Annotated in this window: 51 protein-coding genes and 2 pseudogenes (1 of these 53 cut by a window edge); 27 read left to right on the top strand and 26 right to left on the bottom strand. The window is 72.1% G+C overall.

Features of this window, described 5'->3' with window-relative positions:
• The 4 genes in view from LXM90_RS29470 to LXM90_RS29455 are tightly spaced (at most 26 nt apart) and all read right to left on the bottom strand, a layout consistent with a single transcriptional unit that may run on beyond the window.
• Nucleotides 1-390: the start of a biotin-dependent carboxyltransferase family protein gene (locus LXM90_RS29470; protein ID WP_234083315.1), read on the bottom strand. Its footprint begins 645 nt before the window's first position; the window shows 390 of its 1,035 coding nt (coding positions 1-390); the start codon lies at nt 388-390; its stop codon lies beyond the left edge, outside the window.
• Nucleotides 383-1,117 (bottom strand): 5-oxoprolinase subunit PxpB, encoded by a 735-nt coding sequence (pxpB, locus tag LXM90_RS29465; protein WP_056527022.1) that lies wholly within the window; start codon nt 1,115-1,117, stop codon nt 383-385. Before pxpB ends, LXM90_RS29470 begins: the two co-directional genes overlap by 8 nt.
• Complete coding sequence (locus LXM90_RS29460) at nt 1,110-1,883, bottom strand: LamB/YcsF family protein (RefSeq protein ID WP_056527019.1); 774 nt, start codon at nt 1,881-1,883, stop codon at nt 1,110-1,112. The genes pxpB and LXM90_RS29460 overlap by 8 nt, the downstream gene beginning before the upstream one ends.
• 26 nt (nt 1,884-1,909) lie before the next feature.
• Nucleotides 1,910-3,166: a Zn-dependent hydrolase gene (locus tag LXM90_RS29455; protein ID WP_103985112.1), complete on the bottom strand. Its 1,257-nt coding sequence runs from the start codon at nt 3,164-3,166 to the stop codon at nt 1,910-1,912.
• A 323-nt stretch (nt 3,167-3,489) separates the two neighbouring features.
• Between LXM90_RS29455 and LXM90_RS29450 the strand changes: the two genes are divergently transcribed.
• From LXM90_RS29450 to LXM90_RS29425, 6 genes and pseudogenes are all read left to right on the top strand, one after another.
• A complete protein-coding gene (locus LXM90_RS29450) occupies nt 3,490-4,296 on the top strand; it encodes an amino acid ABC transporter ATP-binding protein (RefSeq protein WP_056527014.1) in 807 nt (268 codons plus the stop codon).
• A gap of 34 nt (nt 4,297-4,330) precedes the next feature.
• On the top strand, nt 4,331-5,014 hold the full coding sequence (locus LXM90_RS29445; RefSeq protein ID WP_020094490.1) for an amino acid ABC transporter permease: 684 nt from the start codon (nt 4,331-4,333) through the stop codon (nt 5,012-5,014).
• A 65-nt stretch (nt 5,015-5,079) separates the two neighbouring features.
• Nucleotides 5,080-5,889, top strand: a complete 810-nt coding sequence (locus tag LXM90_RS29440; protein WP_020094491.1) for a transporter substrate-binding domain-containing protein — start codon at nt 5,080-5,082, stop codon at nt 5,887-5,889.
• A gap of 67 nt (nt 5,890-5,956) precedes the next feature.
• The gene (locus tag LXM90_RS29435; RefSeq protein ID WP_020094492.1) at nt 5,957-6,637 is read left to right on the top strand and encodes a GntR family transcriptional regulator; all 681 of its coding nucleotides are present in this window, start codon (nt 5,957-5,959) and stop codon (nt 6,635-6,637) included.
• A 26-nt stretch (nt 6,638-6,663) separates the two neighbouring features.
• The gene (locus LXM90_RS29430; RefSeq protein ID WP_020094493.1) at nt 6,664-7,830 is read left to right on the top strand and encodes a M24 family metallopeptidase; all 1,167 of its coding nucleotides are present in this window, start codon (nt 6,664-6,666) and stop codon (nt 7,828-7,830) included.
• A 180-nt stretch (nt 7,831-8,010) separates the two neighbouring features.
• A pseudogene (locus LXM90_RS29425) lies at nt 8,011-9,602 on the top strand (ABC transporter substrate-binding protein).
• 19 nt (nt 9,603-9,621) lie between these two features.
• On the opposite strand, the gene LXM90_RS29420 reads toward LXM90_RS29425, so the two are convergent.
• On the bottom strand, nt 9,622-11,088 hold the full coding sequence (locus LXM90_RS29420) for an amidohydrolase family protein (RefSeq protein ID WP_020094495.1): 1,467 nt from the start codon (nt 11,086-11,088) through the stop codon (nt 9,622-9,624).
• Nucleotides 11,089-11,257: 169 nt separating this feature from the next.
• On the opposite strand from LXM90_RS29420, the gene LXM90_RS29415 reads away from it, so the two are divergent.
• The gene (locus LXM90_RS29415; RefSeq protein ID WP_020094496.1) at nt 11,258-11,938 is read left to right on the top strand and encodes an aspartate/glutamate racemase family protein; all 681 of its coding nucleotides are present in this window, start codon (nt 11,258-11,260) and stop codon (nt 11,936-11,938) included.
• Nucleotides 11,939-11,951: 13 nt separating this feature from the next.
• Nucleotides 11,952-13,271 carry a dihydroorotase gene (locus LXM90_RS29410; RefSeq protein WP_020094497.1) on the top strand — a complete coding sequence of 440 codons (1,320 nt, stop codon included), beginning with the start codon at nt 11,952-11,954 and terminating at the stop codon, nt 13,269-13,271.
• Between the two features lie 11 nt (nt 13,272-13,282).
• Here the strand turns inward: LXM90_RS29410 and LXM90_RS29405 are convergent, their stop codons facing one another.
• Entirely contained in the window at nt 13,283-14,569 is a 1,287-nt protein-coding gene (locus LXM90_RS29405) for a hydantoinase/carbamoylase family amidase (RefSeq protein WP_020094498.1), read from the bottom strand.
• 209 nt (nt 14,570-14,778) lie between these two features.
• Between LXM90_RS29405 and LXM90_RS29400 the strand changes: the two genes are divergently transcribed.
• The 3 genes from LXM90_RS29400 to LXM90_RS29390 all read left to right on the top strand — a co-directional run bounded on the left by LXM90_RS29400 (nt 14,779) and on the right by LXM90_RS29390 (nt 16,976).
• Entirely contained in the window at nt 14,779-15,795 is a 1,017-nt protein-coding gene (locus LXM90_RS29400) for an LLM class flavin-dependent oxidoreductase (RefSeq protein ID WP_020094499.1), read from the top strand.
• A gap of 173 nt (nt 15,796-15,968) precedes the next feature.
• Nucleotides 15,969-16,358 carry a nuclear transport factor 2 family protein gene (locus LXM90_RS29395; RefSeq protein WP_020094500.1) on the top strand — a complete coding sequence of 130 codons (390 nt, stop codon included), beginning with the start codon at nt 15,969-15,971 and terminating at the stop codon, nt 16,356-16,358.
• Nucleotides 16,359-16,484: 126 nt separating this feature from the next.
• Nucleotides 16,485-16,976, top strand: a complete 492-nt coding sequence (locus tag LXM90_RS29390) for a YidB family protein (protein WP_026605145.1) — start codon at nt 16,485-16,487, stop codon at nt 16,974-16,976.
• Between the two features lie 48 nt (nt 16,977-17,024).
• Here LXM90_RS29390 and LXM90_RS29385 read toward each other — a convergent pair whose 3' ends face one another.
• Entirely contained in the window at nt 17,025-17,363 is a 339-nt protein-coding gene (locus LXM90_RS29385) for an MmcQ/YjbR family DNA-binding protein (RefSeq protein ID WP_020094502.1), read from the bottom strand.
• A gap of 97 nt (nt 17,364-17,460) precedes the next feature.
• Here LXM90_RS29385 and LXM90_RS29380 point away from each other — a divergent pair.
• A pseudogene (locus LXM90_RS29380) lies at nt 17,461-17,664 on the top strand (transposase); the annotation flags it as partial.
• A 287-nt stretch (nt 17,665-17,951) separates the two neighbouring features.
• Here LXM90_RS29380 and LXM90_RS29375 read toward each other — a convergent pair.
• The 5 genes from LXM90_RS29375 to LXM90_RS29355 form a co-directional block, all read right to left on the bottom strand.
• Nucleotides 17,952-18,926 (bottom strand): sterol desaturase family protein, encoded by a 975-nt coding sequence (locus LXM90_RS29375; RefSeq protein ID WP_234083313.1) that lies wholly within the window; start codon nt 18,924-18,926, stop codon nt 17,952-17,954.
• A 459-nt stretch (nt 18,927-19,385) separates the two neighbouring features.
• Nucleotides 19,386-19,922, bottom strand: a complete 537-nt coding sequence (locus LXM90_RS29370) for a glyoxalase superfamily protein (protein WP_042670241.1) — start codon at nt 19,920-19,922, stop codon at nt 19,386-19,388.
• A gap of 274 nt (nt 19,923-20,196) precedes the next feature.
• Nucleotides 20,197-20,862, bottom strand: a complete 666-nt coding sequence (locus tag LXM90_RS29365) for a dihydrofolate reductase family protein (RefSeq protein ID WP_020094505.1) — start codon at nt 20,860-20,862, stop codon at nt 20,197-20,199.
• Nucleotides 20,855-21,355, bottom strand: coding sequence for a VOC family protein (locus LXM90_RS29360; protein ID WP_020094506.1), 501 nt, complete (start codon nt 21,353-21,355; stop codon nt 20,855-20,857). Before LXM90_RS29360 ends, LXM90_RS29365 begins: the two co-directional genes overlap by 8 nt.
• 13 nt (nt 21,356-21,368) lie before the next feature.
• Nucleotides 21,369-22,160: a VOC family protein gene (locus LXM90_RS29355; protein ID WP_042670237.1), complete on the bottom strand. Its 792-nt coding sequence runs from the start codon at nt 22,158-22,160 to the stop codon at nt 21,369-21,371.
• A 99-nt stretch (nt 22,161-22,259) separates the two neighbouring features.
• On the opposite strand from LXM90_RS29355, the gene LXM90_RS29350 reads away from it, so the two are divergent.
• Entirely contained in the window at nt 22,260-22,952 is a 693-nt protein-coding gene (locus LXM90_RS29350) for a winged helix-turn-helix transcriptional regulator (RefSeq protein WP_026605146.1), read from the top strand.
• Here the strand turns inward: LXM90_RS29350 and LXM90_RS29345 are convergent.
• From LXM90_RS29345 to LXM90_RS29325, 5 genes are all read right to left on the bottom strand, one after another.
• Nucleotides 22,927-24,222 carry a hydantoinase/carbamoylase family amidase gene (locus LXM90_RS29345; RefSeq protein WP_020094509.1) on the bottom strand — a complete coding sequence of 432 codons (1,296 nt, stop codon included), beginning with the start codon at nt 24,220-24,222 and terminating at the stop codon, nt 22,927-22,929. The genes LXM90_RS29350 and LXM90_RS29345 overlap by 26 nt on opposite strands.
• On the bottom strand, nt 24,219-24,563 hold the full coding sequence (locus LXM90_RS29340) for a hypothetical protein (RefSeq protein WP_020094510.1): 345 nt from the start codon (nt 24,561-24,563) through the stop codon (nt 24,219-24,221). Before LXM90_RS29340 ends, LXM90_RS29345 begins: the two co-directional genes overlap by 4 nt.
• A 104-nt stretch (nt 24,564-24,667) precedes the next feature.
• On the bottom strand, nt 24,668-26,707 hold the full coding sequence (locus LXM90_RS29335; RefSeq protein WP_026605147.1) for a YgiQ family radical SAM protein: 2,040 nt from the start codon (nt 26,705-26,707) through the stop codon (nt 24,668-24,670).
• A gap of 143 nt (nt 26,708-26,850) precedes the next feature.
• Nucleotides 26,851-29,163, bottom strand: coding sequence for a CHASE domain-containing protein (locus LXM90_RS29330; protein WP_234083312.1), 2,313 nt, complete (start codon nt 29,161-29,163; stop codon nt 26,851-26,853).
• 105 nt (nt 29,164-29,268) lie between these two features.
• Entirely contained in the window at nt 29,269-29,898 is a 630-nt protein-coding gene (locus LXM90_RS29325; protein WP_026605148.1) for a phospholipase A2 family protein, read from the bottom strand.
• 257 nt (nt 29,899-30,155) lie between these two features.
• Between LXM90_RS29325 and LXM90_RS29320 the strand changes: the two genes are divergently transcribed.
• On the top strand, nt 30,156-30,401 hold the full coding sequence (locus tag LXM90_RS29320; RefSeq protein WP_042670232.1) for a hypothetical protein: 246 nt from the start codon (nt 30,156-30,158) through the stop codon (nt 30,399-30,401).
• Between the two features lie 23 nt (nt 30,402-30,424).
• Here LXM90_RS29320 and bhcR read toward each other — a convergent pair whose 3' ends face one another.
• Nucleotides 30,425-31,285, bottom strand: a complete 861-nt coding sequence (gene bhcR / locus LXM90_RS29315) for an HTH-type transcriptional regulator BhcR (protein WP_020094515.1) — start codon at nt 31,283-31,285, stop codon at nt 30,425-30,427.
• A 187-nt stretch (nt 31,286-31,472) separates the two neighbouring features.
• Between bhcR and bhcA the strand changes: the two genes are divergently transcribed.
• The 4 genes from bhcA (at nt 31,473) to bhcD (ending at nt 35,922) form a co-directional block, all read left to right on the top strand.
• The gene (gene bhcA / locus LXM90_RS29310; RefSeq protein WP_020094516.1) at nt 31,473-32,663 is read left to right on the top strand and encodes an L-aspartate--glyoxylate aminotransferase BhcA; all 1,191 of its coding nucleotides are present in this window, start codon (nt 31,473-31,475) and stop codon (nt 32,661-32,663) included.
• An 11-nt stretch (nt 32,664-32,674) separates the two neighbouring features.
• Complete coding sequence (gene bhcB / locus LXM90_RS29305) at nt 32,675-33,634, top strand: beta-hydroxyaspartate dehydratase BhcB (protein WP_020094517.1); 960 nt, start codon at nt 32,675-32,677, stop codon at nt 33,632-33,634.
• A gap of 19 nt (nt 33,635-33,653) precedes the next feature.
• Entirely contained in the window at nt 33,654-34,811 is a 1,158-nt protein-coding gene (bhcC, locus tag LXM90_RS29300; protein WP_020094518.1) for a 3-hydroxy-D-aspartate aldolase BhcC, read from the top strand.
• A 145-nt stretch (nt 34,812-34,956) separates the two neighbouring features.
• Nucleotides 34,957-35,922, top strand: coding sequence for an iminosuccinate reductase BhcD (gene bhcD / locus LXM90_RS29295; RefSeq protein ID WP_020094519.1), 966 nt, complete (start codon nt 34,957-34,959; stop codon nt 35,920-35,922).
• 333 nt (nt 35,923-36,255) lie between these two features.
• On the opposite strand, the gene LXM90_RS29290 is transcribed toward bhcD, so the two are convergent.
• Entirely contained in the window at nt 36,256-37,614 is a 1,359-nt protein-coding gene (locus LXM90_RS29290; RefSeq protein ID WP_020094520.1) for an 8-oxoguanine deaminase, read from the bottom strand.
• Between the two features lie 440 nt (nt 37,615-38,054).
• Here LXM90_RS29290 and LXM90_RS29285 point away from each other — a divergent pair, with 440 nt between their 5' ends.
• From LXM90_RS29285 to LXM90_RS29260, 6 genes are all read left to right on the top strand, one after another.
• Entirely contained in the window at nt 38,055-39,446 is a 1,392-nt protein-coding gene (locus tag LXM90_RS29285; protein ID WP_234083310.1) for a nucleobase:cation symporter-2 family protein, read from the top strand.
• 11 nt (nt 39,447-39,457) lie between these two features.
• Nucleotides 39,458-42,310, top strand: coding sequence for a xanthine dehydrogenase family protein molybdopterin-binding subunit (locus LXM90_RS29280; protein WP_234083308.1), 2,853 nt, complete (start codon nt 39,458-39,460; stop codon nt 42,308-42,310).
• The gene (locus LXM90_RS29275; protein WP_012329913.1) at nt 42,307-42,852 is read left to right on the top strand and encodes a (2Fe-2S)-binding protein; all 546 of its coding nucleotides are present in this window, start codon (nt 42,307-42,309) and stop codon (nt 42,850-42,852) included. Before LXM90_RS29280 ends, LXM90_RS29275 begins: the two co-directional genes overlap by 4 nt.
• Before the next feature lie 8 nt (nt 42,853-42,860).
• The gene (locus LXM90_RS29270; RefSeq protein WP_234083307.1) at nt 42,861-44,189 is read left to right on the top strand and encodes a c-type cytochrome; all 1,329 of its coding nucleotides are present in this window, start codon (nt 42,861-42,863) and stop codon (nt 44,187-44,189) included.
• Nucleotides 44,190-44,214: 25 nt separating this feature from the next.
• Nucleotides 44,215-45,231, top strand: coding sequence for a hypothetical protein (locus LXM90_RS29265; RefSeq protein ID WP_234083306.1), 1,017 nt, complete (start codon nt 44,215-44,217; stop codon nt 45,229-45,231).
• 238 nt (nt 45,232-45,469) lie between these two features.
• Nucleotides 45,470-46,399: a LysR family transcriptional regulator gene (locus LXM90_RS29260; protein ID WP_056530249.1), complete on the top strand. Its 930-nt coding sequence runs from the start codon at nt 45,470-45,472 to the stop codon at nt 46,397-46,399.
• 10 nt (nt 46,400-46,409) lie between these two features.
• On the opposite strand, the gene uraD is transcribed toward LXM90_RS29260, so the two are convergent.
• From uraD to LXM90_RS29245, 3 genes are read right to left on the bottom strand one after another with little or no spacing between them, the layout of a single operon-like run.
• A complete protein-coding gene (gene uraD / locus LXM90_RS29255) occupies nt 46,410-46,919 on the bottom strand; it encodes a 2-oxo-4-hydroxy-4-carboxy-5-ureidoimidazoline decarboxylase (RefSeq protein ID WP_234083304.1) in 510 nt (169 codons plus the stop codon).
• Nucleotides 46,916-47,872: an allantoinase PuuE gene (gene puuE, locus LXM90_RS29250; RefSeq protein WP_020094528.1), complete on the bottom strand. Its 957-nt coding sequence runs from the start codon at nt 47,870-47,872 to the stop codon at nt 46,916-46,918. Before puuE ends, uraD begins: the two co-directional genes overlap by 4 nt.
• A gap of 42 nt (nt 47,873-47,914) precedes the next feature.
• On the bottom strand, nt 47,915-49,174 hold the full coding sequence (locus LXM90_RS29245; protein ID WP_020094529.1) for a urate hydroxylase PuuD: 1,260 nt from the start codon (nt 49,172-49,174) through the stop codon (nt 47,915-47,917).
• Between the two features lie 276 nt (nt 49,175-49,450).
• On the opposite strand from LXM90_RS29245, the gene uraH reads away from it, so the two are divergent.
• Nucleotides 49,451-49,816, top strand: coding sequence for a hydroxyisourate hydrolase (gene uraH / locus LXM90_RS29240; RefSeq protein WP_020094530.1), 366 nt, complete (start codon nt 49,451-49,453; stop codon nt 49,814-49,816).
• Between the two features lie 51 nt (nt 49,817-49,867).
• On the opposite strand, the gene LXM90_RS29235 is transcribed toward uraH, so the two are convergent.
• Nucleotides 49,868-50,767: a helix-turn-helix transcriptional regulator gene (locus tag LXM90_RS29235; RefSeq protein WP_026605153.1), complete on the bottom strand. Its 900-nt coding sequence runs from the start codon at nt 50,765-50,767 to the stop codon at nt 49,868-49,870.
• A gap of 165 nt (nt 50,768-50,932) precedes the next feature.
• On the opposite strand from LXM90_RS29235, the gene LXM90_RS29230 reads away from it, so the two are divergent.
• Together LXM90_RS29230 and LXM90_RS29225 are read left to right on the top strand one after the other, a co-directional pair.
• A complete protein-coding gene (locus LXM90_RS29230; protein ID WP_026605154.1) occupies nt 50,933-51,520 on the top strand; it encodes a DUF308 domain-containing protein in 588 nt (195 codons plus the stop codon).
• A gap of 106 nt (nt 51,521-51,626) precedes the next feature.
• Nucleotides 51,627-52,421, top strand: coding sequence for an ABC transporter permease (locus LXM90_RS29225; protein WP_020094533.1), 795 nt, complete (start codon nt 51,627-51,629; stop codon nt 52,419-52,421).
• A gap of 41 nt (nt 52,422-52,462) precedes the next feature.
• On the opposite strand, the gene LXM90_RS29220 is transcribed toward LXM90_RS29225, so the two are convergent.
• The 3 genes from LXM90_RS29220 to LXM90_RS29210 all read right to left on the bottom strand — a co-directional run bounded on the left by LXM90_RS29220 (nt 52,463) and on the right by LXM90_RS29210 (nt 55,239).
• Nucleotides 52,463-52,882 (bottom strand): RidA family protein, encoded by a 420-nt coding sequence (locus LXM90_RS29220; protein ID WP_103985149.1) that lies wholly within the window; start codon nt 52,880-52,882, stop codon nt 52,463-52,465.
• A gap of 166 nt (nt 52,883-53,048) precedes the next feature.
• Nucleotides 53,049-54,014, bottom strand: a complete 966-nt coding sequence (locus LXM90_RS29215) for an alpha/beta fold hydrolase (protein ID WP_181049160.1) — start codon at nt 54,012-54,014, stop codon at nt 53,049-53,051.
• A 289-nt stretch (nt 54,015-54,303) separates the two neighbouring features.
• Nucleotides 54,304-55,239, bottom strand: coding sequence for a site-specific integrase (locus tag LXM90_RS29210; protein ID WP_234083302.1), 936 nt, complete (start codon nt 55,237-55,239; stop codon nt 54,304-54,306).
• Nucleotides 55,240-55,676: the final 437 nt, after the last annotated feature.

The following is a 55,676-nucleotide window of genomic DNA, read 5'->3' as shown; positions in this document are numbered from 1 at the left end:
GCCGAGCATCGGCGCGACGGCGAAGCCCCCGGCGACCGCGAGGCAGGCGCGCAGGCCCTGCCGCGGTCCGCCCAGGACGAGCCGGTCGCCCCGCCGCAGGTCGTGGGCCGTGAACGGGTCGAGGGCGCGGCCGTTCAGGCTCATCGCGAAGGGCGCGCCGGCGAGGGCGACGCGGCAGATATCCGTCTCGCAGGCGAGGGTCGGACCGACCATCGCCATCTCGATCACCGCGGCGTCGAGCGGGTTGCCGACGAGGCCGTTGGCCAGGGCCAGCAGGTCGGGATCCATCGCGCCGGACCCCGAGATGCCGTAGCGCAGGTAGCCCGGCCGCCCGGCATCCTGCAGGGTCGAGGCCAGGCCGGGGGCGATGACGCGCAGTCCCTCAGGCATCGATCCGCTCCAGGGTCGCGACGGTCTCGCCGGCGCGGGCGGCCTCGCTGAGGCCGTCGAACGCGGCGCGGTCGATCGGCTCGAACCGGATCAGGTCGCCGGCCGCGAACAGGAACGGCTCGGCCCGGCCCGGATCGTAGGAGCGCGCGGGCGTGCGGCCGATGAGCTGCCAGCCGCTCGGCAGCTCCAGGGGCGGCGAGACGCCGGTCTGGTTCCCGCCGATCGAGACGCTGCCCGCCGGGGTCCTGGGTCGGGGATCGGTGCGCCGGCTCGCGTAGAGCCGGGGATCGAGGCCGCCCAGATAGGCGAAGCCGGGGGCGAAGCCGATCATGTAGACGCGGTAGTCGCGGCCGGAATGAAGGGCGATCACCGCCTCCGGGCTGAGCCCGGCCCCGGCGGCGAGGTCGTCGAGGTCGGCGCCGTGCGCGCCGCCGTAATGGACCGGCACCCGCCAGCGGCGCAGCGAGCCCGCCGCCCCGTCCGGCGGCGGCCAGTGCGCGGCGATCAGCGCGGCGAGGTCGGCCCGGGGCAGCAGGTCCGGATCGTAGAGGACGAGGAGCGAGCGGTAGGTCGGCACGGTCTCCAAGAGGCCCGGGCGCCCGGCGCCACGGAGCGCCGCGTCGAGGGCGATGACCCGCGCGTTGATCGCGGGATCGACCGCGCGGCCGAGCTCCACCGTGAGCGCCCGGTCGCCGCTATCGAGGAGGCGGTAGCCGGGCTCAGACACCGAGCACCTCGGCCATCGGGCGCAGGGCGATCCCCTTGGCGGCGCAGTCGTCGCGCAGGCGGCGCGCCATGGCGACCGCGCCGGGCGTGTCGCCGTGGACGCAGACCGTGTCGATCCGCGTCGGGATGCGCCGCCCGGACAGGCAGGTGATCGCCCCGTCCTCCAGCATCCGCGCCACGCGCTCCGAGACGGAATCGGGATCGTGCAGCACGGCGCCGGGGAGCTTGCGCGAGACCAGGGTGCCGTCATCCGCGTAGGCGCGGTCGGCGTAGATCTCGCGCGCGATCGGCAGCCCGAGCTTCTCGCCGGCCCGCTCGGTCTCCAGGCCGGGCATCACCACGAAGATCAGGTCGCGGTCGAGGGTGCGGATCGCCCGGGCCACCGCCAGAGCGAGGTCGGCATCCTCGTTGGCCATGTTGCCCATGGCCCCGTGGGTCTTCACGTGGCGCACCGGGCAGCCGGCATCCTGCGCCAGCGCCAGCAGCGCGCCGACCTGGTAGAGCACCGCCTTCTCGATGTCGGCGGGGCGCTCGCCGTGGATCGGCCGCCGGCCGAAGCCCCAGAGGTCGAGGAAGCTCGGGTGGGCGCCCGCTTGCACGCCGTTCGCGGCGGCGCGGCTCAGGGTCTCGTGCATCACCAGCGGGTCGCCGGCGTGGAAGCCGCAGGCGATGTTGGCCGAGGTCGCCACGGTCAGCATCTCGGCGTCGTCGCCCAGACGGTAGACGCCGAAGCCCTCGCCCATGTCGCAGTTCAGATCGACGATCATCGGTGCATCCCTTCTCTCGCGCGGGGTCAGGCTTCGGCGACCAGGTGGGCCACCAGGGTGGCGGCGGCGCACAGATCCGCGATCCGCATCGCCTCGTCCGGGTTGTGGCTGCCGTTCTGGTTGCGGATGAAGATCATCGTGCTCGGCACGCCCTGGCCGGCCAGCGTCGCGGTGTCGTGCCCCGCCCCGCTCGCCATCGTGCGGAACGGCGTCCCGAGCCGGCGCGCGTGGCCGGACAGGGCCTCGACCAGCGCGGCGCTCATCCGCGCCGGCGTGCTGCCGGTCCGCTCGCCCAGCACGAAGCGTACCGAGCGGACGGCCTCGATGGCGGCGATATGCTCGGCGAGCGCCGCCTCGACCCGGTCGAGAACGGCCGGCTCGGTGCTGCGCACGTCGAGGCAGAAGCGGACTTCGCCGGGGATCTTGGCGAAGGCGTGCTGAACCGGGTCGGTGGCGACCTCGCCCAGCGTGATCGTGGCCGGGCAGCCCTCCGCCTCCAGCCTGCCCCAGAGCGCGTCCAGGCCGGTGATCAGGTCGGCGAGGGCGAAGACGGCGTCGCTGCGGTCGCCCCGCGCCACGGCGCCGGAATGGCCGTAGCGGCCGAAGCAGGCCGCCTTGCGGTAGCGGAAGCTGCCGCTGATCGCCGTGACGAAGCCCACGGGGAGCCCGGCCGCCTCCAGCGCCGGGCCCTGCTCGATGTGCATCTCGACGAAGCCGTGGATCCGCGCCGGATCGAGGAGCCGCTCGCCCCGCGCCACCGCCCCCGGCCGCAGGCCGAGTTCGGCCATGTGGTCGCGCAGGCTCCGGCCGGTATCGGCGCGGGGCAGGTCGAGCACCTCCGGCGGCAGCAGGCCGAGCGCGGCCCGGCTGCCGACGTAGGAGGCCGGGAACCACACGCTCTCCTCGGCCCGGAACACCGCCACCGTCACGGGACGCGCCGGCACGATCCCAGCCCGGCGCAGGGCCTCCACGGCCGCGAGGCCGCCGATCACGCCCGCCGCCCCGTCGAAATTGCCCCCGTGGGGCACCGTGTCGACGTGAGAGCCGACCATCCAGGGCGCCAGTGCCGGGTCGCGGCCCGCCATCGTCAGGAACAGGTTGCCGGCCGCGTCGGTCTCGGCGGCGAGCCCGAGTGCCAGCCCGGTGGCTCGCATCAGGGCGTGGGCGCGCTCCTCGCCGACGCCGTAGGCCGCCCGCGTCACGCCCGGCGCGTCCTCGCTGAAGCTCAGGAGCTCGGCGAACAGGCCCGCGCAGAGATCCGGATCGATCGCGAGCCGGGTCATGCCGGCTGCCGCGCGGGTCCGACCCGGTCCATCGGCTGAACAATGAGGCACGCGCCCGGCGCAGTCGCGAAGGAAATACCGGGATCCGGAAGTTCGATGACCATGTCGGAGGCAGCCATGCTCAAAAATACCGCTTGAATGCCGGCGGTATACCGGTTCTGCTAAGGCATCCCATCCGATTTGGCAATGTAAAACGTCGGCGGATGGAAAATTAAATCTCTATATTGAGAGATTTTATGAACGATAAAACAGCAACATAATGCGATCTGCGTGCGGATCTAAGCATCGATCCGCGAAGCGACTGCAAAACATCAGGTTTAAAGATGGCTCAGACCGAGACGGCCGCGCCCCCGCTCCTGAAGATCAGGAAGCTGCACAAGAGCTACGGCACCAACGAGGTCCTGAAGGGCATCTCCCTCGACATCCGAGAGGGCGAGGTCGTGTCGATCATCGGTGCGAGCGGCTCGGGCAAGAGCACGTTCCTGCGCTGCCTGAACCTCATGGAGACGCCGACCTCCGGCTTCATGGATTTCGAGCGCTTCGCCTTCGACTACGAGCAGGGCGCCCGCCGCCAGCCGACGCCGCAGCAGCTCTGCGAGTTGCGGGCGCGGATCGGCATGGTCTTCCAGAGCTACAATCTCTGGCCGCACATGACCGTGCTGGAGAACGTCATCGAGGCGCCGATCCGGGTACGTCGGATGCCGCGCCGGCAGGCCGTCGCGGAGGCGGAGGCGCTGCTCCAGCGCATCGGCCTCTACGAGAAGCGGCACGCCTACCCGTCGAAGCTCTCGGGCGGGCAGCAGCAGCGCGTGGCGATCGTGCGCGCCCTGGCGATGGCGCCCAAGGTGATGCTGTTCGACGAGGTGACCTCGGCCCTCGATCCGGAGCTGGTCGGCGAGGTGCTGGCGCTGATGGGCTCCCTCGCGGCGGACGGGATGACGATGCTGCTCGTCACCCACGAGATGGCCTTCGCCCGGGATGTCGGCACCCGCACCCTGTTCTTCGACGGCGGCGTGATCGCCGAGGACGGGCCGCCCGACGCCATCATCGGCGCGCCCCGGAGCGAGCGGCTGCGCCAGTTCCTCCGGCGCGTCCTGCACCAGCCCGCCGCGCCGGGACAGACGGCGTGAGCCGCCGGCCCATCACCGGGGAGAAGGGACAGCGATGAGCGTCGCGGCGTTGCAGGAGTGGTGGCTCACCCTCTCGGACGAGGTCGTCACCTACGGCCCCGGCTTCCTCTCGGCGACCCTAGTGGTGCTCGGCGTCACGGTGGCGAGCATCCTGGTGAGCTGGGCCTGCGGCCTGCTCGGGGCGCTGGGCAAGCGCTCGTCCTTCGCGCCCTTCCGGGCGCTGGCGAGCTTCTACGTCTGGTTCATCCGCGGCACGCCGACCCTCGTGCAGGTCTTCATCGTGTATTTCGGCATGCCGCAGGTCGGGGTGAAGCTCTCGCCCGTGACCGCCGGCATCATCGCGCTGGGTGTCAGCAGCGGCGCCTACGTGGCCGAGACGATCCGGGCCGGCCTCGCGGCGATCCCCCGGGGTCAGGTCGAGTCGGCGCTGGCGCTCGGCATGAACCCGCGGATCATGATGGTGCGCATCGTCCTGCCGCAGGTCTTCCGCATGATCCTGCCGTCGCTGACCAACGAGGCGATCTCGGCGGTGAAGAATACCTCGCTGCTGTCGACGATCACGGTGGTGGAGCTGACGCTCTACGCGCAGCTCATGATCGCCACGACCTTCCGGCCGTTCGATTTCTACATCGCGGCGGCGCTGATCTACCTCGGCCTCACGTCGATCCTGTCGCAGCTCTCGGCCTATTTCGAGCGGCGCTACGCCCGCCTGTCCTGAGCCCCCCCGCCGCGGGACGGGCCGCGGCCGATCCTTCCCGCCCCGTCCCGAGACCGGAGATCACCATGAACCGCCGCCACGTCCTCGCCCTCGCCGCCCTCTGCGCCAGCCTCGGCGCAGGGATCCTCGCCGCCCCCGCGACCCGCGCGGCCGAGGGCAAGCTGGAGCTGATCGAGCCCGGCAAGCTGATCGTGGCGACGGACAGCACCTTCGCGCCCTTCAGCATGCGCACGCCGAGCGGCGAGCTCGACGGGCTGGAGGTCCGGGTCATGCGCGAGGTCTGCCGCCGGCTCGGGCTCGAGTACAGCCCGGTCAACATCAAGTTCGACGCCCTGCTGGTGGGCCTGATGGCCGACCAGTACGACATCACCAGCGAGTCGATGGACATCACCCCCGCCCGGCAGAAGCAGGTCGCCTTCGCGGACGGGTGGCTCGAATCCGGCGCGCGGATCGTCACCCGCAAGGATACCGGCATCAAGGGGCCGGCGGATCTCAAGGGCCGCAACGTCGGCGCCCTCTCGGCCTCGACCTTCGGCAAGCTCGCCGAGGAGAACGGCGCCACCCTGAAGAGCTACAAGACGGCCGCGGACGCCATGCAGGACCTCGTCGGCGGCAACATCGACGCGGTGATCAACGACGCGGTGGCCGGCAACTACGCCATCAAGGCGCGCAAGCTGCCCCTGGTGATGATCGAGACCCCGCTGAGCACGGTCCAGAAGGGCTTCGCCATCAAGAAGGGCAAGCCGAACCTGCACGCCGCCGTCAACAAGGCGCTCGGCGAGATGGTCGCGGACGGTACCTACGCCAAGCTCGTTACCCCGCTGATCGGCTATGATCCGGCCCCGAAGGAGCCGATCCGCACGCCCGCCATGTGAGCGGGCACGGCGGACGCGCGAGAACAAGAATGGGGAGCGGCTGAGCCGGCCGCTCCGGGAGGACACCATGAAGACCCTCGACGCCGCGTCGTACACGACGGCGCTCAGTGCACGGCGCGAGCAGAGCCTCGGCCAGATGGCCTACGACCGCCTGCTCGACATGCTCGTCCGCCGCGACCTTCCGGCCGGCACCGTGCTGCACGAGCGCCGCCTCGCCGAGATGCTCGACATCTCCAGGACCCCGACCCGCGAGGCGATGTCGCGGCTGGAGACCGAGGGGTTGATCGAGCGGCAACCCGGCGGGATGCTCGTGGTCAAGGAATTCTCCCTGCGCGAGCTGATCGAGATCCTGCATGTCCGCCGCCTGCTGGAGCGGGAGAGCGTCGCGCTGGCCACCGGCCGCATCGCCGACGCGGTGCTGGCGGACCTGCAGCGTCAGATGGAGGCACTCTTGGCGGCGGGCGACCCGGACGCGCCGGGCAACTGGGAGGTCGACCGGCGCTTCCACGACCTGATCGCGGAGCACAGCCAGAACGCGACCCTCGCCAAGACGATCAAGGACCTGCGGCTCAAGACGCAGATGTTCAACCTAAGCCGGATGCCCGAGCGGTTCGAGGCGGTCCATCGCGAGCACCTCGCGGTGGTCGCCGCCCTGCGGGCCAAGGACGCGGCGGCGGCGGCGGACGCGATCGCGGCCCATCTCGAGAATTTCAAGCAGGGCATCATCCAGCGCCTGAGCGAAGTCTGAGCGAAGTCTGGGACGAGGGCGGCGCGATGCACGAGTTCACGGAGCTGCGCGGCCGCGAGGCGGCCTTCCCGGAGGCGGAGTTCGCCGCCCGGCAGGCGGCGGCCCGGGCCGCCATCGCGGGTGCCGGCCACGACGCCCTCGTGGTGACCGGCCCGGAGACGATCTACTGGCTGACCGGCCGCCAGACGGCGGGCTACTTCGCCTTCCAGGCACTCCTCGTGCCCGTGGACGGCGACCCGGCCCTCCTGGTCCGGCAGCTCGAACTGCCGGGCGCGGCCGCCAACACGTGGCTCGACGACATCCGGGCCTACCCGGACGGCGCCGACCCGGCCGCGGCCCTGGCGGCCCTCGTGCGCGGGCGCGGGGTCGCCCGGCCGGCCCTGGAGCGGGACGGCTGGTTCGTCGCGCCGGCGCTCGCGGCGCGGATCGACGCCGCCCTCGGAAGCGGCCCGCTGCCCGACGGATCCGGCCTCCTCGCCCCCCTGCGGGCGGTGAAGTCGGCGGCCGAACTGGCGGCGATCCGGGCCGCCGCCCGGTACGCGCAGGCCGGTCTCGCCGCGGGGCTCGACGCCTGCGCGGCCGGCACCGACGAGAACGCCGTCGCCGCCGCCATGCTGGCGGCCGCAACGGCCGCCGGATCCGAGGCCATGGCGATGGAGCCGCTGGTCGCGTCGGGACCGCGCAGCGGTCTGCCGCACATGACGTGGCGGCGCCGCCGGCTGGAGCCGAGCGACGCGGTCTTCCTTGAGCTCGCCGGCAGCCACGCCCGCTACCACGCGGCGCTAATGCGCAGCGTCTGGATCGGCCCGCCGCCGGCCGAGGCGCAGCGGATGATGGACTGCGCCCTGCGCGCCCTCGACGCGGCGCTCGGCGCGATCCGCCCCGGCCATCCCTGCGCCGCCCCGCACGCGGCGGCGCAGGCCGTGATCGACGCGGCGGGCTACGGCCCGGCCTTCCGCAAGCGGATCGGCTACTCGATGGGCGTCGCCTTCGCGCCGGACTGGGGAGAGGGTGCCCTGCTCTCGCTGTTCACCGGACAGGACCGGCCGATCGAACCCGGCATGGTCTTCCACCTGCCGGCCACCCTGCGCCGCTACGGCGCCTGGACGGTCGGCGCCTCGGAGACCGTCATCGTCACCGCAGACGGGGTCGAGCCCCTGTCCGACCTGCCGCGCACCCTGTCGGTGCGGTGAGGCGTTGCTTTCACAAGCGGAGCTTGAACTGACGGGCCGCCGTACCGCTCCCGCGGTCGCGGACTGGTCGGCGACGCCGAGCGGGAGCCGGCCCCATTCCTGCAAGCGATGCCGGGCCGGGCTTCCCGCGGGGACCCGGCCCACCGGTGCGTGGTGCCGGAGCGGAGCGGGAGGTCTCGGATGAAGCGACGCACGCTGTTGCAGGGAGCCGGCGCCCTCGTCGCCGGCGCCGTCGCGGCGCCGGCCCTCGTCCGCGCGGAGGCGGCCCGGACCCTGCGCTTCATCCCGCAGCAGGATCTCGTCACCCTCGATCCCGTGACGACCTTCGCGTACATCACCCGCAACCACGGCTACATGGTCTTCGACACGCTCTACGGCATGGACGCGGCCTATCGCGCCACGCCGCAGATGGTCGAGGGCCATTGGGTCGAGGCGGACGGGCGCCGCTGGGACTTGATCCTGCGGGCGGGCCTGCGCTTCCACGACGGGACGCCGGTGCTGGCCCGCGACTGCGTCGCGTCGCTGCGGCGCTGGGCGAAGCGCGACCCGTTCGGCGGCTCCCTCATGGAGGCGACCGACGAACTCTCCGCGCCCGACGACCGGACGATCCGGTTCCGCCTGAAACACCCGTTCCCGCTGCTGCCAATCGCGCTGGGCAAGGCGTCCGTCCCGGTCTGCGCCATGATGCCGGAGCGCCTCGCCGCCATCGACCCGTTCCAGCAGGTGCCGGAGCTCATCGGCTCGGGACCGTTCCGCTTCAAGCCCGACGAGCGGGTGCCCGGCGACCGCGTCGTCTACACCCGCTTCGAGGACTACGTGCCGCGCCCGGACGGCCCGCTGACCTGGACCTCGGGTCCGAAGGTCGTCCATTTCGACCGGGTCGAGTGGCGCGTCATCGGCGACACCTCCACGGCGACCTCCGCGCTGATCGCCGGCGAGACGGACTGGCAGGAATACGCCTCGCACGACCAGATCGCGCTCCTGCAGGCGGCCAAGGGCGTGAGCACCCGCGTCCTCGACCCGACCGGCTTCGTGACCATGCTGCGGGTCAACCACCTGCAGCCGCCCTTCAACAACCCGGCGATCCGGCGGGCTCTCTGGGGCGGGATCGACCAGACCGCGTGCATGCAGGGGGTCGTCGGCGCCGAGGATCCCGGCCTGTTCCACGTGCCCCTCGGCTTCTTCTGCCCGGGCACGCCGATGGCCTCGACGGACGGGTTGCAGCCGCTCACGGATCCGCGCGATCCGGCGCGGGTGCGCGCCGATCTCAAGGCGGCCGGCTACGGCGGCGAGACCGTGCTGCTGATGGTGCCGTCGAACTCGGCGCCGCTGCTGGCGCTCGGCCAGGTCGCGGCCGACCTGCTGCAGCGGGTCGGCATGACGGTGGAGGTCTACGCGGTCGAGTTCAACGCGATGCTGCAGCGGCGCAACCGAAAGGGGCCGGTCTCGGAGGGCGGCTGGAGCGCCTTCGTCACCAACTGGTCCGGCATGGATTGGCTGAACCCCGCGGGCTACATCGCCCTGCGCGGCACCGGCGAGAGCGGCTACGCCGGCTGGGCCACGACCCCGCGGATCGAGTCCCTGCGCGACGCGTGGCTCACCGCCCCGGACGAGGCGGCGCGTGCCGCCCTGTGCCGGACATCCAGCTCCAGGCGATGCAGGACGTGCCCCACTACCCGCTGGGCCAGTACCTGCAGCCGACCGCCTACCGCTCCCGCCTCACCGGGATCCTCGACGGGTTCCCGACGTTCTGGAACGTCCGGCCCGCCTGAGGGGGCGAGTTCCGGGGCCTCACAGCCCCGGGAAGGTCGGCGGCGCGATGGCGTCGGGGCCGCGCCCGGCCCAGTCGAGCTGCCGGACCTGCGCGAGCGCGCGGCCCTGCGCCTCCTCCAGCGCGGCCGCGGCGGCGGCGTAGTCGATCGTCAGGGCGCGCCCGTCGCGGACGATCTCGCGGCCGCCGACGAAGACCTGTCGAACCGCGCGGTCGCCGGCCGAGTAGATCAGCGACTGCACGGGATCGCGGCACGGGCGCATGGCCGGATGCCCGCAGTCCACGAGCACGAAGTCGGCCTTGCAGCCCGGTTCGAGCCGGCCGATGTCCTCGCGCCCGAGCGCCCTGGCGCCGCCCACCGTGGCGGCGTGGAACACGTCCGCCGCGCGGGTGTCGCGGGGATTCTCGGCGACGACCCGGGCGAGGTACGAGACGAGGCGCATCTCGTCGAGCATGTTGTGCGGGTAGACGTCGGTGCCGATCCCCATGTTGACTCCGGCCTGGAGGTAGCGCCCGAAATGGTGGAGCGCGATGCCGCGCCGGGCGAAGACCGTCGGGCAGTGGGCGACCGTGGCGCGGCGCTCGGCCAGGCGGCGCAGGTCCGAGCCCGGGCTGTGCCAGTGGGTCCAGGGATGGTCATCGAGGAAGATCCCGTGGCCCACGATGGTCCGCTCGGTGAGCACGCCGAGATCGTCGAGCCACTCGATCGGCGTCATCCCGGTGCGGCGGGTGATCTCGTGGAATTCCGACAGGGACTGCGCCGCGTGGGTGTGGAAGCGCAGGTCGCGCGCGACCGCCTCGGAATGGGCGTCCCGCAGCAGCTCCGCCGTGCAGGTGTCGACCTGCGCCGGGCAGAGCATGCCGGAGAGGCGGCCGCTCGGGTGCCCCTCCGCCGCCGCGATCTCGGCGAGGGCCTGCTCCAGGCCGCGCTGGCCCGCCGCCGCGTCCCACTCGTAGTCCACGCTGTGGCCGTTGCGGGTGAGCCAGCGCCCGGAGCGGAACATCGGGGCGATGCAGACCCGCAGGCCCGAGGCGCCGAGGAGATCCAGCCAGCCCGCGCTCGGCAGGGCGAGGTCGCAGACGGTGGTGACGCCCGAGAGCGCGAGTTCGGCGAGCGCCACCCCGTAGGCGGCCCGCGTCCCCTCCGCGTCGGGCCGCAGGATCGGCAGGTACTCGTAGAGCGAGGTGTTGTAGAGCCGCTGGCTGCCGACCTCGTCCCACATGCCCTTGTTCATCGGCTCCGAGAACAGGTGGGTGTGGATGTCCACGAGGCCGGGCATGACCAGACAGCCGGAGGCGTCGACAGTCCGGGCCGGCTCGGGACCCGCGTAGCCCGGCCCGACATGGATGAGGGCGCCGTCCGCGAAGGCGACGTCCGCGCCGGTGCGGTAGACGTGACTGCCGCTGTCCGGATCCCAGGCGACGACCCACCGGGCCCCCTTCACCAGCGTGATTTCGGCGGTGGCGTCCGGAGCTTCGTCCTGCATCGATAACCTCTCCCTTGCGTAAGCGGGCGGGCAAGAACGGTGCCTTCCGGTCGGATCGGCGGCCATGCGGCCCGGGTTTCGCTTGAGGTCTTCCGCGGTCACGATGGGTCGGTCGACGTCGCGGCATCGCGGTCGATCCCGATCGACCGGTATTCAGAGGGAAGGCGCCATGCGGCCTCGCGACACCACCGAGCCCGCGCGCATCCTGATCATCAACCCGAACGCGTCCCGGGCGGTGACGGCCGCCATCGACGCCGCCCTGGCGCCGCTGCGGCTGCCGGGCGGCCCCATCCTCGCGGTGACCGACCTGCCGGAGGGCCCGGAGAGCATCGCGACCCAGCGGGACGCGGATTCGGTGGTGATGCCGCTCGTCCGGTGTGTGGCGGACGATCCGTCCGACGCCTTCGTGATCGCCTGCTTCAGCGATCCGGGCCTGCACGCGGTCCGGGAGGCGGCGAGCGGTCGCCCGGTGATGGGCATCGCCGAGTGGGGGATCCTGCGGGCCCTGACGCTCGGGGAGCGCTTCGGCATCGTGGCCCTGTCCGAGGGCAGCGTCCGGCGCCAGCGCCGCACGGTGCGCCAGATGGGCCTCGGGGATCGCTATGCCGGGAGCCGGCCGGTGGAGGCGCGGGCCTCCGAGACGGCGGACGCCGCGATGGGCCCGCGCCTGATCGCGGCCGGTCGGACCCTGGTCGAGCGCGACGGCGCCGACGTGGTCGTGCTCGGCTGCGCCGGCATGGCGCGCCACCGGGCCGCCGCGGAGGCCGCGATCGGGTGCCCCGTCATCGAGCCCTGCCAGCAGGCGGCCGCCGCGGCCCTCGGGGCCGTGCTGCTCCGGGCCGCCCCGTGAGAAGGAACCGGCGATGCAGTACGACCTCCTGATCCGCGGCGGTACCTGCGTGACGCCGTGGGGCACCGAGACGGCGGATGTCGGGATCCGCGACGGGCGCATCGCGGCCCTCGGGGTCCCGGCCGGAGCGACGGCGGAGGCGGTGATCGACGCCGCGGGCCTGCACGTCCTGCCCGGCCTGATCGACAGTCACGTTCACCTGCGCGATCCCGGCGACCCGGCGGTGGAGACGATCGAAACCGGCACGCGGGCCGCGATCCTCGGCGGCATCGCAACCCTTTTCGACATGCCAAACACCGTCCCGCCGATCGCCGACGCCGGGCGCCTCGCCTGGAAGCGCGACTACGTCGCGGGCCGCAGCTGGTGCGACATCGGCCTCTACGTGGCCGGCACCAAGACCAACATCGACGCGCTCGCCGCCCTGGAGCGCGAGGCGGGGGTCTGCGCCGTCAAAGTCTTCGCCGGCAGCTCCACGGCGGCGCTGATGATCGAGGACGACGCGCATCTCGAGCGGGCGATGCGCGCCGGCCACCGGCGCATGGCCTTCCACAGCGAGGACGAGTACCGGCTCCAGGCGCGCAGGCCGCTGTTCAGCCGGGGCCAGCCCTACCGGACTCACATGGAGTGGCGCGACGCGGAATGCGCCTTCCTGGGCACGCGGCGCCTCATAGCCCTCGCCCGCAAGACCGGCCGGGCGACCCACATCCTGCACGTCTCGACCGCCGAGGAACTCGCCTACCTGCGCGACTTCCGCGACGTCGCCACCGTCGAGGTGCTGGTCAATCACCTGACCCAGGTGGCGCCGGACTGCTACGACACGCTGGGCGGCCTCGGCGTGATGAACCCGCCAATCCGCGACGCGCGCCACCGGGCGGCCGCCTGGGCGGCCCTGCGCGACGGCACCGTCGACACGGTCGGCAGCGACCACGCGCCCCACGCGCGGGCGGCCAAGGCGCAGCCCTGGCCGGACTGCCCGGCCGGCCTCACCGGGGTCCAGACGCTGGTGCCGGTAATGCTCGACCACGTCGCGGCGGGGCGGCTGTCCCTCGCCCGCCTCGTCGACCTGATGGCAGCCGGGCCGGCCCGCGTCTACGGGCTCCTCGGCAAGGGCCGCATCGCCGCCGGCTACGACGCGGACTTCACCCTGGTGGACCTGAAGGCCCGCCGCAGGATCGAGGAATCCTGGATCGTGTCGCCCTGCGGCTGGACGCCCTTCGCGGGCGTCGACGTCACCGGCTGGCCCGTCGCCACGATCGTGCGCGGGATCCCCGTCATGCGCGACGACGCGGTGCTGGGCGAGCCCGTCGGCCGCCTCGCGCGCTTCGCCGCCTGACGGGGCGCCCGTCAGGCGGTGCAGGTCTCCGCCACGAGCCACGTCGTGAGGATCGCCACGGCGTCGAGCAGGTCGTCGATCGCCATGGCCTCGCGGGGATTGTGGCTGCCGTTGGCGTTGCGCACGAACAGCATGGCCATCGGCACGCCGGCCTTGGCGAAGGCGGCGGCGTCGTGGGAGGCCGGGCTGCCGAGGGGCCGGGTCGCGATGCCGAGCGCGTCCGCGGCCGCCGCGAACCCGTCGCGGATCCGCGGCGCGACGGCGCCGACGCCCGCCTCGGCGCGCGGGCCCAGCGTCACCGTCACGGCGCGCCGCGCGGAAACCTCCGCGACGGCCGCCAGGAACGCCGCCTCCAGTTCCGCCAGCACCTCGGCCGCGTAGGCCCGCATGTCGAGGCTGAACCGGAACTCGCCCGGGACCGTGGTCAGGCCGTGCGCCGCGGCGTCGGTGTGGAACCGGCCGAAGGTCACGGCCATCGGGCAGCCGGCCGCCTCGCGCTCCGCCCAGACCCGGTCCAGAGCCAGGGCGATCTCGGCCCCGGCCATGGCGGCGTCGCGCCGGAAGCGGCGCGGCGTCCCGACATGGTCGTAGCGGCCGGCGATGCGGACGTCGGGATAGCGGACGTTGCCGGGGATCCCGGTGCACAGCCCGACCGGGATCCCGGCCTCCTCCAGGCTCGGCGCCTGCTCGATATGCACCTCCAGGAAGGCGTGGATCGCGGCGGCGTCGAGGGCCGCCGGTCCGCGGGCGAGCGCGTCCGGGTCGCCGCCCTCCCGGGCGATGTGGGCGGCGAGGCTGAGGCCGGTGTCGATCCGGGCCGCGTCGAGCGCCCCGTCCGGCAGGGCTCCGAGCGCCGCGCGGCTCCCGATGTACGAGACCTGGAACCAGACGCTCTCCTCGGCGCGGATGCCCAGGACGGTGATGTCCCGCTCCGGCTCCAGACCGAGCCGGCGGATGGCCGCGACGGCGGCGAGCCCGGCCACCACGCCGGCGGCCCCGTCGAAGTTGCCGCCCTGGGCCACGGTGTCGAGGTGGGAGCCGATCAGGATCGGCGGCAGGGTCCGGTCCCGTCCGGGCAGCGTCATCGCGGTGTTGGCGGCGGCGTCCCGGCCGATCGCGAGGCCGAGATCCGCCGCGCAGCGCGCCACCACCGCGTGCGCCGCGGTCTCCTCCGGGCTGTAGGAGGGCCGGGTGAACCCGGGCTCCGTCCGGCCGCACCGGGCCAACTCCGCGAACAGGGCCTCGACCCGGCCGCGCTGCGCGCGCACAGCTGCCGAGATGGCGGACACGCGGTCCATCGCTACGCCTCCCCGAGCGCCGGTCCCCGGGACGGGCCCGCCGGTGCCCCTGCCACTTTCGTGCCGGCCCGCCGGATCACCGGGACCGAGTCTGCCGGATCGCCGGGCGCGCGGCCAGCCGCGCGGGTCAGCCCCGCGGCGCGGGGTCGTTGCCCGGCCGGATTCCGGCGGCTATCGCCGGTCCCGGCAGGCGGGCGGAGGTTCTGCAAATGAAGACGATCGGGTTCCTGTCCTTCGGGCACTGGTCGCCGACCGGCGGATCGGCGACGCGCAGTGCGGCCGACACACTCCTCCAGTCGATCGACCTCGCGGTCGCCGTGGAGGAGCTCGGGGCGGACGGCGCCTATTTCCGGGTCCACCATTTCGCGCGCCAGCTCGCCTCGCCCTTCCCGCTGCTGGCGGCAGTCGGCGCCCGGACGAAGCGCATCGAGATCGGCACCGGCGTCATCGACATGCGCTACGAGAACCCGTTCTCCATGGTCGAGAATGCCGGCGCGGCGGACCTCATCGCGGGCGGACGCCTGCAGCTCGGGCTCAGCCGCGGCTCGCCCGAGCAGGTCATCGACGGCTGGCGGCACTTCGGCTTCGCCCCGGCCGAGGGCGAGACGGACGCCGATATGGGGCGCCGGCACACCGAGGTCTTCCTCGACCTCCTGAAGGGAACGGGGTTCGCCGAGCCCAACCCGCGGCCGATGTTCGCCAACCCGCCGGGACTCCTGCGCCTGGAGCCGCAATCCGAGGGGTTGCGGGACCGCATCTGGTGGGGATCGGCCTCCGACGCGACCGCGATCTGGGCGGCGCAGCAGGGCATGAACCTGCAGAGCTCGACCCTGAAGGCGGACGAGACCGGCGAGCCGTTCCACGTCCAGCAGGCCAGGCAGATCCGCCGCTACCGGCAGGCGTGGCAGGATGCGGGGCACGCCCGCACGCCGCGGGTCTCGGTCTCGCGCTCGATCTTCGCGCTCGTGAACGACCTCGACCGCGCCTATTTCGGGCGCGGCACGAGCAGCGACCAGGTCGGCATCATCGACAACATGCGCGCGGTGTTCGGCCGCTCCTACGCCGCGGAGCCGGACCGGCTGGTTGACGAGCTGCGCGCCGACGCGGCGATCGCGGAGGCCGACACCCTGCTGCTGACGGTCCCGAACCAGCTGGGCGTCGCCTACAACGCCCACCTCATCGAGAGCCTGCTCTCGCACGTGGCCCCCGCGCTCGGGTGGCGCTGAGCCGACCTCCGGCCGGGTTCGCCGGCGCCGAGGGCATGCAGCTCCTCGGCCGGCCCTATCTTGGGACCTGGCCCGCCGGCCTACCCATCGCCGCGAGCGTGCGGTAGCCTCCCGTCGGCCCGTCACGCGGTGCCGCTGTGCCCGAGTCCGGCACTTGTAAGGGGATCTCCGGGATGCCGCGCCCGTTGGACTGGAACGCGTTCGCCGATGCGTGGTGCGCCGCCTGGAACGCGCACGATGTCGAGCGGGTGCTGGCCCATTTCCACGACGACGCCGTGTTCACCTCGCCGGGCGCCGCGCGGATCGTTCCCGCTTCGGGCGGAACGGTGCGGGGCAAGGATGCGCTGCGCGCCTACTGGACCGAGGCCCTGCGGCGGATCCCGGACCTCCACTTCGCGGTGGAGCAGGTCTTCGCGGGCATCGACACGCTGGTGATCCAGTATCGCAATCAGAAGGGTGTGAGCGTCAGCGAGGTGCTCGTCTTCGAGGACGGCCGCGTGCGGGCGGGGCACGGCACCTACCCGATCGGCGTCGACAACCCCGTCGGTGCCGCGGCGGGCTAGAGCCGTTCGCGATGCGGCCGCGCCGGCCTCGGCGGGGCCGCCCGCATCGCAACCGGGTCCGTGCGCGTTGGTTGGCGTCGCGTGGCGAACGGGCGCGGGCCCGCTGCCCGCAGCGGGAGACAAACCATGAGTGATGGCTACCCTTCGATGACGGCGCTCCTGGGCCTCCTCGCCCTGGCAGGCTACCAGAACCGCGACAAGCTCGCGGAACTGCTGGGCGGCGCCGGTCAGACCGCGCCGGCGGGCCCCGGCGGCCCGGCCGACGGCTCCAACAGCGCCTCCAACAGCGGCTCCGGTGCCGGCCTGGGCGGTCTCCTCGGCGGCCTGCTGGGCGACAGGCGCGGCGAGGCTCCCGGCGGGTTCCTGCACAGCGGCCTCGGCGAGATGCTGGACCGCTTCCAGCAGGCCGGTCACGGGACGGCCGCCCAGTCCTGGGTCAAGACGGGACCGAACCAGGAAATCGCGCCGCATCATCTGGAACAGGCGATCGGACCCGACGTCCTAACGGCTCTCACCCAGCGGACGGGACTGTCCCGCGATGAGCTGCTCTCCCGGCTGTCCCGCGAGCTCCCCCGGGCCGTCGACCGCTACACGCCCGACGGACGGATCCCGGCCTGAGGTCTGGCCGGCGGACGGATCCCGGCCCGACCTTGGGGGTCGGGACCGTCACGGTCGGCGGGGCGTGCGCGGCTTCGGCGCGGCGAGCCGGTGGGCCGCCGTCAGGGCCGACATCAGGGTCGCCTCGTCGACGATCGCGAGGTCGCACCGCGTCGCGCCCATCCGCCCCCAGCCGCCCGGAACGGGGCTGAAAGCCGCCGGCACCTGCTCGCAGAAGAAGTCGCGCAGGTCCGGGTCGAACATCAGGTTGATGTCGTGGCCCACCTCGTCCAGCGTCGCGAAGGTCTTGCGCGGCGTCCGGAAGGCCGTCCTGTGAAAATGGGGGGCGGAGGTCACCGCCTCCAACGTCGCGATGAGCGCCTTCACGCGCGCGATATCGACGCCCATCGCGGCCCTCCTCCCCTAGTTCGGGCACTCATACAACGATCTGCGTCCGCTCGCGTCCTCTTCCTGATTGTGGAGTTCTCCGCGCGAGAGGATCGCGATGGCGCGGTTGTTCCAGCTCTCGGACGACGCCTGGGCGCGGATCGAGCCGCTTCTGCCGCATGGCCGACCGGGCAAACCTCGGATCGACGACAGGCGGGTGATCAGCGGCATCCGGCACGTCCCGAAGGTCGGCTGCCGCTGGCAGGACACGCCCTCCGCCCACGGCACCCACACGACGATCCACAACCGCTACAACAGGTGGCTCATCGCGGGCTCTGACGGCCGACAGAGCCTGCGACGCGCAGAGCCTGGGGGATTGGCTCAAGAGCCACCGAACTGATCGCCACCATCCCGTCCACGGCCACGCGGACGGTGCCCTACAAGCACAGCCGGATCGCCGACCGGCGGCGCAATCGAGTCGCGCGCCTTTGCGGACACCTCAGAAACTGGCGGCCCGTCACGATCCACCACGATCGCTCGACCCATGATCATCTCGCCGCCGTCGCGCTCGTCTCCCGTGTCATCGCATGGGCCTGAATGAGCCCCCAGCTAGGATGCCGATCGCTCGGTTGAGCCTGTTTCATGATTGAACATTTTCCGGATCTTTCTGTAGCTCCTGGTCAGAGGCGCGACATAGGACCCGTACAGAGAGTTGTATTTCATCAACGTTTCGTCTTTGAGGCCAGAGATGCCGAATACCGGCATCTCGTTCCGACTCGGTCTGTAGGCAGTCCCGAACATCCAATCGAATATAGACAAATTTGTACCGAAATTTTTGTCCCAATGCGCCTGCACCTTGCTGTGATGTATCTGGTGCATATGCGGGCTGATCAGGAATTTATCGAAGAAACCCAAGCTTATCGGAAGATGGGAATGCTTCAGCGGATCGAGAGTGAGAAAAATAAAAACTTTCGATGCGACCCAAGATAGTGACGTTGCCTCAACGACGCTAAGACCGAACAGGAACATGAACAAGCCACCAGGCACGGCAGTCAGAAGCCCTCGAACGATGGCTTCGAGCGCCATCCCCACGGGATGGCCTCGCTTCGATGTCAGAGGGTTCAGAGTTTGCGCCGAATGATGGACTTTATGAAGCTCCCACAGGAACGGCACTTTATGCTCAACATAATGGCAGATAAAATCCGAGAATTCTACGACAACGAACACGACGATCGTGCAAATACTGGCATAAAAAATACTAAATTCGATATTCTTGAAATCCGGGAACAGTAGATGCGCGAGAGAACTATATGCATTGCAGCAAACAGCAGTGAGAAATATGGCAGGTATCACGATGAAACTGCCTGTCAATTTTCCAATGATGTATATTTTTACATCTGTGTAGAAGCTTTTTTCCGTGAGGACATTGAACGGCACGCAGTGCTTCGCAAGTCCACGGAGTGAGAATTTCGCGCGGTTCTTTGCAATATAAGCTACATAAAATGCCAGTCCGAACCCGAAAAACATTGTCCAGGTAATAAGCAACTGTGGCGCATGAATGATTTGCTTGAAAAAATCAGTCATCGCTCCCTCCAACGCAATTCAATCGATTCCAGAAAGGCAGGCGCCCACCAAAGAGATGTGGCCGACCCCACCAATATTGATCTAAAAATTGTCAGATATTAGACCTAGCGTCTATGTTCAATAAGTTTTTTGAGATCGCCCCTATTAACCCACGTCAAGGTCATTATGTGAGCACCCATACGAGCGTGCGGCTCCGTCGCGGTGAGAGCGCTGCAGCACGGGCGCCGGGCCGGCACCTACGATCCGCTTTCGGACTGGAGGCGGGCCCAGCACGCCGGCGGCATCGGGACCCGGCCGGCGATGGGGATGCGCCCGGGATCGGCCTTTCCCCACAGGCCGCCTTCGCGATCGAGGGCAACACCACGCCTCGGGCGTCGCTCTGAACGCCGTCGTCGCCGTTAGGTGCCGATCGAGTCCAGATGCTGGGTCGGCGGCGGATCGGACCGCCCGCCCGACCGGTCACCCGGTCCGGCGCTCGCAGAATCGCAACCGGTTCCCGAACGGATCCGCCACCTCCAGCACCTCGCCCCAGGGCGCCTGCTCGATGCCGGGCCGGGCATAGCCGTAGCGCTGGTCGGTGAGCGCCCGGTGATAGGCCCGGATGCCGCGCATCGGCACGAACACGGTCGAGCCGGGGGTGGCGTCGCCGTGGTGCTCGGTCAGGTGCAACCGCAATCCCGCGCGGGCGACCTCCATGTAGAGCGGCAGACCCGGCTCGAACCGGTGCTCGAACCCGGGCGTGAAGCCGAGAAAGCCGCAGTAGAACGCGCGCGCCTTGGCCTCGTCGAAGATGCGCAGAACCGGCACCGCTTCCAGGAAACGGGGGCCGTCATCCGCGTCCCGGTCCAGGACGGCGCAGGCGGTGTTCCAGTCGTCGTAGCCCAGCCCGGCGGCGACGAGTTCGAGGGCGGCCGCGTGCGGGACGGCGAGGTCGCGGGCTGCCAGCGCGGCGCGCAGCCGCTTGGCCATGGTCTTGGCCTGATCGACGGTCGTCATGGTCCTCTCCCCGAGCCGGCGTCGGTCCGTCGGTGCCCGCATTGCCGACCCGGCGCCGGTCAGGGACACGGTGGGGGTGGGTCGTCCGCGATGCTTTCACCATCCCGGTTCCGGGGCGAGCGGCAGGCAGCATCGGCCTGGCGGCAGGCTACCCCGGCCGCGGCGCGGCCGCCAACAGGTTTGAGGGAAGGCTGACACGGGACCTGCCGGCTTCCGACGGGTCACGACCCCGTGCCGTGCGCACGGCCGGCCGGTCGCTGCCGCAGGCGGCGGTCTACCAGCGACCCGCCGCCTGGCGCTCGCGGAGCGCGATCTCGTCCGCGCTGGGTGGTTTGCTGGCGAAACTGCCGGTCTGGACCGCCCCGTCCCGCGCGAACACCGCGACGTGGACGCCCTTCGGCGAGTGGCTCTGCTCGACCAGCGTCCAGGTGCGGGCCGCCGCCGGGTCGTCCGCGTACCAGCGCTTGCCGCGGCCGAGCATGACCGGGAATGTGATCAGGACGAGCCGGTCGATGAGGCCCGCCGGAAGCAGCGCCGGATAGAGCCTGCTGCTGCCCTGGATGAGGAGGTCGGGGCCCTCGCTCTCCTTGAGGCGGGTGACCGCCGCGACGGGGTCGCCGGCGAGGCGGCGGCTGTTGTTCCAGTCGAGCGCGGCGTCGCTTCCGGTGACGACATGCTTGCGGATCGCGTTGAAGGTCGCGCCGATCGGCTGCTCGGCGTTGTGCGGCCAGTAGGCGGCGAAGATCTCGTAGGTGCGCCGGCCGAGCAGCAGCTCGTAATCGCCGCCGAGCAGCTTGCCCATCGGCCCGGCGAGCGACGCGTCGAAGTACGGGAAGGTCCAGCCGCCGTGCGCGAAGCCGGTCTGATCCTCCTCCGGACCGCCCGGTGCCTGGATCACGCCGTCGAGGGACTGGAAGAGGGAGCCGGTGATCTTACGCATGGGCGGAGTCCCCGCGGAGGGCAGCCTCGATCCGGGCGATGTCGATCTTGCGCATGGTCATCATGGCCTCGAACGCGCGCCGGGCCGCAGCCCGGTCGGGGTGGCTGTTGGCGTGCAGGAGCGCGCGCGGCGTGATCTGCCAGGAGAAGCCCCAGCGGTCCGTGCACCAGCCGCACGCGCTCTCCGCGCCGCCGTGGCCCACGACGGCGTCCCAGTAGCGGTCGGTCTCCGCTTGATCGTCGGTCAGCACCATGAAGCTGACCGCCTGGTTGGCCCGGAAGGCCGGGCCGCCGTTCAGGCCGACGAACGGACGGCCGAGGACGGTGAACGCGACCGTGAGTTCGTCGCCCGCGGACCCGCCGGGGAAATCCGAGGGGGCGTTCATGGGCGCGCCGACATGGCTGTCGGGGAAGGTCGCGGCGTAGAAGTCCGCGGCCTTGCGGGCCTCGCCGCGATCGAACCACAGGCAGGTCGTCAGCTTGTCGCTCGTCATGGCCGGACGCTCCTCACGTGGCTTGCCGCGGGCCGGCGAGGCCGAGCTGGTGGCCCGCCGGATCGGCGATGTTGGCCGCGTAGCTGCCGCCGGGGATCGGGTCGGGTCCCTGGAGGACCGTGCCGCCCGCCGCCCGGACGGTCGCGAGCGCGGCGTCGATGTCGGCGACGTGGATGTACCAGTTCCAGCGGGCCGGCGCGCCGGTGGCCGCGCTCGACATCATCGCGCCGGGGCGCAGGTCGCCCCGCCCGATGAAGGCGTACTCGCCCAAGTCGCCCATCGGCATGGCACCGAGCTTCTCCCAGCCGAACAGCGCCCCGTAGAAGGCGAGGGCCGCCGCGGGATCGGGGGTGGCGAGCTCGATCCAGACGCCGTGGCCGCGCGTCCGCTCCGTCTCGAGCGGCACCGGCCCGAAGGCCCGGCTCGCGCCGGGACGGGCCGGATCCATCGCGGCGAAGACCACGCCCTGCGGGTCGCTCACCATGGCGAAGCGGCCGACATGGGGGATGTCGACGGGCCCGAACCGGACCGCGCCGCCGAGATCGACCGCGCGGGAAGCCAGGGCGTCGACGTCCGAGGTCGCGAGGTAGACCGCCCAGCCGGGGAGGCCGGGGGCCTCGGGCATCGGCCGCCGGATCCCGGCCACGGGCGCCCCGTCGGCCTCCGCGATCCGGTAGCCGCCGTGCTCGGGCATCGGCGACGGCGCGACGCGCCAGCCGGCGACCGCCTCGTAGAAGGCCTGCGCGGCGTCCGGGTCGGACGCGTTCAGCTCGAACCAGATGGGTGTCCCCTCGGCGGGTGGCATCGGGCGCTCCTCCGTGACAATCGGCTCTGCGGCCGCTGCGCGGCGCCCCCTCCGGCCCCGCTTTGCCCAGGCTCGCATTCTCGGTTACACAAAGCAACCATGAAGTCAGAAAAAATAACTGATTTAGCATCCCGGCCTCGCGAGCGCCTGTACGACGACGCCTGCGGCACGGCCCTCGCGCTGGAGTTCATCGGCGAGCGCTGGTCGCTGCTGATCATGCGCGAGCTGGTCTACGGCCCCCGGCGGTTCAGCGAGATCCGGGCGAACCTCCCGGGGATCAGCGCGAACGTGCTGACGCAGCGGCTAGAGAGCCTGGGGGCGGCGGGCATCGCCCTGCGGTACCGGCTGCCGTCGCCGGCCAACGTGCAGGTCTACGATCTCACCGACTGGGGCCGCGAGGCCGCGCCCCTGATGCGCGACCTGGGCCGCTGGGCCGCCCGCTCGCCGCGGCACGATCCGAGCCTGTTCATGTCGGGGGCGTCGGCCATGATGTCGCTCGAGGCCCTGGTCGACCGCGGGCGGGCGGCGGCGCTGTCGGCGACGGTCGCTTTCCACTTCCCCGGCGAGGACTTCGTCGCGACGGTGACCGGCGACGGGATCCGCGTGCGGCGGGGCGTCGCCGAGGCGCCCGACCTCGCCTTCACCGGCGACACGATGGCGATGCGCCGCACGGTCTACGGCAAGGCGCCGCTGGACCGGGACGGCGCCGGCGGGACGCTCGCCGTCGCGGGCCCCGCCGACCTGGCGCGGTCCTTCATCGACCTCTTCACCCTGCCGGCCAAGGCGGGCTGAGGTGCCCGTCCCGCGGCTCGCAGGGGGAGGGCGCGCCGCCCGCGAGCGCGCCGACAACGCCGGCGAGCACGTCGAGGCCGATCGCGACGTCGGCCGGGTCGACGGTCCCCGCCGCCCCCCAGCCGACGCCGCCCCGACAGCGGATCAGCGCGAGGCCGATCGGTCCGAGCAGGGCCATGTGGGACGCGTCGGTGGTCACGCCCTGCGCCAGCCGCACGGCGCGGTGTCCCGCGGCCGCGACGGCCTCCTCGAACAGGCGGACCAGACCGGGATCGCACCGGGTGGCATCGGGATCGACGCTGCGCTCGACGGTGATCCCCAGCCGGCGCCGCGCCGCGACCGCCTCGAGCGCCGCGGCGAGTTCCGCCACGGCCGCGCGCCGCGCGCCGTCGTCGGCGGAATCGACGCGGACGCCCAGTGTCGCCGACCCCGCGACCACGAAGGTCGGCACCGGCGCGACGTCGAGGCGCATGACCGTGACGGTGACCCCCTCCCGCGCCAGGCCGACGCGCTCGGCGGCGAGGACGCATTCGGCCGCCGCGGCGAGGGCGTCCCGCCGGCCCGGCATCGGGTTCGCCGCCGCGTCGACGGCGGCGCCTGTCAGCGTGACCCGGAGCATCGTCGATTCCGACAGGGCCTGCACGATCCCGACCGGCGCTCCCGATCGCTCCAGCACGGGGCCGGCCTCGGCGGCGACCTCGAGATAGGCCAGGATCGCGTCCGAGGCCCGGCGCGCGCTCGCGAGGCGCGCCGGGTCGAGCCCGTGCGCCTCCAGGGCGCGACGCAGGGTGACGCCGTAGGCGTCGTCCCAGTCCAGCGCGTCCGGGGCGAGCCGCCCGACCACAGCCCGGCTGCCGAGCTGCCGGGGACCGAACCGGCCGGCCGCGTCCGCGACGAAGGCGACGACCTCGACCGCGTGGCGCGGCGGCGGTCCGTGCCGGATCATGCGCTCGACGGCGGCGATGCCGATCAGCACGCCGAGCGTCCCGTCGTAGCGGCCGGCATCCTCGCGCGTGTCGACGTGGCCCCCGACGACGACGGCCGGGCCGCCCGGGACCGCGCCTTCGATCCGGCCGACGAGGTTGCCGGCGGGATCGCGCCGGGCCGACAGGCCGGCCTCCGCCATCCAGCCGATGACGAGCGCCTCGGCCTCGGCCTGCTGCGGGCTGAAGACGCGCCGCGTCAGGGTCCACGGGTAGGCGCTGATCCCGGCGAGCCGGTCGACGCGCGCCAGGACGATCCCGGCGGCGCTCTCGGGCGCCGCCGTCACGGCGCCCTCGGCGTCACCGCGATCCCGGCCCCCCAGTAGCGGTTGGCGATCAGCTGCTGATTCCGGATGAGACCGATCGCCGTCCTGGCATCGCCGCCCGCGAACGTGCCGACCGCCGCCCCGCAGAGCGTCAGGTACATCCGCTGGTGCACCACGGACTCGAAATAGGCCCTGGGCGGCGGGGCGAGGTCGAGGCCGGCGTCGAGATTCTGCTGGCGCACCCGCGCGGCGGCCTCCGCCACGGCCGCCTGCACCGTCTCCATCATCGCGCGCTGCGCGGCGTCCAGGATCTCGGACGCCTTGCGCTCTTCGGGCGTCAGAACAGGGCAGGCGACAGCCATCGCGACCTCCGTGTCGATCGCCGGTGAGGCTGACCGGCCGGCCGCGCGGCAATATGGCCGGCGCGTATCAATTCGTTACGGCGCGCCGGACCCGTCACGAACCGTCACTTGCGCAGCGGCACGCCCTTCGTGGTGAAGCGCTGGCCGCCGCCCGTGTAGCGGGGTCGCGGCTGGCCCCCCGTCCGGCCCGCACCGGCGCCGGTCCCCGGCGGCTGCGAGAACGGCACCAGCTGGTCCGGCCGCGGCCCGATGAGGTCGGCGCGGCCCATCTCCCGCAGCGCCTCGCGCAGCAGCGGCCAGTTCTCGGGGTCGTGGTAGCGCAGGAACGCCTTGTGCAGCCGGCGCTGGCGCAGCCCCTTGATCGCCTCGACCGACTCGCTGCCGCCACGTTTCACGCCCCGCAGCGTGTTGATCTCGGTGTGGTACATCGCGGTTGCCGTCGCCATCGGCGAGGGCAGGAACGTCTGGACCTGGTCGGCGCGGTAGTTGTTCTTCTTGAGCCAGAGCGCGAGGTGCATCATGTCCTCGTCGGTCGTGCCCGGATGCGCCGCGATGAAGTACGGGATCAGGTAGTACTTCTTGCCCGCCTCCTTGGCGGCGGCGTCGAACATCTCCTTGAACCGGTCGTAGGTGCCGATCCCTGGCTTCATCATCTTGTCGAGGGGGCCGCGCTCGGTGTGCTCGGGCGCGATCTTCAGGCGCCCGCCGACGTGGTGGGTGACAAGCTCCTTGATGTATTCGGGGCTCTTCACCGCGAGGTCGTAGCGCACGCCCGAGGCGACCATCACCTTCTTGACGCCCTTCACCTCGCGGACCTTGCGGTAGAGCCGGATCAGGTCGTCGTGCGAGGTGTTCAGGTTCGGGCAGACGTCCGGAAAGACGCAGGAGGGCAGCCGGCACGCCGCCTCGATCTTCGGGTCCTTGCAGGCCATCCGGTACATGTTCGCCGTCGGCCCGCCGACATCCGAGATCACGCCCGTGAAGCCCGGGGTCTTGTCGCGGATCCGCTCGATCTCGCGCAGGATCGAGCCCTCCGAGCGGTTCTGGATGACGCGGCCCTCGTGCTCGGTGATCGAGCAGAAGGTGCAGCCGCCGAAGCAGCCGCGCATGATCGTCACCGAGAACTTGATCATGTCCCAGGCGGGAATCTTCGCGTCGCCGTAGGACGGGTGCGGGGCGCGGGCGTAGGGCAGGTCGTAGACCGCGTCCATCTCGTCGCTGGTCAGCGGGATCGGCGGCGGGTTGAGCCACAGGTCGCGGTCGCCGTGGCGCTGGACGAGGGGGCGCGCGTTGCCGGGATTGGCCTCCCGGTGCAGCACGCGCGAGGCGCGGGCGTAGGCCTCCTTGTCGTCCTTGACCTCGTCGTAGGCGGGCAGCCGGATCACGGTCTCGCCGGGCCGGCGGGTGGCGGCCTCGTCCGTCGAGTCGAGGTCGTCGGCGGGCAGCTCGGTGTAGTGGGCGGGCACGCGGCGGAACAGGGCGACGCCCCGGATCGCGTCGAGTTGGTTCGGCGCCTCGCCGGCCGCGAGGCGGTTCGCCACCTCGACCACGGCACGCTCGGCGTTGCCGTAGATCAGCAGGTCCGCCTTGGCGTCCGCCAGGATCGAGCGGCGCACCTTGTCGGACCAGTAATCGTAGTGCGCGATCCGGCGCAGCGACGCCTCGATGCCGCCGAGCACGACCGGGACGTCCTTGAAGGCCTCGCGGCAGCGCTGCGTGTAGACGATGGTGCAGCGGTCCGGGCGCCGGCCGCCCTCGCCGCCGGCCGTGTAGGCGTCGTCGTGGCGCAGCCGCCGGTCCGCCGTGTAGCGGTTCACCATCGAATCGAGGTTGCCGCCGGTGACGCCGAAGAACAGGTTCGGCTTGCCGAGCGCCTTGAACGGCTCCGCCGAGTGCCAGTCGGGCTGGGCGATGATGCCGACCCGGAAGCCCTGCGATTCGAGCAGCCGGCCGATGATGGCCATGCCGAAGCTCGGGTGGTCCACGTAGGCGTCACCGGTCACCAGCACGATGTCGCAGGACTCCCATCCCAGGGCCGCCATCTCGGCTCGGCTCATGGGCAGGAACGGCGCAGCGGGCCCGCGCGGCGACGGCGTTCGGACGGGGGGCGCCAGGGGACGGGCGGTGGACGCTTGGAGTTCCATGGTGTCCCTGCATAGGCCTCCGGGGCCGCGATCTCAACGAATGGCAGGGCGGCGGTGGCCGCGGCCGTGCCGCCCGAGGGCGCCCTGCGCCGATCCGGCGCACCTCGAGACAGGCGATGCGCCGCCGTCGCGGCCGGCCCGGCTCAGCGCGCGATCAGCTCGCGGATGCGGGCGGCCAGGGCCTCCACGGCGAAGGGCTTAGTCAGCACCGCCATGCCGGGCTCGAGACGCCCGTCGCCCGGCAGCGCGGTCTCGGAGAAGCCGGTGATGAACAGCACCTTCAGCTCCGGTCGACCGACCCGGGCGGCATCCGCCATCTGGCGCCCGTTCATGCCGCCGGGCAGGCCGACATCCGTGACGAGCAGGTCGATCCGCGCACCCGATTGCAGCACGCTGAGGCCGCCCGCGCCGTCCGCGGCCTCGATCGCCGTGTAGCCGAGGTCGCTCAGCACGTCCGTCACCAGCATGCGCACCGTCGGCTCGTCGTCCACGATCAGCACGGTCTCGCCCGCCTCGGCCTGCGCCATCAGGCCCCTGGCCGGGTCGGGGCCGTCCGCGTCCGCCTCGCCGAAGTGCCGCGGCAGGTAGATGCACACGTTCGTGCCCTGGCCGACCGTCGAGGTGATCCGGACCTGACCGCCCGACTGCTTGGCGAAGCCGTAGATCATCGACAGGCCGAGGCCGGTGCCCTCGCCCATCGGCTTGGTGGTGAAGAACGGGTCGAAGGCCCGGGCGACGACCTCCGGGGGCATGCCGGTGCCGGTATCGGACACGCACAGCGACAGGTACGGCCCTTCCGGCATGTCCTGGGCGTCGGCCTGCTGCCGGTCGATCCAGCGGTTGTCGGTCTCGATGGTGATCCGGCCGCCCCCGGGCATCGCGTCCCGCGCGTTGATGCAGAGGTTCAGGAGCGCGTTCTCCAGCTGGGACGGGTCCGCGAGCGCGGCCCAGAGCCCGTCTGCCCCGACGTGCCGCACCTCGACGCTCGGCCCGACCGTGCGCTGGATCAGGTCGAGCATCCCGCGGACCAGCCGATCGGCGTCGATCGCCCTGGGCGCCAGCGTCTGGCAGCGCGAGAAGGCGAGCAGGCGGTGGGTCAGCGCCGCGGCCCGCCGGGCGGCGCCCTGGGCGGCGGCGATGTACTTGCCGACATCCTTCGACCGCCCCTGGGCGATGCGGGCCTCGATGAGCTCCAGCGAGCCCGAGATGCCCGCCAGAAGGTTGTTGAAGTCGTGCGCCAGGCCGCCGGTGAGCTGGCCCACCGCCTCCATCTTCTGCGACTGGCGCAGCGCCTCCTCCATGCGCGCCCGCTCCTCCCCGGCCTGCCGCAGACGGTCGGCCGCCGCCCGGAGATCGCGCGTCCGCTCCTCGACGCGGGCCTCCAGCGACGCGTTGAGCTGGCGGATCTCGTCCTGCGTGCGGCGCTGCCGGTAGGCCGCGAAGGCCAGCAGGGCGGTGGCGAACAGGCCGCCGCCGCAGACGAGCCAGATCTCCGGCAGCGCCGAGCCGCGCCGGGGCGAGACGCGCTGCGCGAACGCGACGGTCCAGGTGCGGCCGCCGAGCTCGAGATGCGCCTCGCGGGTGAGGCGCCCCGCCCCGGCGGCGGAGGCCCGCGCGGACCGGTGCAGCAGGTTCGCCTCGCTCGGCGCGCCGTCGTAGATGGCGAAGGCCGCGTCCTCCTCGGCCTCCGCCGCCACGATGCTGTTGAACAGGTCGTCGGCCCGGAAGGCGCCGAACACGAAGCCCAGGAAGCGCCGCCGCCGGTCCTCGAGGTCCGGCGGCACGGCGCCGCCGGCATAGACCGGCATGGCGACGAGGAAGCCCGCCTGCTTGTTCGCGTCGATCTCCTGCACGAGCTGGATCCGCGCCGAGGCGGCCGGCTGGCCGGTGTCGCGGGCCCGCTCGACCATGTCGCGCCGCACCGGGTCCGACATCACGTCGTAGCCGATGGCGGCGAGGTTGCGCGGGTTCGGCGGCTCGGCGAACAGGACCGGGCTGATCATCGGGTTGTCGGTCGGCGGCCGGACCCGGGCATTCTCGACGCCCAGGGCCGCGGCGCGCGCGGCGAACGTCTCCCGCGCGGAGGCGGGCAGGGTCGGCGTGAAGCCGATGCCGAGGAACCCGGGATAGAGGCGCTGCAGTTCGATCCGCTGCACGTAGGCCCGGAACTGGGCCAGCGTGACGGTGGCGCCTTCGGCGGCGAACAGGCCGGCGGCGCCGCGCAGGAGGGCGGTGTAGGTGCGGAACTGGTCCTCGACCGTGCGCAGCTCGATCTCGGTGGCGTGCTCGAAGGTCATGCGGTCGCGCAGCGCCGCCGCCTGCCAGGTGAGGGCCGTGCTCAGCCCGGTCGCGAGGAGGCCGGCGGCCAGGATCGCGGGCGGGATCCAGCGCGCCGCGCCCGCCCCGCGGCGGGCGGCGGGCGCGACAGGACCCTGCGATGCGGTGCGGTGGGACAAGGGGCGAGACCGGACTTCGACTGCGGCCCGTGAAAGCAGGCATGCGCCGGGATGCAAGTCCATGGTGGCGTCACCGGGGCGAGATCCCCGCATCGCGGCGGGCGCTCAGGGCGCGCGGCACGCCATCGCGGCGGTAGCCTCGATCACGCTCAGCGCCCGGCGCCGCACCTCCAGCGCCGCGTCCGGGCTGTCCGACACGGTGGAAGCCTCGCGCCTCAGCGTCGCGTCGCAGGCGCACGAACGGTAGCCCGCCGCGTCGTAGCAGGCGTCGTGGCGCATGCACGCGGCATCGAGGGCGTCGGTCGGCGGCAGCCCCTCGCCGCGCTGACCCGTGCCGCAGTAATTGCCGTGGAACAGCTCCTTGCCGGCGATGACCCGGCCCAGGTCGCCCTTCGGCGGTGCCGGCGCCTCTGCCTGCCCGCTCGGGTTGAGATCGTTGGCCGGCCCGCCCGCCTTCGATCCGGAGGAGCGCAGGGCCTTCGGGATGCCGGAGCGCTCGCCGGGCTCGTTCAGGGCCTCGCCGGCCCGGCCGTTCGGGTCCGAGATGTCCGGGAGCGGCGGGGGCGGTCCCGGGCGAGGCTCGCCCGGCTCGACGGTCGCGGCCGGCAGGTCTCGGACATCCTGCACGTCTTGGACGCTCTGGACGCCTCGCGAGTCTGGAACGCCCTGCGCCCCGGACGCGTGCGGGTAGGCGACGAGCAGAAGCCCGAGCGTGGCGAGGAGAGACGGTCTCACGGATGGCCCCTGATTCAGCGGCCCCTCAACTCGAAGCTCGGCTTCTCCGTTCCGGACTTTCGCCCGCCACGGTCACGGAGCCCTGCGGGGCGGACGCGGGCCGCGGGGCGGCACCGCCCGGGCGGCGCGGCACGCGGCGCAGTGCGCGGGCGCACGGGGGCTCATCCCGCGTGTTGGACCCCGGGGTCGCGGATCCCACATCGAGGCGTAACGCGGCCGGGATGATCCCGGCGACAGACCTGAGCTGGACCTCCGCCATGACCTCTCGTCTTCTGATCGGCGCCGTGATCGGGATCGGCCTGTCCGGGCCCGCCCTGGCGCAGAGCTTCACCGCCCCCGCCGGCATCCCGGCCGTCACCGCCCCCGGCGGCCTCCAGGGCCGCGCGACGCTCGCGGATTCGCGGACGGCGCCGGACGGGCGCGCCGGTATCCTCGACGGCGACGGCAGGCCCCCGTCGGCGGTCGGCACCGTCGATCCGCGCCGCCCGCATCCCGGGCGCTAGGGCGCGCCTCGCCGCACCGCTGGTCAGTCCTGGTCAGGCTCGCCCGGCGCGTCGGGCGTCGCGGTCATCGTCGCGGCGGGCGCGCCGAGGGCGCGCGAGACCGCAGCGGCGCCTCTCCGCACCCGCTCGCCGATCGCGCGCAGCTTCTCGTCGGACAGCCGGTGCGTCGGCCCCGACACCGAGATCCCCGCGATAGCCTCGCCGTGGACGTTGAGGATCGGGGCGGCGACGCAGCGCATCCCGATGCTCCGCTCCTCGTCGTCGATCGCGTAGCCCCGGCGGCGGGTCGCCTCGACGTCGTCGCGCAACTGGTCCAGTGAGCCGATGGTCTTGTCGGTGAACCGCGCGAAGGTCTTTCCCCGGAACAGGCGCTCGGTCCGGGCCGGCGCGTAGGTGCTCAGCAGAGCCTTCCCGATGCCCGACGCGTGCAGCGGCGACAGGGAGCCCGGCGGGAAGAAGGCGCGGATCGTCTCGTGGGTCTCCACCTGGCTGACGAACAGGACGTTGCCGTCCTTCTCGACGCCGAGATTGGAGGTCTCGCCCGTCTCCTGCATCAGCGTCCACATCATCGACCGGCTCCGCTCGACGACGTTGTGGCGGCGCAGGAACGCCGATCCGAGCCGGTAGGCCTCCGCACCGACGTGCCACTCCTGCTTGTCGGCGCTGATCTCGACGAGGCCGCGGCGCTCGAGCGTCGCGAGGACCCGGTGCATGGTCGCCACGGATTGCTCGAGCCTGCCGGCTAGTTCCGAGAGCGTCAGCCCGTCGCCGCCCGCCAGGACGTCGAGGACATCGAGGGCGCGGTCAAGCGCCTGGATGGTCGCCGCCGGCTTGGCGCCTCCGAACCCCTTCGGCCGCCCGCGCCGCCGGTTTCCCGAATCCATGGCGCCCTCGCCCTAGCCCACCCAACCCATCCCTAGGATGGAAAAATTTTTCTCACAACGGAAAAAGGTAAGGCGTTGTCGCGGCGCGCGTTTCCGCGCTCCGACCCCGTATGAAAAAGTTTTTCAAGAAAATATCAATACGGGATCGGCGGTGCTATTGTTCCCGTATTGGAGGAGAGCGCCGCCGATGTTCGCACAGAATCCCGTCTTCATTCCCGGCCCGACCAACATGCCGGAAGTGCTTCGCCGCGCGGCCGACATGCCGACGCTGGATCACCGGTCGCCGCTCTTCGCGCAGATCCTTCATCCGGCGCTCGCCGGCGTGAAGAAGGTCCTGAAGAGCGAGGACGCCGAGGTGTTCATCTTCCCGTCGACGGCTACGGGCGGCTGGGAGACCGCGCTCTCCAACACGCTCAGCGCCGGCGACACGGTGCTGGCGGCGCGCCACGGCATGTTCAGCCACCGCTGGATCGACATGACGCGCCGCCACGGCCTTGATGTCCGGATGATCGAAGCCCCGTGGGGCGAGGGGCTTCCGGCGGATCGCTTCGCCGAGGCCCTCGCGGCCGACAAGGCGCACCGCATCCGGGCCGTGCTCGTCACGCACAACGAGACGGCGACCGGCGTCCGCTCGGACGTCGCCGCCGTGCGCCGCGCGCTGGATGCCAGCAACCACCCGGCTCTGCTGCTGGTCGACGGCGTCAGCTCGATCGCGTCCATGGATTTCCGCATGGACGAGTGGGGCGTCGATGTCGCCGTGACGGGCTCGCAGAAGGGCTTCATGCTGCCCGCGGGCCTCGCCATCGTGGCGTTCTCGCCCAAGGCCATGGCCGCCACGGCGACGGCGACGCTGCCGCGGACCTATTTCGACATCCGCGACATGGCGAAGGGTTACCCGAACGGCGCCTATCCCTACACGCCGGCGGTCGGCCTCCTGAACGGCCTGAAGCTGTCGACGGAACTGCTCCTGGCCGAGGGGCTCGAGACCGTCTTCGCCCGGCACCGCCGCATCGCGGACGGGATCCGCGCCGCCGTCGCCGCCTGGGGCCTGGAACTCTGCGCCGCGCGCCCGGACCTCTACTCGGACACGGTGAGCGCGATCCGCACCCCGGAGGGCTTCGACGCCACGCGGATCGTCACCCACGCGGCGCGCCACTACGACGTCGCCTTCGGGGTGGGCCTCGGCGAGGTCGCCGGGAAGGTCTTCCGCATCGGCCACCTCGGCAGCCTCACGGATGTGATGGCGCTGTCGGGGATCGCAGCCGCCGAGATGGCGATGGTCGATCTCGGCCTGCGCATCGCGCTGGGATCGGGGGTCGCGGCCGCGCAGGCGGTGTACCGCCGCGCCCCGGCCGCCGCCCTGCGCGCCGCCGCCTGAGGGGGCGCGCCATGGAAAGCGCCCTGATCACGCCCACCCTCGACGACGTCCTGGCCGCCCACGAGCGCATCCGGCCCTACATCCACGAGACGCCGGTCCTGACCTCGCGGATCATCGATGAAGCCGCCGGCGCGCAGCTGTTCTTCAAGTGCGAGAACCTGCAGAAGGCCGGCGCCTTCAAGGCGCGGGGCGCCTCGAACGCCGTCTTCAGCCTCACCGAGGCGCAGGCCGCCCGGGGCGTGGCGACCCACTCGTCGGGCAACCACGGCACCTGCCTGTCCTACGCGGCGGGCCGGCGCGGCATCCCCTGCACGGTGGTGATGCCGCGCACCGCGCCCCAGGCGAAGAAGGACGCCGTGCGCGGCTACGGCGGCCGGGTGGTGGAGTGCGAGCCGTCCACCTCATCGCGCGAGGCCGTGTTCGCCGAGGTCGTCGCCGAGACCGGCGCGGAGTTCGTGCATCCCTACAACGATCCCCGCGTCATCGCCGGGCAGGCGACCTGCGCCCGCGAGCTGATCGCGCAGGTCCCGGATCTCGACGCGGTGATCGCCCCGATCGGCGGCGGCGGCATGGTGTCGGGCACCTGCCTGACGCTGGCCGGGCTCGCCCCGCACATCGCCGTCTACGCGGCGGAGCCCGAGCAGGCCGACGACGCCCATCGCAGCCTGAAGGCCGGACGGATCATCGCCGACGACGCGCCGGTGACGGTCGCGGACGGCCTGAAGGTGCCGCTGAAGGACCTCACCTGGCACTTCGTCCGCCACCACGTCGCGGATATCCTGACGGTCTCCGAGGCCGAGATCGTCGCGGCGATGCAGCTGATCTGGAAGCGGCTGAAGATCGTCATGGAGCCGTCCAGCGCCGTCGCCCTGGCGGCAGTGCTGAAGAACCGCCCTTTCTTCGCGAACAAGCGGGTGGGCGTGATCATCACGGGCGGGAACGTCGATCTCGACGCGCTGCCCTGGCAATAACGGGAGGCCCACGATGCACATGAACGCCCGATCCGCCGATCTCGAAGTCGGCTTCGACGTCCCCGCGCTGCCCGGCATGCGCGAGGACGAGATCCAGACGCCCTGCCTGATCGTCGATCTCGACGCGCTGGAAGGCAACATCCGCAAGATGGGCGACTACGCCAAGGCGCACGGGATGCGCCACCGCGCCCACGGCAAGATGCACAAGTCCGTCGACATCCTGAAACTCCAGCAGAGCCTCGGCGGCGCCTGCGGCGTCTGCTGCCAGAAGGTCTCGGAGGCGGAAGTCTTCGCCCGCGCGGGCATCAAGGATATCCTGGTCTCGAACCAGGTGCGCGACCCGGGCAAGATCGACCGTCTGGCGCGGCTGCCGCTGCACGGTGCCCGCATCATCGTCTGCCTCGACGACGTGGCGAACGTCGCCGACCTCTCGGCGGCGGCGCAGCGGCACGGCACGCAACTCGACTGCTTCGTCGAGATCGATTGCGGCGCCGGCCGCTGCGGCGTGCGGACGACCCCCGAGGTGGTGGCGATCGCCCAGGCCGTCGCGGCCGCGCCGAACCTGCGCTTCGCGGGCCTCCAGGCCTACCAGGGCGCCATGCAGCACATCGACGGCTACGAGGAGCGGCGGGCCAAGCTCGACGCGGCCATCGCCCAGGTGCGCGACGCCGTCGCGGCGCTGAACCGGGAGGGCCTCGAGCCGGAGCTCGTCAGCGGCGGCGGCACCGGCAGCTACTATTTCGAGGCGGGATCCGGCGTCTACAACGAGCTGCAATGCGGCAGCTACGCGTTCATGGACGCCGATTACGGGCGTATCCGCGACCGGGACGGAAAGCGCATCGACGCGGGCGAGTGGCAGAACGCCCTGTTCATCCTCACCAGCGTGATGAGCCACGCCAAGGCCGACAAGGCGATCTGCGACGCGGGACTTAAGGTGCAGTCGGTCGATTCGGGCCTGCCCTTCGTCTTCGGCCGCGACGACGTGAAATACATCAAGTGCTCGGACGAGCACGGGGTGATCGAGGATCCCGAGGGCCGGCTGAAGGTCAACGACCGTCTGCGCCTCGTCCCCGGCCACTGCGATCCGACCTGCAACGTCCACGACTGGTATGTCGGCGTCCGCAACGGCCGGGTCGAGACGCTCTGGCCGGTCTCGGCCCGCGGCAAGGCCTACTGACGCACCCTGCACACCGTCCGTCATCGCGAGCGCGGCGCAGCGATCCGGGGACGCGCCTCGACGGGGCCCGCTGCCCTGGGTCGCCTCGCGACGCCCGCGATGACGGGGGCGACATGCCGGCTCACGAATTGAGGACACATCCGCGATGATCATCGTTCCCGAGCACGCGATCGACGGGCTGTTGACCGAGGCGGAGTGCTTTACCGCCGTCGAACAGGTCTTCGCCTCCATGGCGCGGCGGCGAGCCGGCAACTTCCCGGTCGTCCGGGAAGCCATCGGCCACGCCGACGCGCTCTACGGCTTCAAGTCGGGCTTCGACCGGGACAGCCTCGCGCTCGGCCTCAAGGCCGGCGGCTTCTGGCCCGGCAACGCCGCGAAGGGCCTGACCAACCACCAGTCGACGGTGTTCCTGTTCGACGCCGATACCGGCCGCTGCCGGGCCGTCGTCGGAGGGAACCTCCTCACCGCGCTGCGCACGGCCGCGGCCTGCGCCATCTCCGTCCGGCACCTTGCCCGCAAAGATGCGCGGGTGCTGGGCATGATCGGCGCGGGCCACCAGTCGGCGTTCCAGCTGCGCGCCGCGCTGGCGCAGCGGCCGTTCGAGCGGGTCCTCGCGTGGAACCTGCATCCCGGCATGTTCGGCCGGATGGAGGCGGTGGCGCGGGAGCACGGCGTGGCGTTCGAGGCGGTCGACCTCGACCGGCTCGGGTCCGAGGCCGACGTCGTCGTGACGATCACGTCCTCGTTCGCGCCGATCCTGAAGGCCGCGCAGGTCCGGCCGGGCACGCACCTCGCCTGCATGGGGACGGACACGCGCGGCAAGCAGGAGGTGGAGGCCGAACTGCTCGCCGCCGCCACGGTGTGCACCGACGAGGTCGCGCAGTCGGTCAGCATCGGCGAGGCGCAGCACGCTGTCGCGCGGGGGCTCCTCGCCGCGGATTCCATCGTGGAGATCGGGGCGGTGATCAACGGCGATCACCCCGGCCGCGTCTCGGAGTCCGAGATCACCCTGTTCGACGGCACCGGGGTCGGGCTGCAGGACCTCGCGGTCGCCGCGGTGGCGGTCGACCGCGCGGTGGCCAAGGGGCTGGCGACGGAGGTGGATGTCTGACGGTCTCGACCCGAAGGTAATACATCTTTCGTCCGAATGCTGCGGTCGACGCATTCCTCGCCGTCATCACGAGCAAAGCGAAGTGACCCATGGTCGCGCGACCTTTACAGACGTTGCGCGGCTCTGGCTTGCTTCGCTTCGCTCGCAAAGACAGCCGCGCATGGATTGTCAATCGAAGAGATTATAAGAGGGCATTACTCCAGCCTCCAGCTCTGGATGCCAGGATCTTCTCAAATCTCCAGCGGACATCGACGTTCGCCCGATCCTGGAGCCGCGCCGCCGAACCCGATGTCTGGATCCGCGAGCCCCTCTGCGGAGGATGAGTAGGCCGGCCTACGCCTCGTCCCGCACGAGGGCCGCCGCGAGGGCGTTGTGGCGGGCGGTCAGCGCCCCGGCGTCGAGGGTCGTCAGGCGGCCCTCGCGCACCACGATCCGCCCGTTGATGACGCTCCAGGCCACCGTCTGCGGCGCGCAGAAGGTGAGGGCGGCGACGGGGTCGTGCAGCGCCCCCGCCATGCCGAGGCCGCGCAGGTCGAAGGCGACGATGTCGGCCGCCATGCCGGGGGCCAGCGCGCCGATATCGTCCCGGTTCAGCACCTTCGCGCCGCCCAGCGTCGCGATCTCCAGCGCCTCCCGCGCGGTCATGGCCGCCGGCCCGAAGCCGACGCGGGCGAGCAGCATGGCCTGCCGCGCCTCGCCCAGCATGTGCGACCCGTCGTTGGAGGCCGAGCCGTCGACGCCGAGCCCGACCGGCACGCCCGCGCACCGCATCTGCCGGACGGGCGCGATGCCCGAGGCGAGGCGCATGTTGGAGCAGGGACAGTGGGCCACCCCGGTCCCGGTCCGGCCGAACAGCGCGATGCCGGCGCGGTCGAGCTTGACGCAGTGGGCGTGCCACACGTCCGGGCCCGTCCAGCCCAGGTCGGCGGCGTACTCCGCCGGCGTCATCCCGAATTTTTCCAGGCTGTAGCGGACGTCGTCGTCGTTCTCCGCGAGGTGGGTGTGGAGCGAGACGCCGTAGTGCCGGGCCAGCTCGGCGGCATCGCGCATCAGGCCGCGGCTCACCGAGAACGGTGAGCAGGGCGCCACCACGATCCGGCGCATGGCGAAGCGCTCCGGATCGTGCCAGCGCTCGATCAGACGGCGCGTGTCTTCGAGGATCGCCGCCTCGTCCTCGACGACCGAGTCCGGCGGGAGTCCGCCCGCGCTCTCCCCGACGCTCATCGCGCCGCGGGCGGCGTGGAAGCGCATGCCGATCTCCTCGGCACCCTCGATGGAATCGTCGAGCCGGCAACCGTTCGGGTAGATGTAGAGGTGGTCGCTCGACGTGGTGCAGCCCGAGAGGATCAGCTCCGCCATCGCGGTCTGCGTCGAGACGCGGACCATCTCGGGCGTGAGCCGGGCCCAGATCGGGTAGAGCGCCTTCAGCCAGCCGAATAGCTCGGCGTCCTGCGCGGCCGGCACCGCGCGGGTGAGCGTCTGGTACATGTGGTGGTGGGTGTTCACGAGGCCCGGCATCACCGCGTGGCCGCGCAGGTCGAGGACGGTATCGGCCCGCTGCGGCACCTCGGCGGCGGGGCCGACGGCGACGATGCGGTTGTCCTCCACGTAGACCGCGCCGCCGGGGATCTCCCGGCGCTGCGCGTCCATCGTCACCAGGATGTCGGCGTTCGTCAGCAGCAGGGAGGTCATCGCGTCTCTCCGGGTACGCCCTGGAGGTCGCGCCGGACGGGCCGCGACGCCTCCCCACGGCCAGATGCCGCCCTCTGGCAGCAGGAACGCCGTGCCGGGCGCACCGTCTCGGGGCCGTCAGCGGGCCGCAGCATACGGCAGCCGCCACCGGCCACCTTGGCGATTTTTCGCAAACTGCTTCCGAAATCCCGGCATGGCATTCGCGGCCAGCCATGCAAGGTTTGAGAGCCAGCCAAGTCGGCAGCGCATGACCCCGGAGCGGCCGCCGAGAGCCCGCTCCCCCGCCCCCGGGCGTGCCGCCACGGCCCGCCCTGCGACTGGCCCCACACCCGCTCCTGGCGGCCCGGACCCGGAAGAGGTCCGGCCACCGCTGCCGGGTCCCTGACGACACCATCACGGGACGACGCCTCGACAGGTCCCGGCTGGCGGAGGACACGCCCATGACGTCTCACGACAGGACAACGCGCGAGGTGGACGCGGTCGACGCGATCCCGCCCCTTCCGAAGCTCCTCGCCTACGGCATGCAGCACGTGCTCGTGATGAGCGCGGGGGCTGTCGCGCCGCCGCTCATCCTCGGCGCGGCGATGAACCTGCCGACCGAGACGGTCGCCTACCTGATCAACTGCGATCTGCTGGTGACGGGCATCGCGATCCTGATCCAGTCCCTCGGCCTGGGGATCTTCGGCATCCGCCTGCCGGTCATCATGGGCGTCAGCTTCGCGGCGGTCGGCCCGATGGTGGCGATGGCGCAGGACCCGACGATCGGCCTGCCCGGCATCTTCGGCGCGACCATCGGGGCGGGCCTGTTCGGCCTGCTGCTCCGGCCGTTCTTCTCCAGGCTCGCGAGTTTCTTCCCGCCCCTCGTGACCGGCACGGTCATCCTGATCATCGGCGTCACGCTGCTGCCGGTCGGGATCAACTGGGCGGGCGGCGGCTTCGGGGCCGCCGATTTCGGCGCTCCGGTCCATCTCGGCGTCGCGGCCTTCGTGCTGGCGGTGATCCTGGTGGTCAGCCGCTTCGCCACCGGCTTCGTCGCCAACGTCGCCGTGCTGATCGGCCTCGTCGCGGGCCTGTGCCTCGCCTGGCCGCTCGGCCTGTTCCGCCTCGACGGGCTGGCCGAGCGCCCGCTCATCGCCCTCGTCACGCCGTTCCACTTCGGCTGGCCGACCTTCCACCTGACGGCCGTGGCGGCGATGTGCATCGTCATGATGGTCACGCTGGTCGAGTCGACCGGCATGTTCCTGGCGGTGGGCGACATCGTCGGGCGCCCGGTGGACAAGCGGACCCTGACCCGCGGCCTGATGGCGGACTCGCTGTCGACGCTGATCGCGGGCTGCCTCAACACCTTCCCGCACACCTCGTTCTCCCAGAACGTCGGCCTCGTGAACATGACGCGGGTGCGCAGCCGCTACGTCACGGTCGCGGCGGGCTTCATCATCCTGGGCGTCAGCCTCCTGCCCAAGGTCGCCTTCGCGGTGGCGTCGATCCCGCCGGCCGTGCTCGGCGGCGCCGGCATCGTCATCTTCGGGATGGTCGCGGCGGCGGGGCTCAAGATCGTCGGCGGCGCCGATCTCGGGGATCGCCGGAACCAGATCGTCGTCGCGGTCAGCATCGGCCTCAGCCTGATCCCGATGGCGGCGCCGAAGCTCTTCGCCGCCACGGCGCCGGACTGGGCCGGGCCGATCCTGCACAGCGGGATCACCCTCGGCGCGATCGGCGCAATCGTCCTGAACCTGCTGCTGAACTCGGACCGTCTCGGTGCCGGGGCCGAGCACCGCGTCGCCGACGCGGAGCCCGCCTTCCCGCACGCGGCCGTCCTCGACCGGGCCTGAGGGGGCACGCCATGAGGAAAGACGCCGTGTCGGCCGAGACCATCAAGGCGCTCTCGCGGCGCCACTTCCTGAAGGCCGGCGCGGCGGCGGGCGTCGCCGTGAAGGTCTCCTTCCTGGCGCCCCCGGCCCGGGCGCAGCTCGCCGAGACCGGCCTGTCCGCCGGCTCCCCGTGGGCCGCGCCGGGCCGGCCCCGCTACCGCCTCGACGCCGTCGCCAAGGTCACGGGCGCCAAGACCTTCTCCCGCGACTACCGGGCCCGCGACCTCGCCGGCTGGCCCGACGGCCAAGCCCACGCCTTCCTCGTCGCGGCGACCCGCGCCGACCGCCGCTTCACCGGCCTCGACCTGTCGCGGCTCCCGGCCGCCCTGCGGCCGGACCGGATTGTCCGGCACGAGGACCTGGTGGCGGACGGGGTCTCGGTCCCGCACGCCGACTTCTTCGGCGACTGGTTCCTCGTGCCGCAGGGCGAGACGCCGCGCCTGCTCGGGCAGCCGGTGGCGATCCTGATCTACGCCGACTTCCCGCGCTTCGCCGCGGCCAAGCGCGCCCTGCGCTTCGCCGACGACGTCGTGCGGTACGGCGCCGAGACCGGTCCCAGGCCGCCGGCCCATTACGGCGCCTCGCGCTGGGTGCGGATCGAGGGCGACGCGCCGGACGCGCCCGACCGGTTCTCGCCGTTCGAGCAGTCCCCGATCTTCGCCGGCTTCTCCGGCGACGAGCCCGCCTGGCCGAAGGCCGGCGACGACGGCCCCTTCGCCAGGGGTATGGCGGCGGCGGCCGCCATCGCCGCCGAGATCGACGGCGCCGGCGCGGACGCCCTGGTGATGCGGCGGACCTACCGGTCGCAGTCGACGGACGCCTCGGCCATGGAGGCCGACAACGGCAACGTCTGGTACGATCCGGCCACCGGCACGCTGCGCCTGATGATGGCGACGCAGTCGCCCTACGACGTGGCCGAGGCCGCCGCCGCGCTGGTCTCGAAATCCCGGTTCCCGCTCAGGGAGGTCGATCTCAAGGTCGGCTACACGGTCGGGTACGGGACGAAGGACCACCACATCTTCCCGTTCCTCTGCGTCGTGGCCGCGCTCTACGCGGGCGGGCGGCCGGTGCGCCTCGCCAACGACCGGTTCGAGCAGTTCCAGAACGGGCTGAAGCGCCACGCCTTCCGCATGGACAACGTCCTGCTGGTGGACCGGGCCAGCGGCCGGTTCCGGGCCATGACCGGGCGCTTCGCCTGCGACGGCGGCGGGCGCCCCAACTACTCCGTCGCGGTCTCCTTCGTCGGCGCCACCGCGGCGCAGTCGATCTACTACCTGCCGAAGAGCGACTTCCAGGCGATCGCCCTGGCCTCGCGGGCCGTGGAAGCCGGATCGACCCGGGGCTTCGGCACGCTCCAGACCATGTCGGCCACCGAGATGATGGTCGACGAGGCGGCGGCGCTCCTGGACATCGACGCGATCGAGCTGCGCCTGCGCAACGTGCTCCGCTCGGGCCAGCGCAACAGCCAGGGCGCGGTCCCGGCCGGGGCGCTGCGCAACGCGGAGATCCTGACGAAGGCCGCCGCGCACCCGCTCTGGCGGGACCGGGCGGCGCGCAAGGCCGGCTACGAGGCCGCCCATCCCGGCCGCCGCTACGGCGTCGGCTTCGCGCAGGTGCACAAGGATTACGGCACGGGCGCCGAGGCGGCGGTCGCGTCGCTGGAGCTCGACCCGCGGGGCCGCCTGAGCCTGCGCCACGTCGCCCACGAGATGGGCCCGGGCGTCACCACCTCGCAGGCGGTCATGGTGGCCGAGATCCTCGGCCGGGTCCCCGCCGAAACCGCGTTCGGCGTGGTGCGCTGGCCCGAGATGCCCCTTGAGACCTCCGACCAGCCCTACACGACGCCCCAGGACGAGGAGGACCGCCGGGCGCAGAACCCCCGCTGGACCCCGCGCTTCACCTCGCCGATGAGCGCGACCAACTCCGCCTACTACCTCGGCCACGCCACCCGGACGGCCGCGCGGTTCCTCGTCGACCACGCCGTCTGGCCCGCCGCCCGCGCGCTCTGGGCGCGGGGCGGCGGCGGCGGGGCGCTGGCCTCCTACCACGTGGTCGCCCGCGACGAGTTGCGGCTGGTGGACGGGCAAGTGCTGGGCGGCGGCCTGCCGCCGCTGTCCCTGGAGGAGGTGGCCGCCGAGGCGCACCGGCTCGGGCTGCCGGTGGGCGTGACCCTCCACACCTTCAACCGCTGGCAATGGGCCGAGGCCGAGTTCGACCTGCCCGGAACGGGCCGGACGCGCCTGCCGATCGACGCCCTGTCGGTGCGCTACGGCGCCGGGGCCCCGCCCGAGCGCCGCGCCCTGATGGCGACCGCCGGCTGGCACTTCGTGCCCCGGGCGGCGGTCACCTACCCGCCGACCCAGCGCAACAATGTCGGCACGACCTACTATTCGCCGATGGCCACCCTGGCGGAGGTCGCGGTCGACACCGCCAGCGGCGACGTGACGATCCTGTCCCACCACTCGATCCTCGAGTGCGGCCGTCAGATCGTGCCCGAGCTGGTCTCCGGCCAGGTGCAGGGCGGCCTCGCCATGGGGATCGGCCACGCCCTCAAGGAGGTGCTGCCCCTCTACGAGGACGGCCCCGGCGACGGCACGTGGAACTGGAACCGCTACGAGCTCCCCCGCGCCCGCGACGTGGCCCCGTGGAACCAGACGGTGGAGATCCTGCCGCCGCTCTCCGAGACCGACCCGCCCAAGGGCATCGCCGAGGTCGTGATGATCGCCGTCGTCCCGGCGCTGGCCAACGCCGTCGCGCACGCGATCGGCCACCGCTTCCACGAACTCCCCATCCGGCCCGAGCGCATCCGCGAGGCATTGGCATGAGCGCCGCCATCGAGATCAAGGACCTCTCGCTCCGCGTGAACGGCGCGGCCGTCGGTCCGATCCCCGTCCCCGTCGGCACGAGCCTGCTCGACGTCCTGCACGAGTGGCTGGGCCTCACCGGCAGCCGCATGGGCTGCGGGCAGGGCATCTGCCACGCCTGCACGGTGATGCTGGAGGAGGCGGCCGGCCCGCGGGAGATGCGCGCCTGCATCACCGGCGCGCACTGGTTCGAGGGGCGCAGCATCCGCACCGTCGAGGGCCATGCCCGCACCGCGCCGGACGGCACCGTCGTGCTCTCGCCGGTCCAGCAGGCCTTCATCGAGAACTTCGCGTTCCAGTGCGGCTACTGCACGCCGGGCTTCGTCACCGGGGCGAGCGTGCTGATCGAGCGCCTGCGCCGCGAACCGATCCGCCGCGACGAGGTCGAGCGGGTCGTCACCGAGGCCCTCGATCGCCACATCTGCCGCTGCACCGGCTACGTCCGCTACCATCAGGCGGTGCGCGACCTCGTGCTGGCGACCCCCGGTCTGGTGACCGCCTGAGGCGCGCCATGCGGATCCCCTCCCTCACCACCCCCGCGCGGCGCGTCGGCGCCGGGCTCGCGGCCGCCCTCGCGGTGGCCGTCTCGGCGGCCGGCCTCGTCGCCTCCGGCGCCCTGGAGCGCAGCGTCGTCGCGCGGGACGTCGAGACCCCGCTGAGCGCGGAGGCCCTGCGCGGCCTCGCCCCCCGCGGCGCCAAGGTCGCCGCCGCGGCCGACTGCTTCGCCTGCCACACGGCCCGGGGCGGCGCCCCCTGGGCGGGGGGACTGCCCCTGGAGACGCCCTTCGGCACGATCCACGCCACCAACATCTCGCCGAGCCCGCAGGGCATCGGCGGCTGGAGCCGCGCCGACTTCCACCGGGCCCTGCGCGACGGGATCGCGCCGGGCGGCCGCCACCTCTACCCGGCGATGCCCTACACGTCGTATCGCGGTCTGACGCCGGAGGATGTCGACGCCCTCTACGCCTACCTGATGACCCGCGCGCCGGTCGCGGTGGAGAACAGGGCCAACACCCTCGCCTTCCCGTTCGACCAGCGCTGGACCCTGGCGGCCTGGAACCTCCTGAGCCTGCCGGCCACGGTCGCCGCTCCCGATCCGGGCCGCTCCCCCCTGTGGAACCGGGGCCGCTACGTCGCCGACGCCCTCGGCCATTGCGGCGAGTGCCACACGCCGCGCACCGTGATCCAGGCCATGCGCCCGGACGCCGTCTATCGCGGCGCCACGATCGAGGGCGTCGAGGCGCCCGACATCACGCCGACGGGCCTCGCGCAGATGGGCTTCACCCCGCACGGCCTGCGCGACTTCATGCGCACGGGCCTCTCGGCCCAGGGCGGCGCGACGCACCAGATGTTCGACGTCGTGCATTTCTCGACGCAGCACATGGACGAGGCCGACCTCACGGCGCTCTCCGCCTACCTGTTCGACCGCGACGCCTTGCCGGCCGAGCCCGAGACGCCGGTCGCCGCCACCCCCGCGGCGATCCCCGCGCCGGTCGCGGCCCGGGGACGGGCCAGCTACGCCGGCCTCTGCGCCGGTTGCCACGGCGGGGCGGGGGAGGGGATCCCCCACGTCTCCGTGCCGCTGCGGACGAACGCCGCGATGCGGGTCGCGGGCGCGGGCGGTCTCCTGCGGGCGATCCTCGTCGGGCTCCCGGCGCAGCGCTTCCCGGGCAACGAGCGGATGGAGGCCATGCCGCCCTTCGCCGCCCTGATCGACGACGCGGCGCTCGCCGACCTCGCGACCTGGATGCGGGCCGAATGGGGCGGGCAAAGTCAGGCGGTCACGCCGGACGAGGTCGCGCGCCAGCGCGCGGGTTTGCGGGCCGACGCTTCGCACTGAAGGCGGCCGGGAGGAGGGGGCGGACATGACCATGGCTTGTCGGATCGCGGCCGCGCTGCTGCCGCTCGGGATGACGTGCGCGGCGGGGGCGCAGGACCTCGGGACGGCCTCCTCGGCGCCGGTCGCCCCCGAGGCCACGACGGTGGTGGAGGACGGCCCGTTCTTCCTCTTCGCCGACACCCAGATCAGCTACCGCTACCAGTTCCCCACCGTCTCGCCCGGAATCCAGATCCAGCGCCCCGACGGCAGCTTCGTCTCCCGCGCGGCGCCCAAGCAGATCCTGAACATCTCCCACGCCGATGCCTGGGCCTACGGGACGAACTTCTTCTCCCTCGACATCCTCAAGTCCGGATCCCAGTTCCCGGCCGGCACCACCAACGCGCCGGGCTCCGTCGCCGCCCCGTTCTTCGCCGATTACGGCAACACCGAAGCCTACGGGCTGTACCGCGGCACGCTGAGCCTCAACGCGCTCACGGGCACGAAGGCCTTCACCATTCCCGGCCTCGTCAAGGAGGTGTCCCTCGCCTTCGGCTTCGACGCCAACGCCCAGAACGACGCCTTCGGCTCGAAGAAGCGCGACATCGTCGGCGGCCTGAACTTCGCCTTCGACGTGCCGGCGGGCTTTCTCAACCTCTCCGTGCAAGCCTACAAGGAGTGGAACCGGAACGGGTTCAATCTCCAGCCGGACCGCGACCAGAGCTTCGACACGGTCCCGGAATTCGAGCTGGTCTACAACTTTCCCCTGACCTTCACGGGGCTGCCGCTCAGCCTCGTCGGCTTCAACAACATCGTGCTGCCGAAGGGGCGGGGCGTGAGCAACCCGGCCGCCTTCGCCTTCAACCCGCCCCGCGGGCTCGAATTCCTGTCGCGCACCAACCTCGTGCTCGATCTCGGCAAGCTCGTCTACGATCAGCCCAACCGGGTCGATGTCTTCGTCGGGTTCCAGTACTGGCACAACAAGTTCGGGAACGTCGAGACCGCGACCTTCAAGGGCACCGAGGAGAAGAGCTTCCTCGCCGGCGTCGCGTTCCACGTCTTCTGATGCCGTTTCGGTCGATCAGATCGGTTCCGCCGTCGTTGCGAGCGGAGCGAAGCCATCCAGCCGGCACCACGTTCCCCGATGTCCCGCAGCCCTGGGTTGCTTCGCTGCGCTCGCAATGACGGAGCGGGCTGCACCGACCGAAGCGTCACGCCGCGGAGGATGATCGGGTCGGACGCCGAGTTCACATTGTCGGGACAGTCCGTTGACAGGTCCGAACTGCTCCTAACGATCCCCGCTCATGATTTCCCTGGAAAGCATCCGCATCTTCCTGCGCTCGGCGGAGACGGGGAGCTTCTCGGCCGCCGGCCGCTCGCTGCGGCTGTCACCGTCGGTGGTGAGCTACCGGATCCAGACCCTGGAGGAGCATCTCGGCTGCCTCCTGCTCACCCGGACGACGCGGCGCATGAGCCTCACGGAGGCCGGCCGGATCTTCTACGACCGCTGCCTCGACATCACCGCGGCGGTCGAGCAGGCGGAGAAGAGCGTCGAGACCGCGGGCGCGGTGCCGCGCGGGGTGCTGAAGGTGACGGCGCCGCTCGGTCTCGGCCGCCGGGTCGTCGCGCCGCTCGTGCCGCGCTTCCGCGACCGCCACGGCGAGACCGATGTCCGGCTGCGCCTGTCGGAGCACCTCCTCGACCTCGTGCAGGAGGCGGTCGACGTCGCGGTCCGCCTGTCGCAGATGCGCGATTCCACCTTCACCCTGCGCAAGGTCGCGGAGATCGAGCGGGTGCTGTGCGCGGCGCCGGCCTACCTGGCCGAGCACCCCGCGCCCGCCGAGCCGGCGGACCTGCTGCAGCACGATTGCCTGCTGCTGCGCTATCCCGGCGCCGAGCAGTTCCGCTGGACCCTGGTCGACGGCCAGGAGACCGTGACCCTGCCGGTCTCGGGGCACATCGACGCCGACGACGGCGACACGCTCACCGCCTGGGCGCTGGCCGGCGAGGGCATCGTCCTGAAGCCGCTGTTCGAGGTCGCGGCGCACCTCGCCGAGGGCCGGCTCGTCCCGGTCCTCGAGCACACCCCGCCGACCAGCGTGACGCTCGGCCTGCTCTACCCGTCCCGCAAGATGCTGTCGGCCCGGACCAAGACCTTCGTCGACATGACGCACGAGGCCCTGCGCCAGCACGTGAGCGAGCAGCTCGCCCTGGTCGGCGGCCGGGCGGTCTGACGGGCGCGCGTCAGTCCGCGACGAGGGCCTCCAGGCGCAGGGCGGCGATCCGTCCGACCTGCCGCAGGGCCTCGGCCCGCTCGGTCTCCGGCGGGTTGCCGAGCCGCTGCTCCAGGCGGGCGAGGATCGCGTCGCGGTCGAGGCCCCGGACCGCGATGATGAACGGGAAGCCGAAGCGCTCGGCGTAGGCCCGGTTGAGGTCCCGCAGCCGCGCCACCGCGGGGGAGGGGCCGCCCAGCAATCCGCTTCCCGCCTGCTCGCGGCTGGAATGCGCGGTGAGCGCGCCGCGCTGGGCGGCCCGCCCGGCGAGCTCGGGATGCGCCCGCAGCAGCGCGAGCTGGCGGACGCGGTCGGCGCCGGCGACCGTCGCCTCCATCGCCGCGTGCAGGTCCGCGCGCCCCGCGAAGGGCCCGCGGTCGAAGGCCGCCTCGGGGACCCAGGGGGAGTGCTCGTAGACCTCGGCGAGGAGGTCCACGAAGGCGTCGCGCGCGAGCGCGTTGAGCGCGGCGATGGTGATCACGGACCTGTCCTCTCCGGGGTCGGTCCCGCCGCCGGGGCGCCGGGAGGATGGTGGGCCGCCCAGTGCCGGGCGATGTCGATCCGCCGGGTCACCCAGACGTCGGAACGGGCCAGGACGTGGTCGAGGAACCGGGCGAGGGCCGGCAGGCGCGCCGGGCGCCCGACGAGGCGGCAATGCAGCCCGATCGACAGCATCTTCGGGGCGCTCGCCCCCTCCTCGTAGAGGCAGTCGAAGGCGTCGCGCAGGTGCGCGAAGAACTGCTCGCCCGACGGGAAGCCGCCGGGGATCGAGAAGCGCATGTCGTTGGTGTCGAGGGTGTAGGGCACCACGAGGTGGTCCCGGCCGGCGACGCGGACCCAGTAGGGCAGGTCGTCGGCGTAGCTGTCCGAATCGTAGAGGAAGCCGCCCTGCTCGACCACGAGCCGCCGGGTGTTCGGGCTGTCGCGGCCGGTGTACCAGCCGAGCGGCGTCTCGCCGGTCAGGCTCCGGATCGTCTCGACCGCGCGGGCGAGGTGCTCCCGCTCGATCGCCTCCGGGACGTCCTGGTAGGGCAGCCAGCGCCAGCCGTGGCCGGCGATCTCGTGGCCGTCGCGGAGAAAGGCCTCGACGGCGGCCGGATTGCGGGCGAGCGCCTGCGCGACGCCGAAGACCGTGAGGGGCACGCCGCGCTCGCGGAACAGGCGCAGGATCCGCCAGACGCCCGCGCGCGCGCCGTACTCGTAGAGGCTCTCCATGCTCATGTGCCGCGCGGGGAAGGGCGTGGCCCCGGCGATCTCGGAGAGGAAGATCTCGGCGTGGGGGTCGCCGTCGAGGACGGAGCGCTCGCCGCCCTCCTCGTAGTTCAGCACGAACTGGACGGCGACGCGGGCGCCGCCGGGCCAGCGGGCGTCGGGCGGCGCCTCGCCGTAGCCGACGAAGTCGCGCGGGGGGCCGTCTGTATCCGGTGCGGTCACGGGCGGGATCCTGCGTTGGCGCGAATAGACGGGGTCCGACGGTTATCGCGCGGCGAGCCAGCGGGCGAGCGCCGCGCGCTCCTCGGGCTGCATGTCGGTGATGTTGTTCGGCGGCATCGCGTGCGTCAGGACGGCCTGCAGGCGGATGGCCGGCGCGAAGCGCGCGACGTGCTCGGGGCTGTCGAGGAGCACGCCCTTGGGCGGGCTCGTCAGGCCCGGCCACAGGGGCTCGGCGGCGTGGCACATGGCGCAGCGCGTCCCGACCACGGCCATCACGGCGTCGTCGACCGCGGGGCCCTCGAGCGCGCCCGCCCCGGCCGCCGCGAGGCTGATCGCCGGGGCCGGAGCCGGGGCCGCCTCGGCGGCGGTCGACAGGCCGATTTGCTCGCGGGCGCCCGGCGACGAGGCGACGCTGATCGCGACCGCCACCGCCACACAGGCCGTCGCGACGCCCCAGGTCCACCAGCGGTCGCCCCCACCGGCGTTGCGCACGTTGAAGTAGTGGCGGACGACGCCGCCCGCGATCACCACGAGGCCGACGATGGTCCAGCTGTAGGGCGAGGACCACGCCATCGGGTAGTGGCCGGACAGCATGAAGAACAGCACCGGCAGCGTCAGGTAGTTGTTGTGGGACGAGCGGTTCTTCGCCTGCTTGCCCCAGGCGGGGTTCGGGACCCGGCCCGCGACCAGCTCGGCGATCGCCTTGCGCTGGTTGGGCATGATGACGAAGAACACGTTGCCGGTCATCCAGGTCGCGATCACCGCGCCCGTGTGCAGCATCGCGGCCCGGCCGGAGAAGACCTGCTGGAAGCCGTACGCGAAGGCGACGACCGTGAGGAACACGGCGGCCGCGAGCAGCGGCGGCCGGTTGGCCAGGGGCGAGCGGTTGAGCCCGTCATAGATCAGCCAGCCGAGGGCGAGGGCGCCGAGGCCGATGGCCGCCCCGGTCATCGGCGTGATCACGCGGACCGCCGGATCGATCAGGTAGAGGTCGGCCTGACCGTAATAGACCCAGCACAGCAGCGAGAAGCCCGACAGCCAGGTCGCGTAGGATTGCCATTTGTGCCAGATCAGGTGCTCCGGCATCCGGTCGGGCGCGACGAGATACTTGCGCACCTGGTAGAAGCCGCCGCCGTGCACCTCCCAGGCCTCGCCGCCCTTGCCGGTCGGGATTGCCGGAATGGCGCGCAAGCTGGCGTCGAGATGCATGAAGTAGAACGACGCGCCGATCCAGGCGATCGCGGCGACGACGTGGGTCCATCGAATGAGGAACCCGCCCCATTCGTGCAGGATCGGATACATGGGACGGATCCTCCGCGATCTGTCGTGGGGCCGGGTTCGGCCTCGATGTCGGCTCGTGGTTCGGCCCGAGCCGCGACCCCGGGTGTGCCCCGAACCGCGGCCGGCAGCGACCCGCCGCGGCGCCAAGGACCTTCAAAATCGTTCGGAAAATGCCGGGCGCTTTCCGGGTTGTCCGAGCCCCCCGCCCCGTGCTCGTCTCCACCGTCTCCTTCGGCCCGACAGACCTTCGCCCGCCTCGGGCCGCGGGCGCGGGCCTTTCCGTCCGGGAGGACGCCGATGGGCCATCTTTCGACACACGTCCTCGACACGGCCGCCGGCAAGCCGGCGGCCGGGGTCACCGTCGAGCTCCGGCGCCTCGCCGGGGACGGCAGCGGGGACGGCACCGGGGAGACCGTCGCGTCGGCCACGACCAACGGCGACGGACGGACCGACGCCCCCCTGCTCGCGGGCGACGCCCTGACGCCCGGGACCTACGAGCTCGTCTTCGCCGTTGGCGCCTATTTCGCCGGGACGGGTGCCGGCGCCGAGCGGCCGTTCCTCGACCGCGTGCCGGTGCGCTTCTGCGTCTCGGACCCGGACGCCAAGTATCACGTCCCGCTGCTCATCACGCCGTGGAGCTACTCCACCTATCGCGGGAGCTGACACGGGATCGGCCGGCATCGGCCCGGGCGGAGCCTGCCGGAGCGCCGGAACTCAGCTTTCCGACCGCGCCCCGGCGGCGCGACCGGTCGCCTCCCGGGGCGAGTGGCCGAACAGCGCCTTGTAGGCCCGGCTGAACGCCGCCTCCGACTCGTATCCGACGCGCAGGCCGATCTCGCCGACGCGGGCGTCGCCCGCGGCGAGCATGTCCCGCGCGAGGTTCAGGCGCCACTCGTTCTGGTAGCGCAGGGGTGAGCGACCGACGAGCGCGTTGAACCGCTCGCAGAAGCTCGACCGCGACATGCCGGCGACGTCCGACAGGGCCTCCACGCTCCAGCGCTGCAGCGGCCTCTCGTGCATGACCTTGAGGGCGCGGGCGATGCGGGGATCGGCCAGGCCGGCCAGCCACCCCGACGTCCGGCCGAGATGAACCCAGGTCCGCAGCGTGCGGATGACCGCGAGGTCGATGATGCGCGAGATCATCAGGGCCGCGCCGGGTTCGGCGTCGGTCGTCTCGACCAGCAGGAAATGCACGAGGCCGTCGAGCCATCCGGCGCCCTCCTCGCGCCGGATGCAGATCTGCTTCGGCAGGAGCGCGATCATGCTGCGGAGCGTGTAGGGATCGAACCAGAACCGGCAGGCGACGACGTCCGCGCCCTCGGCGGCGACCAACCGCCCGGTTCCGAGGCCGCGGGGCAGGAACAGCAGGTCGCCGGGGCCGACCGCGAGGGACTCGCCGTCGCCTTCGAGGATGAGGGCGCCCGCGATCACCACGAGGACGTGGCCTGCGCCGGCATCCAGATCCAGGCGCTCGCCCGGCGCGACCGGCCGGGACTCGACGCGGTCCCCGGTGAGGCGGATCTGCGCGAGCACGTGGGACAGCAGGTCGCCGGACGCGGCGCTGCGCGGCCCGCCCTCCGGAAGATCGGTCAAGTTTTCCAGCGTTTCCGACATGGCTGGCCCCGGCTCCCGATCCTAAACGTGGGCCCATCGAAGCGCGTATTCGCTCGGCGCGTCCGGATCTACGAAGCTATAAATCGGCATCTATCGTGTCCATCTGCCTTGTTCACGAATAGATCCGGTCCGTCGAGCCGCGCTCAGTACACGAAGGAGCCGACGATGAGAACCGACCCGCAGCGCGATCGCGGTCCTGCCTTGCCCTGGCTCACCGCCTACTACTTCGTGCGTGCCGGCGTCGCCGCCGCCTGGGTGGCCGCCGCGCTCGGCCTCGGGAGAGGCATGCCGGCGGTCGCCGCGACGCTCTTGGTCGCCTATCCCGCCTGGGACGCGCTCGCCAACCTGGCCGACGCCCGGCGCAACGGCGGCCTCGCGGGCAGTCCCAGCCAGGCCCTCAACGCGGCGATCAGCGCGGCGACCGCGATCGCGGTCGCGGTCGCGGTCGCCCTCGGACGGGGCCCGAACGCGGTGCTCGCGGTGTTCGGCGCCTGGGCCATCCTCTCGGGACTGCTCCAGCTTCTCACCGGCGCGCGCCGCTGGCGGGCCGGCGCCCAGTGGGCCATGGTCCTGAGCGGCGCGCAATCGGCGCTCGCCGGCGGCTTCTTCATCCGGCAGGCGGCCGGCGCCGCGGTCCCCGGGATCGTGGATGTCGCGCCCTACGCGGCGTTCGGCGCCTTCTACTTCCTCGTCTCCGCGGCCTGGCTGACGGTGACGCGCCTGCGGGACGCGTCGCGGGCGCGCGCCGCCTAGGCGCCGATGCGGCCGGGCGGATCCGACCTCGATCATCGCCCCGGCCCCCGGACATCCGCACCGTCGTCCCCTCCCGACCGCCGTCGGACAGCAGAGGCCATGGTCCATGGGCGCGCGAACGAGCGTGAAGCCGCGGAGGAACGCGGTCGAGGCCTACCTCCACGTCCTGCACGCGCTGATGCTGCGCGACATGCGCACCCGCTTCGGCGCGTCGATGTGGGGCTACGGGGTCGTCGTTCTCTGGCCGTGCGTGCACGTCTTCGTGCTGATCACGATCTACACGGTTCAGAAGCTGCCCGCGCCGCTCGGCGACGACAGGGCCCTGTTCTTCGCGACGGGCGCCGTGCCCGTGCTCGTCTTCCAGTACATCTCGCGCGAAGTCATGAAGTCCGTGATCGTCAACCGGCCGCTGACCTACTACCCGCAGGTCAGGCTGTTCGACCTGGTGTTCTCCCGCGTGCTCGTCGAGATCGTCACCGGCTTCCTGGCCCTGCTGGTCGTGAGCGGTGTCCTGGTCGCGCTCGGCACGAACCCGGTCCCGGCGGACCCGCTGACGGCGGTGGGCGGCTACCTCGCCGCGATCGCGCTCGGGATCGGGATCGGCACGATCAACGTCGCGATCATCGGCTTCTTCCCCGGATGGCTGATCGGCTACGCCCTGTTCAGCATCATCCTCTACGTGTCCAGCGGCGTCCTCTTCCTGCCGAGCTACTTGCCGGAACGGCTGTACTACTGGGCCAAGTTCAATCCGGCCCTGCAGGTCGCGGAATGGATGAGGTCGGCCTACTACCCGGCTGCCGGACTGCAGGTCGACCATCTCTACGTCGTCGTGTTCGGCCTGACCGCGGCGTGTGTCGGCCTGGGCCTGGTCGTGCGCGGCGGCGGCCAGCTGCGAGGCTGAGCGGGGACGCGTCCGATCGGCCCGGGCGCGGAGGACGCGGCTCAGCCCGATCGCGCGTCCGACGACGGCGACGTCGCGCCGCCGCGGTGGGCGATCAGGTCGATCTCGACCAGGGCGTCGTAGGCGAGCCCCGTCGTGCCCACGCAGGTGCGGGCCGGCAGCCGGTCGGGCGGGAAGAAGGATTTGTAGGTGGCGTTGAAGGCGGCGTAGTCGCGCTTGAACTCGGTCAGGAACGCGCGCGCGACGACGACGTTCTCGAGGCCCAGGCCGAGGCCGGCCAGGACCGTCGCGAGATTGGCCATCACGTTCCGGGTCTGCGCCTCGATCCCGTCGGGCAGGACGCCGGGCCCGTCCGGCGTGTCGGGCATCTGACCCGTGACGAAGACGAAGCCGTCGACCTCGACCGCGTGGCTGAAGGGGGCGACCGGCTGCGGCCCTCCGGAGACCATGTGGAACAGCATGGCCGACGAGGCGGACTGGGGTTGCGGCACCGCGATCTCCCTTGCGACGGGCGCGACCCGCCCGATCTCCGTGATCCAGGTCCGCGACCGTAGGGTCACGATCAGGCCGGGGATAGTGTCGGATGCGGCGGTCCGATCCGATCCGCGCCATGCCCGGTGGAGAGGGTCAGAAGAAGCGCCGGATCTCCTCCGCGATCGCGTCGCCGTCCGTCTCCAGGGCGAAGTGCCCGGTGTCGAGGAAGGTGACGCGGGCCTCCGGGATGTCGCGCCGGAACGCCTCGGCTCCGGGCGGGATGAAGAACGCGTCGTTGCGCCCCCAGACGGCGAGGAGCTTCGGGCGGCGGGCGCGGAAGAAGGCCTGGATCAGCGGGTAACGCTCGAGATTGCGCTTGTAGTCGAGCTTGAGCGTGACTTGCCGGTCGGCATTGCCCGGCCGCGCCAGGATGGCCGCGTCGAGCGTGTAGGCCTCGGGCTCGATGCGGGACGGGTCGGGCACACCCTGGACGTAGGCGGCCCTGACGCCGTCGAGGGTCATGCGGGCGCGGATCGCCGCGACGGCGGCCGCGTTCGGCGCGGCCCAGTAGGCCCGCAGCGGCGCCCAGGCCGCGTCGCCGAGCCCGTCGAGATAGGCGTTGCCGTTCTGGGACACGATGCCGGCGACGCGGTCGGGATGGGCGAGCGCCAGATCCCATCCGACCGGCGCCCCGTAATCGAACGTGTAGAGGATGTAGCGGTCGAGGCCGAGCGCGCCGACGAACGCCTCCGTCGTGCGCGACAGCGACGCGAAGTCGTAGACGTAGGCGCGATCCTCCGGGACATGCGTGAACCCGAAGGAGGGCAGGTCTGGCGCGATCAGGCGGAAGCGATCGGCCAGCCTCGGCATGAGGTGCCGGAAGTAGAAGGACGAGTTGGCGAAGCCGTGCAGCAGCAGGATGACCGGGGCGTCGGGGCGACCGGCCTCCCGGTAGAAGACGTCTACGCCGTCGGCCCGGACCGTGCCGTGGCGGACCTCTCCGGCCCGCGCGGGGTGGACCTCCGCCCGCACGGTGCCCGACGCCGCCGCGCCCGTCGCCAGCACGCCGCCGGCGAGCACACGCCGCCGCGTCGCGCGGGCCGGTCCGCGCGCCGTCATCTCGTCTCCGTGCGTGTGTCGCGTCATGGCGCGCCTCATCCTGGCGGGACGGCATGCGTCGGGATCGTCACCGCCGGGTCGGACGGCGCGACCGTCGTGCGGGACGGCGATCGGCCTGGCCGGGCCGCGGCCCGGACGGGCGAACCCGACGGCGCGACCATGATGCAGGGACGCGGCGCGCTCCGGAACAGCGAGTGGTCGCAATTCACCATTCCCTGCCGTGAAACGGTCGACGGCCGCCGCGGCGGCGACCGCGGGCTTCCCGAAGGCCCGAAGCGCCGCCCCGGCGCTAGAGGCCGAGGTTGCGGCCCGGATGCGCGTCGGCGAGCTTGGCCCGGCGGACGTAGCCCCGCATCGTCTTGAGATCCCGGTGGCGGGAATGCGCCATGATCTCCTCGTCGCGCGATCCGCGCCTGTACGCCTCGGTGATGAAGCCCGCGCGGAACCCGTGGGCGGAGATGCGCTCGCGCGGTCCGGCGACGAGGCCGGCTTCCGCCGCGCGCTTCTGAACGATGCGGCCCACCGAGTCCGGATGCAGCCCGTCGTCCATCACGGTGCCGTCCGCCCGGACGGCCCGGAAGACGTAGCCGTCGGCCGGCGCCGCCTGCAGCCAGCGCCGGAGCGCGGCAATCGGACAGGTCGCGGGGCTCCCGCCCGCCAGGACGGTCACGACCGTGCCCTCGCCGTCCTGATCACCTTTCGAATGCGGCAGGAAGACATCGACGGCGCCGTCCCGGAACGCGAGATCTTCGTGGCGGATCCGCGCGACCTCGGAGCGCCGGAACGCGCCGGCGAAGCTCAACAGGAACAGGGCGCGGTCCCGGAGCGCGGCCACCGTCCCTTCGCAGGCGGCGACGATCCGGAGCGTTTCGGGCACGCCGAGCGCGGCGGCCTGCTTCTTCGGCCTGCCGTAGCGCCGGAACATCCCGCGCAGCGCCGCCCGGACGGCCGGATGGGCCGGGACCCACGGCAACCCCTGGAGCTTGTGCGCCTGACCGATCGTGACGAGCCGACGCTCGATCGTCGCGCGCTTGTGGGTCTCGGCCATGGAGGTGAGGTAGCTCGCCACCTGATCTGGACCCGCGGGGAGGGGCGCGAGATCGTGGCCGCTGCACCAGCGCGCGTAGTGCTGCCAGTCGGCGCGGTAGGCCCGACGGGAATTCTCCGAGAGGGCCTCGTCGGCGAAGGCGCGGGCGCGGGCGGCAAGCGTGGCGGGCAGCGTCATGGCTCTCTCCCTCGGTCGCGCCTGAGCGTGACGCTACGTCTGATAAGAAAGGGTTATCAGACGCTGACCGATGCGGCGCGGCCCGGGCCTCCCCGCTACGTGGAGGAGGGTGGGCTGCGTGCCTCGCGAACGGTCCACGCGCGGACGGGACGTTCCCGCTCCGCGGCAGGGCGAGAACGGCGCGCGATCGCGCGGCTCTGCGGCCCGGCATCACCCGCCGCGGCGAGTCGGAGCGTCCATCGGAACCGTGTGATCGGATCGGGGTGGCGCCCCATCGCCTCCGCATCCGGGCAGACGGTCCGCCAACGGTCCGAGCCAGCCGCCCGGCCCGCCGGCAGTGCTTCTCCGGTTCGTCCGGATGGTCACCCTCCGATAGCGTCGCTACGCCCCGGTCGCGACGTTGGAACACCGCCGCGGGAGGTGTCCGTGCGTGCGGT

The sequence above is a fragment of the Methylobacterium oryzae genome (assembly GCF_021398735.1).
GTDB lineage: Bacteria > Pseudomonadota > Alphaproteobacteria > Rhizobiales > Beijerinckiaceae > Methylobacterium.
Note: the sequence above shows the minus strand (reverse complement) of the source record. Positions and strands in the feature narration are given on the sequence as shown.

Bases quoted from the DNA above. Each gene is read 5' to 3' on its own strand.
- LXM90_RS29460 (WP_056527019.1), bottom strand. From the start codon at position 1,883: ATGATCGTCGATCTGAACTGCGACATGGGCGAGGGCTTCGGCGTCTAC.
- LXM90_RS29455 (WP_103985112.1), bottom strand. From the start codon at position 3,166: ATGACCCGGCTCGCGATCGATCCGGATCTCTGCGCGGGCCTGTTCGCC.
- LXM90_RS29450 (WP_056527014.1), top strand. From the start codon at position 3,490: ATGGCTCAGACCGAGACGGCCGCGCCCCCGCTCCTGAAGATCAGGAAG.
- LXM90_RS29445 (WP_020094490.1), top strand. From the start codon at position 4,331: ATGAGCGTCGCGGCGTTGCAGGAGTGGTGGCTCACCCTCTCGGACGAG.
- LXM90_RS29440 (WP_020094491.1), top strand. From the start codon at position 5,080: ATGAACCGCCGCCACGTCCTCGCCCTCGCCGCCCTCTGCGCCAGCCTC.
- LXM90_RS29435 (WP_020094492.1), top strand. From the start codon at position 5,957: ATGAAGACCCTCGACGCCGCGTCGTACACGACGGCGCTCAGTGCACGG.
- LXM90_RS29430 (WP_020094493.1), top strand. From the start codon at position 6,664: ATGCACGAGTTCACGGAGCTGCGCGGCCGCGAGGCGGCCTTCCCGGAG.
- LXM90_RS29420 (WP_020094495.1), bottom strand. From the start codon at position 11,088: ATGCAGGACGAAGCTCCGGACGCCACCGCCGAAATCACGCTGGTGAAG.
- LXM90_RS29415 (WP_020094496.1), top strand. From the start codon at position 11,258: ATGCGGCCTCGCGACACCACCGAGCCCGCGCGCATCCTGATCATCAAC.
- LXM90_RS29410 (WP_020094497.1), top strand. From the start codon at position 11,952: ATGCAGTACGACCTCCTGATCCGCGGCGGTACCTGCGTGACGCCGTGG.
- LXM90_RS29405 (WP_020094498.1), bottom strand. From the start codon at position 14,569: ATGGACCGCGTGTCCGCCATCTCGGCAGCTGTGCGCGCGCAGCGCGGC.
- LXM90_RS29400 (WP_020094499.1), top strand. From the start codon at position 14,779: ATGAAGACGATCGGGTTCCTGTCCTTCGGGCACTGGTCGCCGACCGGC.
- LXM90_RS29395 (WP_020094500.1), top strand. From the start codon at position 15,969: ATGCCGCGCCCGTTGGACTGGAACGCGTTCGCCGATGCGTGGTGCGCC.
- LXM90_RS29390 (WP_026605145.1), top strand. From the start codon at position 16,485: ATGAGTGATGGCTACCCTTCGATGACGGCGCTCCTGGGCCTCCTCGCC.
- LXM90_RS29385 (WP_020094502.1), bottom strand. From the start codon at position 17,363: ATGGGCGTCGATATCGCGCGCGTGAAGGCGCTCATCGCGACGTTGGAG.
- LXM90_RS29375 (WP_234083313.1), bottom strand. From the start codon at position 18,926: ATGACTGATTTTTTCAAGCAAATCATTCATGCGCCACAGTTGCTTATT.
- LXM90_RS29370 (WP_042670241.1), bottom strand. From the start codon at position 19,922: ATGACGACCGTCGATCAGGCCAAGACCATGGCCAAGCGGCTGCGCGCC.
- LXM90_RS29365 (WP_020094505.1), bottom strand. From the start codon at position 20,862: ATGCGTAAGATCACCGGCTCCCTCTTCCAGTCCCTCGACGGCGTGATC.
- LXM90_RS29360 (WP_020094506.1), bottom strand. From the start codon at position 21,355: ATGACGAGCGACAAGCTGACGACCTGCCTGTGGTTCGATCGCGGCGAG.
- LXM90_RS29355 (WP_042670237.1), bottom strand. From the start codon at position 22,160: ATGCCACCCGCCGAGGGGACACCCATCTGGTTCGAGCTGAACGCGTCC.
- LXM90_RS29350 (WP_026605146.1), top strand. From the start codon at position 22,260: ATGAAGTCAGAAAAAATAACTGATTTAGCATCCCGGCCTCGCGAGCGC.
- LXM90_RS29340 (WP_020094510.1), bottom strand. From the start codon at position 24,563: ATGGCTGTCGCCTGCCCTGTTCTGACGCCCGAAGAGCGCAAGGCGTCC.
- LXM90_RS29335 (WP_026605147.1), bottom strand. From the start codon at position 26,707: ATGGAACTCCAAGCGTCCACCGCCCGTCCCCTGGCGCCCCCCGTCCGA.
- LXM90_RS29320 (WP_042670232.1), top strand. From the start codon at position 30,156: ATGACCTCTCGTCTTCTGATCGGCGCCGTGATCGGGATCGGCCTGTCC.
- bhcR (WP_020094515.1), bottom strand. From the start codon at position 31,285: ATGGATTCGGGAAACCGGCGGCGCGGGCGGCCGAAGGGGTTCGGAGGC.
- bhcA (WP_020094516.1), top strand. From the start codon at position 31,473: ATGTTCGCACAGAATCCCGTCTTCATTCCCGGCCCGACCAACATGCCG.
- bhcB (WP_020094517.1), top strand. From the start codon at position 32,675: ATGGAAAGCGCCCTGATCACGCCCACCCTCGACGACGTCCTGGCCGCC.
- bhcC (WP_020094518.1), top strand. From the start codon at position 33,654: ATGAACGCCCGATCCGCCGATCTCGAAGTCGGCTTCGACGTCCCCGCG.
- bhcD (WP_020094519.1), top strand. From the start codon at position 34,957: ATGATCATCGTTCCCGAGCACGCGATCGACGGGCTGTTGACCGAGGCG.
- LXM90_RS29290 (WP_020094520.1), bottom strand. From the start codon at position 37,614: ATGACCTCCCTGCTGCTGACGAACGCCGACATCCTGGTGACGATGGAC.
- LXM90_RS29285 (WP_234083310.1), top strand. From the start codon at position 38,055: ATGACGTCTCACGACAGGACAACGCGCGAGGTGGACGCGGTCGACGCG.
- LXM90_RS29280 (WP_234083308.1), top strand. From the start codon at position 39,458: ATGAGGAAAGACGCCGTGTCGGCCGAGACCATCAAGGCGCTCTCGCGG.
- LXM90_RS29275 (WP_012329913.1), top strand. From the start codon at position 42,307: ATGAGCGCCGCCATCGAGATCAAGGACCTCTCGCTCCGCGTGAACGGC.
- LXM90_RS29270 (WP_234083307.1), top strand. From the start codon at position 42,861: ATGCGGATCCCCTCCCTCACCACCCCCGCGCGGCGCGTCGGCGCCGGG.
- LXM90_RS29265 (WP_234083306.1), top strand. From the start codon at position 44,215: ATGACCATGGCTTGTCGGATCGCGGCCGCGCTGCTGCCGCTCGGGATG.
- LXM90_RS29260 (WP_056530249.1), top strand. From the start codon at position 45,470: ATGATTTCCCTGGAAAGCATCCGCATCTTCCTGCGCTCGGCGGAGACG.
- LXM90_RS29245 (WP_020094529.1), bottom strand. From the start codon at position 49,174: ATGTATCCGATCCTGCACGAATGGGGCGGGTTCCTCATTCGATGGACC.
- uraH (WP_020094530.1), top strand. From the start codon at position 49,451: ATGGGCCATCTTTCGACACACGTCCTCGACACGGCCGCCGGCAAGCCG.
- LXM90_RS29235 (WP_026605153.1), bottom strand. From the start codon at position 50,767: ATGTCGGAAACGCTGGAAAACTTGACCGATCTTCCGGAGGGCGGGCCG.
- LXM90_RS29230 (WP_026605154.1), top strand. From the start codon at position 50,933: ATGAGAACCGACCCGCAGCGCGATCGCGGTCCTGCCTTGCCCTGGCTC.
- LXM90_RS29225 (WP_020094533.1), top strand. From the start codon at position 51,627: ATGGGCGCGCGAACGAGCGTGAAGCCGCGGAGGAACGCGGTCGAGGCC.
- LXM90_RS29220 (WP_103985149.1), bottom strand. From the start codon at position 52,882: ATGCTGTTCCACATGGTCTCCGGAGGGCCGCAGCCGGTCGCCCCCTTC.
- LXM90_RS29215 (WP_181049160.1), bottom strand. From the start codon at position 54,014: ATGACGGCGCGCGGACCGGCCCGCGCGACGCGGCGGCGTGTGCTCGCC.
- LXM90_RS29210 (WP_234083302.1), bottom strand. From the start codon at position 55,239: ATGACGCTGCCCGCCACGCTTGCCGCCCGCGCCCGCGCCTTCGCCGAC.